The sequence below is a fragment of the Massilia sp. Leaf139 genome, from assembly GCF_001424165.1.
GTDB lineage: Bacteria > Pseudomonadota > Gammaproteobacteria > Burkholderiales > Burkholderiaceae_D > Telluria.
In genome coordinates this window covers 1-57,671 of record NZ_LMOJ01000003.1, presented here as the reverse complement: position 1 = coordinate 57,671, position 57,671 = coordinate 1, and the positions used below count along the sequence as shown (strand labels likewise).

At 59.5% G+C, this 57,671-nt stretch carries 44 protein-coding genes and 4 pseudogenes (1 of these 48 running past the window's edge); 31 read left to right on the top strand and 17 right to left on the bottom strand.

The features are described from left to right. A pseudogene (locus ASF77_RS23530) lies at nucleotides 1-26 on the bottom strand (transposase) (its annotated part extends 623 nt beyond the left edge of the window); the annotation flags it as partial. 631 nt (nucleotides 27-657) lie between these two features. Here ASF77_RS23530 and ASF77_RS07235 point away from each other — a divergent pair. Further along, nucleotides 658-1,392 (top strand): hypothetical protein, encoded by a 735-nt coding sequence (locus tag ASF77_RS07235; protein ID WP_056336933.1) that lies wholly within the window; start codon nucleotides 658-660, stop codon nucleotides 1,390-1,392. A 527-nt stretch (nucleotides 1,393-1,919) separates the two neighbouring features. Here the strand turns inward: ASF77_RS07235 and ASF77_RS07230 are convergent. The 9 genes from ASF77_RS07230 to ASF77_RS07190 form a co-directional block, all read right to left on the bottom strand. Next, nucleotides 1,920-2,213: a hypothetical protein gene (locus ASF77_RS07230; RefSeq protein WP_056336930.1), complete on the bottom strand. Its 294-nt coding sequence runs from the start codon at nucleotides 2,211-2,213 to the stop codon at nucleotides 1,920-1,922. A gap of 313 nt (nucleotides 2,214-2,526) precedes the next feature. After that, a complete protein-coding gene (locus tag ASF77_RS07225) occupies nucleotides 2,527-2,790 on the bottom strand; it encodes an EexN family lipoprotein (RefSeq protein ID WP_056336928.1) in 264 nt (87 codons plus the stop codon). Nucleotides 2,791-3,690: 900 nt separating this feature from the next. Further along, nucleotides 3,691-4,764, bottom strand: coding sequence for a hypothetical protein (locus tag ASF77_RS07220; RefSeq protein ID WP_056336925.1), 1,074 nt, complete (start codon nucleotides 4,762-4,764; stop codon nucleotides 3,691-3,693). 163 nt (nucleotides 4,765-4,927) lie between these two features. After that, the gene (locus ASF77_RS07215) at nucleotides 4,928-6,028 is read right to left on the bottom strand and encodes a relaxase/mobilization nuclease domain-containing protein (protein WP_056336923.1); all 1,101 of its coding nucleotides are present in this window, start codon (nucleotides 6,026-6,028) and stop codon (nucleotides 4,928-4,930) included. A gap of 36 nt (nucleotides 6,029-6,064) precedes the next feature. Continuing rightward, nucleotides 6,065-6,637 (bottom strand): hypothetical protein, encoded by a 573-nt coding sequence (locus ASF77_RS07210; RefSeq protein ID WP_056336919.1) that lies wholly within the window; start codon nucleotides 6,635-6,637, stop codon nucleotides 6,065-6,067. Between the two features lie 369 nt (nucleotides 6,638-7,006). Beyond that, nucleotides 7,007-7,162 (bottom strand): hypothetical protein, encoded by a 156-nt coding sequence (locus ASF77_RS24090; RefSeq protein WP_156648776.1) that lies wholly within the window; start codon nucleotides 7,160-7,162, stop codon nucleotides 7,007-7,009. Between the two features lie 199 nt (nucleotides 7,163-7,361). Beyond that, on the bottom strand, nucleotides 7,362-8,504 hold the full coding sequence (locus ASF77_RS07200) for a ParB/RepB/Spo0J family partition protein (RefSeq protein ID WP_056336913.1): 1,143 nt from the start codon (nucleotides 8,502-8,504) through the stop codon (nucleotides 7,362-7,364). Further along, nucleotides 8,501-9,298 carry a ParA family protein gene (locus ASF77_RS07195; protein ID WP_162244836.1) on the bottom strand — a complete coding sequence of 266 codons (798 nt, stop codon included), beginning with the start codon at nucleotides 9,296-9,298 and terminating at the stop codon, nucleotides 8,501-8,503. The genes ASF77_RS07200 and ASF77_RS07195 overlap by 4 nt, the downstream gene beginning before the upstream one ends. A gap of 14 nt (nucleotides 9,299-9,312) precedes the next feature. Continuing rightward, nucleotides 9,313-9,618, bottom strand: coding sequence for a TrfB-related DNA-binding protein (locus ASF77_RS07190; protein WP_056336907.1), 306 nt, complete (start codon nucleotides 9,616-9,618; stop codon nucleotides 9,313-9,315). 138 nt (nucleotides 9,619-9,756) lie between these two features. Between ASF77_RS07190 and ASF77_RS07185 the strand changes: the two genes are divergently transcribed. From ASF77_RS07185 to ASF77_RS07115, 16 genes are all read left to right on the top strand, one after another. Further along, complete coding sequence (locus tag ASF77_RS07185) at nucleotides 9,757-10,203, top strand: hypothetical protein (RefSeq protein WP_056336904.1); 447 nt, start codon at nucleotides 9,757-9,759, stop codon at nucleotides 10,201-10,203. Between the two features lie 413 nt (nucleotides 10,204-10,616). Continuing rightward, complete coding sequence (locus ASF77_RS24500; RefSeq protein ID WP_056336901.1) at nucleotides 10,617-10,904, top strand: TrbC/VirB2 family protein; 288 nt, start codon at nucleotides 10,617-10,619, stop codon at nucleotides 10,902-10,904. Between the two features lies 1 nt (nucleotide 10,905). Continuing rightward, a complete protein-coding gene (locus tag ASF77_RS07175) occupies nucleotides 10,906-11,280 on the top strand; it encodes a type IV secretion system protein VirB3 (protein ID WP_056336897.1) in 375 nt (124 codons plus the stop codon). Then, the gene (locus ASF77_RS07170; protein ID WP_162244835.1) at nucleotides 11,277-13,814 is read left to right on the top strand and encodes a VirB4 family type IV secretion/conjugal transfer ATPase; all 2,538 of its coding nucleotides are present in this window, start codon (nucleotides 11,277-11,279) and stop codon (nucleotides 13,812-13,814) included. The genes ASF77_RS07175 and ASF77_RS07170 overlap by 4 nt, the downstream gene beginning before the upstream one ends. Nucleotides 13,815-13,823: 9 nt before the next feature. Then, nucleotides 13,824-14,495, top strand: coding sequence for a type IV secretion system protein (locus tag ASF77_RS07165; RefSeq protein ID WP_056336890.1), 672 nt, complete (start codon nucleotides 13,824-13,826; stop codon nucleotides 14,493-14,495). 32 nt (nucleotides 14,496-14,527) lie between these two features. Beyond that, nucleotides 14,528-14,986, top strand: coding sequence for a hypothetical protein (locus ASF77_RS07160; protein ID WP_056336886.1), 459 nt, complete (start codon nucleotides 14,528-14,530; stop codon nucleotides 14,984-14,986). A gap of 42 nt (nucleotides 14,987-15,028) precedes the next feature. Next, on the top strand, nucleotides 15,029-15,292 hold the full coding sequence (locus tag ASF77_RS07155) for an EexN family lipoprotein (protein ID WP_056336882.1): 264 nt from the start codon (nucleotides 15,029-15,031) through the stop codon (nucleotides 15,290-15,292). Nucleotides 15,293-15,301: 9 nt separating this feature from the next. Further along, complete coding sequence (locus tag ASF77_RS07150; protein WP_056336879.1) at nucleotides 15,302-16,348, top strand: type IV secretion system protein; 1,047 nt, start codon at nucleotides 15,302-15,304, stop codon at nucleotides 16,346-16,348. A 14-nt stretch (nucleotides 16,349-16,362) separates the two neighbouring features. Next, nucleotides 16,363-16,512 carry a hypothetical protein gene (locus ASF77_RS24080; RefSeq protein WP_156648774.1) on the top strand — a complete coding sequence of 50 codons (150 nt, stop codon included), beginning with the start codon at nucleotides 16,363-16,365 and terminating at the stop codon, nucleotides 16,510-16,512. 10 nt (nucleotides 16,513-16,522) lie between these two features. Further along, nucleotides 16,523-17,383: a type IV secretion system protein gene (locus tag ASF77_RS07145; protein ID WP_056336876.1), complete on the top strand. Its 861-nt coding sequence runs from the start codon at nucleotides 16,523-16,525 to the stop codon at nucleotides 17,381-17,383. Continuing rightward, on the top strand, nucleotides 17,380-18,222 hold the full coding sequence (locus ASF77_RS07140; protein ID WP_056336873.1) for a TrbG/VirB9 family P-type conjugative transfer protein: 843 nt from the start codon (nucleotides 17,380-17,382) through the stop codon (nucleotides 18,220-18,222). The genes ASF77_RS07145 and ASF77_RS07140 overlap by 4 nt, the downstream gene beginning before the upstream one ends. Next, a complete protein-coding gene (locus ASF77_RS07135) occupies nucleotides 18,219-19,379 on the top strand; it encodes a TrbI/VirB10 family protein (RefSeq protein WP_056336870.1) in 1,161 nt (386 codons plus the stop codon). Before ASF77_RS07140 ends, ASF77_RS07135 begins: the two co-directional genes overlap by 4 nt. A 2-nt stretch (nucleotides 19,380-19,381) precedes the next feature. Continuing rightward, nucleotides 19,382-19,621 (top strand): hypothetical protein, encoded by a 240-nt coding sequence (locus tag ASF77_RS07130; protein ID WP_056336867.1) that lies wholly within the window; start codon nucleotides 19,382-19,384, stop codon nucleotides 19,619-19,621. A gap of 99 nt (nucleotides 19,622-19,720) precedes the next feature. Beyond that, nucleotides 19,721-20,779, top strand: a complete 1,059-nt coding sequence (gene virB11, locus ASF77_RS07125; protein ID WP_056336864.1) for a P-type DNA transfer ATPase VirB11 — start codon at nucleotides 19,721-19,723, stop codon at nucleotides 20,777-20,779. Nucleotides 20,780-20,787: 8 nt separating this feature from the next. Continuing rightward, nucleotides 20,788-22,698, top strand: a complete 1,911-nt coding sequence (locus ASF77_RS07120) for a type IV secretory system conjugative DNA transfer family protein (protein WP_056336862.1) — start codon at nucleotides 20,788-20,790, stop codon at nucleotides 22,696-22,698. Between the two features lie 18 nt (nucleotides 22,699-22,716). Continuing rightward, the gene (locus ASF77_RS07115; RefSeq protein WP_056336857.1) at nucleotides 22,717-24,945 is read left to right on the top strand and encodes an LPD7 domain-containing protein; all 2,229 of its coding nucleotides are present in this window, start codon (nucleotides 22,717-22,719) and stop codon (nucleotides 24,943-24,945) included. A gap of 238 nt (nucleotides 24,946-25,183) precedes the next feature. On the opposite strand, the gene ASF77_RS23525 is transcribed toward ASF77_RS07115, so the two are convergent. Both ASF77_RS23525 and ASF77_RS24075 read right to left on the bottom strand, forming a co-directional pair. Next, nucleotides 25,184-26,923 carry a DUF1565 domain-containing protein gene (locus ASF77_RS23525; RefSeq protein ID WP_162244834.1) on the bottom strand — a complete coding sequence of 580 codons (1,740 nt, stop codon included), beginning with the start codon at nucleotides 26,921-26,923 and terminating at the stop codon, nucleotides 25,184-25,186. A gap of 553 nt (nucleotides 26,924-27,476) precedes the next feature. Beyond that, nucleotides 27,477-27,731 (bottom strand): hypothetical protein, encoded by a 255-nt coding sequence (locus ASF77_RS24075; protein WP_156648773.1) that lies wholly within the window; start codon nucleotides 27,729-27,731, stop codon nucleotides 27,477-27,479. A 421-nt stretch (nucleotides 27,732-28,152) separates the two neighbouring features. On the opposite strand from ASF77_RS24075, the gene ASF77_RS07105 reads away from it, so the two are divergent. From ASF77_RS07105 to ASF77_RS07090, 4 genes are all read left to right on the top strand, one after another. After that, the gene (locus tag ASF77_RS07105; RefSeq protein ID WP_056336851.1) at nucleotides 28,153-28,629 is read left to right on the top strand and encodes a chemotaxis protein CheW; all 477 of its coding nucleotides are present in this window, start codon (nucleotides 28,153-28,155) and stop codon (nucleotides 28,627-28,629) included. A 26-nt stretch (nucleotides 28,630-28,655) separates the two neighbouring features. Further along, nucleotides 28,656-29,999, top strand: coding sequence for a methyl-accepting chemotaxis protein (locus ASF77_RS25155; protein ID WP_056336848.1), 1,344 nt, complete (start codon nucleotides 28,656-28,658; stop codon nucleotides 29,997-29,999). A gap of 12 nt (nucleotides 30,000-30,011) precedes the next feature. Continuing rightward, nucleotides 30,012-30,368 (top strand): hypothetical protein, encoded by a 357-nt coding sequence (locus ASF77_RS25150; RefSeq protein WP_307180295.1) that lies wholly within the window; start codon nucleotides 30,012-30,014, stop codon nucleotides 30,366-30,368. A gap of 399 nt (nucleotides 30,369-30,767) precedes the next feature. After that, nucleotides 30,768-31,625, top strand: coding sequence for a DUF4365 domain-containing protein (locus ASF77_RS07090; RefSeq protein ID WP_156648772.1), 858 nt, complete (start codon nucleotides 30,768-30,770; stop codon nucleotides 31,623-31,625). Between the two features lie 458 nt (nucleotides 31,626-32,083). On the opposite strand, the gene ASF77_RS24070 is transcribed toward ASF77_RS07090, so the two are convergent. Together ASF77_RS24070 and ASF77_RS07085 are read right to left on the bottom strand one after the other, a co-directional pair. Further along, nucleotides 32,084-32,455 (bottom strand): hypothetical protein, encoded by a 372-nt coding sequence (locus ASF77_RS24070; protein WP_156648771.1) that lies wholly within the window; start codon nucleotides 32,453-32,455, stop codon nucleotides 32,084-32,086. Between the two features lie 1,217 nt (nucleotides 32,456-33,672). Then, on the bottom strand, nucleotides 33,673-35,007 hold the full coding sequence (locus tag ASF77_RS07085) for a GIY-YIG nuclease family protein (protein WP_056336839.1): 1,335 nt from the start codon (nucleotides 35,005-35,007) through the stop codon (nucleotides 33,673-33,675). A gap of 405 nt (nucleotides 35,008-35,412) precedes the next feature. Between ASF77_RS07085 and ASF77_RS07080 the strand changes: the two genes are divergently transcribed. Next, nucleotides 35,413-36,699, top strand: coding sequence for a YihY/virulence factor BrkB family protein (locus ASF77_RS07080; RefSeq protein WP_229445301.1), 1,287 nt, complete (start codon nucleotides 35,413-35,415; stop codon nucleotides 36,697-36,699). Nucleotides 36,700-37,121: 422 nt separating this feature from the next. Here ASF77_RS07080 and ASF77_RS23520 read toward each other — a convergent pair whose 3' ends face one another. Next, nucleotides 37,122-37,523: an OsmC family protein gene (locus tag ASF77_RS23520; RefSeq protein ID WP_082493626.1), complete on the bottom strand. Its 402-nt coding sequence runs from the start codon at nucleotides 37,521-37,523 to the stop codon at nucleotides 37,122-37,124. A 1,530-nt stretch (nucleotides 37,524-39,053) separates the two neighbouring features. Between ASF77_RS23520 and ASF77_RS07075 the strand changes: the two genes are divergently transcribed. Then, nucleotides 39,054-40,076, top strand: a complete 1,023-nt coding sequence (locus tag ASF77_RS07075; RefSeq protein ID WP_056336836.1) for a tyrosine-type recombinase/integrase — start codon at nucleotides 39,054-39,056, stop codon at nucleotides 40,074-40,076. After that, nucleotides 40,063-40,929, top strand: coding sequence for a hypothetical protein (locus tag ASF77_RS07070; protein ID WP_056336833.1), 867 nt, complete (start codon nucleotides 40,063-40,065; stop codon nucleotides 40,927-40,929). The genes ASF77_RS07075 and ASF77_RS07070 overlap by 14 nt, the downstream gene beginning before the upstream one ends. A 47-nt stretch (nucleotides 40,930-40,976) precedes the next feature. On the opposite strand, the gene ASF77_RS07065 is transcribed toward ASF77_RS07070, so the two are convergent. Continuing rightward, the gene (locus ASF77_RS07065; protein WP_056336831.1) at nucleotides 40,977-42,344 is read right to left on the bottom strand and encodes a replication initiation protein; all 1,368 of its coding nucleotides are present in this window, start codon (nucleotides 42,342-42,344) and stop codon (nucleotides 40,977-40,979) included. Between the two features lie 2,292 nt (nucleotides 42,345-44,636). Between ASF77_RS07065 and ASF77_RS07060 the strand changes: the two genes are divergently transcribed. Next, nucleotides 44,637-45,779, top strand: a complete 1,143-nt coding sequence (locus ASF77_RS07060) for a ParA family protein (RefSeq protein ID WP_056336828.1) — start codon at nucleotides 44,637-44,639, stop codon at nucleotides 45,777-45,779. A 30-nt stretch (nucleotides 45,780-45,809) separates the two neighbouring features. Further along, on the top strand, nucleotides 45,810-46,868 hold the full coding sequence (locus ASF77_RS07055; protein WP_056336826.1) for a ParB/RepB/Spo0J family partition protein: 1,059 nt from the start codon (nucleotides 45,810-45,812) through the stop codon (nucleotides 46,866-46,868). A 1,586-nt stretch (nucleotides 46,869-48,454) separates the two neighbouring features. Here the strand turns inward: ASF77_RS07055 and tuf are convergent. Next, nucleotides 48,455-48,593 (bottom strand): annotated as a pseudogene (gene tuf / locus ASF77_RS23515) (elongation factor Tu); the annotation flags it as partial. Nucleotides 48,594-49,740: 1,147 nt separating this feature from the next. Here tuf and ASF77_RS07045 point away from each other — a divergent pair. From ASF77_RS07045 to ASF77_RS25190, 5 genes and pseudogenes are all read left to right on the top strand, one after another. Beyond that, entirely contained in the window at nucleotides 49,741-50,127 is a 387-nt protein-coding gene (locus tag ASF77_RS07045) for a hypothetical protein (protein ID WP_056336820.1), read from the top strand. A gap of 7 nt (nucleotides 50,128-50,134) precedes the next feature. Next, on the top strand, nucleotides 50,135-50,428 hold the full coding sequence (locus tag ASF77_RS07040) for a hypothetical protein (protein ID WP_056336818.1): 294 nt from the start codon (nucleotides 50,135-50,137) through the stop codon (nucleotides 50,426-50,428). 123 nt (nucleotides 50,429-50,551) lie between these two features. After that, nucleotides 50,552-50,656, top strand: a pseudogene (locus ASF77_RS24845) (IS5/IS1182 family transposase); the annotation flags it as partial. A 200-nt stretch (nucleotides 50,657-50,856) separates the two neighbouring features. Then, nucleotides 50,857-56,881, top strand: a pseudogene (locus ASF77_RS25195) (DUF6531 domain-containing protein); the annotation flags it as partial. A 180-nt stretch (nucleotides 56,882-57,061) separates the two neighbouring features. Beyond that, nucleotides 57,062-57,671, top strand: a 610-nt coding sequence (locus ASF77_RS25190) for a hypothetical protein (RefSeq protein WP_373961816.1), incomplete at its 3' end; no start/stop codon positions are given.

Genomic DNA, 57,671 nt, shown 5'->3' with positions numbered 1-57,671 from the left:
TTCTCTGTGTACCGCTTCCCACTCATATCTTCTCCTTATGCCTGACATTATAGTTCAGGAGTGTCTATGATAGTCGTGGCGATTCATAGCGCTACACCTTGAGCGTACGAGTACTGCTCAGTGCAAGGCATGGATATCCACATTTTTGGTGGATAACCTTACTCATAACTTCGTAAGAACCAGCGCTCGTGGGGCTTTGTGCGGATTGCCTATTAATTGGGCGACCAGCCAGATGGGCGTTTGCAGCAAAGTCCCTTCGACAATAATACAATTATCATGGTAGGCTACGTGCTGAGGTAACTGTCTTCGGGCCGCTTTTCGTCATTTCACAGCCTTGTAGAAGTTTGGTTGCCGACTCTCAAAGGCTTAAGTATATTGACTTCCGCCACATCGTCGGTTCTAACGCCGCAGCAGCGATCCTGCCTTGCGCTCGGAGTAACAATCTACCTTCCTTTGTGATGTCGTGTGCAGCGACCGAGCGGATGTAAGTCTCTCGCAGCGGTGATCTGCCATGGATAAAGATCTGCATGTACTAATACACAGGCTAATGCATTAAGTTCCTGCGAACACACACATCATTCCACACCAGATCAGCAAGGTGCAATTCGCGCCACCGATCCACACGAATACCCGTCCATAATCGGACGCGGAAGAACCATGCAGATAATTAACCCGTACTATGGAGCAACGCTGCTCGAGGAAATCGTACTAGCGCTCGGAACCAACTGTGGGGAGCGATTCGACGTAGGGGTCGGCTTCGCAAAATATCTTTCAGGAACGACGTTTGATCGTTTCGGTGCTGCGGTGGATGATTGGCTCAAAGTAAGCGATTCGCGTTCCTTCCGGCTATTCATAGGTGATCAGCGACACCCGGCAGACAAGGCTGATGAGCGCGCGAGGAAAATTAGGGATTGTACAGAGGTAGCAGCGAATCTTCTTAAATTTTCGAGAAACTTAGAAGAGCGGATGGAAGTCGTGTTCGTCCCAAAGCTACACGCTAAGTTTTACAGCATGTGGTCCTGCGCACCACCACATTGTCAACTCGAATGGGCAATTATTGGCAGCAGTAATTTGACCGACGCTGCCCTTACCGAAAAGAACATCGAGCTTGATGTCTATTTAGAACCTAAAGATTCGCAGCTCGGTCATGTCCAGAACATGTTGGCGGCGGTGATTGCGAACGCTTATAGCGATGGCGATTCGTGGGGAATACTGCACGACAAGATTGAACTACTTACCGCTAGAAGTCGCTGGGAAAACGACAAGGAGCGGGCCAGTGAAGAAGACGATGCTGAGATTGTCGCCGAAGCGGAAGCCGAGGAGCAGCGGTTAGCGGAGGCTCAGGCGCGCGCCGAGTCTGACAGGAAGCTTGGAATTCTCGGCCCGGATTAGGTTTGGCCAAAAGCGCAACCTGGAAGCAGGCCGGGCAAATCGTTAAATTTATAAATTAACCGAAGATCTCCCAAGGACATATGTCATTAGAGCGATAACAGTGAACGTGGAATTCCTGTTGTCCGCGAATACATTCCCAGCGCTGAAGCAACCCTACGTATCTGTTGACATAATCAGATGCGAATATGGCTTTTTACAATTGGCAAAGAAATTTGTGCAACTTACCTTTACCGCGAACACCAGAGCAGAATTATTATGGGCCATGGCACGGGTACTAATAGTGTCGGACGTCTCACCTTTCCGGTCTCCGTGACTTCGAGAAGGTAACTCAGTCCCCTGGTTCTAATCAGCTTGCAGGTGCTTTAGCCACCTTACGGCGAATTCACACAGCTTACAATGCATGAGTGTCATATGCTGCCTTTCCGTAGGAAGGCTTCCGATTCCATCACGAGTGAGTGGCTTGACCTGAACGCGCCATAGGGTCGTCCAAACGTTCGAGCTAGCGCCATTGGACAGCTCTGCCTTTTTTAACGTGCCTTCTCCTTATTGCGGGAACGCGATCGGCGCGTATGGATACGCACCAGCCCCGCTTCGAGCAGCAACAGCCGCCAGGCTGCATAGTCGATCTGGGTACGGGTCTTCGCTGTCGGCGCAGCGATCCAGCGGCGGATCGTGCGTTCCGCGACCCCGACTAGGTCTGCAATTTCTTTCTCCGTTGGCTTGCCGAGCAGTTCAATTACGGCGATGAGATCATCCCGGGTCGGCGGCCGGTACAACGTACTGGTAAAAGGGTGCAGGGTTTCCTCGGATGGCCGGCTCATGGGCTATCGTTCCCCGGTACATTAAGGCCAATACCTCGTTGCGCCTTCAACCTAGCGTTGCGGCCGCACAGGCGCTTTTCCTCTCGCTTCACTGCCTCGAAACGGTCGTATAGCTCAGACAGATTCTGTTTGGCTACGCGATAGTTCGACCGCGCCGCTCGGAGAGGGCCCGCATTGTGAAAAACGAAGTCGAAAGGCTTAAGCATGCCGGTGCATTGCACGCGCTCAAGAATTCGGTCGTCCTTATTGAGTGTCACTTTTCCGTGTCCTGGCTGTCGACATGGGCGGTAACGGAACAGGGCATGACGCCCTCCTACGGTACGATGCGCGGCATGTTAGCTACGTTGCCGAACGAGGCGACGCGATCTGCACGGCGCACGTTAAGGCAGTTGGCGTCGAGGCCAGTGCGCCCCGGGTCATTGCTGCACACGGCGCTGACCTTTTTGCGCAGATCCGGTTGCGCAAGGAATTCGTCGACGGTATACACGCGCGTCGCGTCGGGTACTGCCGTGACTACTTCGTCGCCGGTGCAAGCCCCCAGCCACAGGGGGCGGACGATGACAACCATACGGTTCATGATGACGCTCCTGTCCAGGGGAACCTGGCACGGGACTCACAGAGAAGGTTACACGGGGAATCCTATTGGACGCCTTCAAGCGCACTAGAGCAAGCGCTTTCCGCCGCCAGCACAGATATTCGACAGTATGCGCACAGAGCGGTTCGCGCTGCCAGCGCAGAGGCCACGGCATTCCGTGTCATCGTAAATCCCCCGTTTGTGAACACCGGATCAAGGCGGGGCATGACTAGGCCAGTCGAAACCGGCCTGGGACGCCCAGTGTCCCTTCTGCCGGCGTGTCTCCCGCAGCTGCATCCCCGGTCGTGAAACGATACGCTAGCGCCCCATTTAAGCAACGGATAACCAGGCCAGCGATGGCCTCAATCAGCTATGGCGGCATCTGCGTAAAGTCATTCGATCCAGTGGGTTCAGGATGTCACAGCCCGGGCATTGCGGCCTGATGCTCAACAGGTTCGCGGCATTCCAGATTGCCTGAAGATCGACACGACCATTCTCCATCACGGTGTTCAAGAGCGCCAATGCCGCTAGTCAGAGACCGTGCACTCTGCGGAGCCAGCAGGTAAGAGCAGCTAGACGGATCCGAAGAATGGATCTTGGCGCTTCCTTTCGCTCCAGCCGCGCAGGAGAAAGATACGTGCATTCCGGGGAAGGTTAGACGGATGCGACTTCGGGTTGGCGCGCATCGAATGATGGTTGCGGATCGAGCGCAGCATCGTCCCGGGCAAGTGGCCAGCTGCGGGTTGACCAGCCAGCTTTGCGCTAAAAGGACGCCGCAGTTACCGTCCACGATGGATCCGCAAGGCCCACGCTATGCGCGGCGGATAACCCAGCCGGCAAAGGCTGGTCGCGCCAGCACCTTTGCGAGCAGGCGCATCATTTTGTGGCCTCTTTCAGGGCGAGCTAAACGTCCGCGTCGTCGGCCGGCAGTGCGCAGGGAATGGCGCATTCGCACTCGGCATAGCGCCCTGCCTTGCACGACGGGCAGAGAGGGATCGGCTTGCGCAGCATGTCGAAGCGATCCATCGCCTGGTCGAGCCCTTCGCCGAATTCCAGCGCGGCCCACACTTCGGCCGGCAGCTTCTTGGCATCGCGCAGGAGGCGATACCACCGGGCGTCCCGTGAGTCGTCTTGTGATTGGGCGACGGCGTCTGCCTGTGCGGCGACTTCCGGTGCAAGGGCCGGATCATCTAAATGGCTCGTGCGAATGAGACGCACCTGATCGACAGTCGTGGCCAGTACGTCGGCAATCGCCTTGTCGCTCATGCCTTTACTGTGCATCAGCTTAACGACGGTGGTGCGGGCGGCCAGATACTCGCGCCGAGGGTCGGCTTCCTCGGCCGGGAAAGTCGAGTCCGCGGCATCTGCAAAGTCCGTGGCCAATTGGGCCCCTGCGGCGAAGCCTGCCTTGTATGCCGCGCGCCGGTCGGGATCGTCGGAATAGCGGTAGGGATTCTGGGGCGACTTGCTGGCGAGGGCGTCGCCCATGCCTGACTCATACGCATCGCAGACTGTCTGGATGTACTCGTAGTGCCCGTGACCTGCCGTCTGCCACGGACGCTTCAGGCCCTCGTCGGAGGAGCGTTGGCGTGCCGGCGGCGGTGCCGGATTGCGTGCCACTGGATGACTGAGCTGCATTACGTCGACCGGCGGCCGGTTTGCATGCACCTTGTCGATGTCGGCTTCCTGAAGGAAGAGCATGTGAGCTAGCGCTTCCTGCGTCCGGCTCGCATGCAAGCGAGACTCTTCATCGAGCATGAGGCGCGCACGGATCGTCAGGCACATGACATCGTGTCCGCGGCCTTGGTGCAGCTCGCGTTCGCAGTCCTTACAGTACACAGCGCCATCCCGCATGAACGTGTCGCCATGCGCGGCATATTGGACAAATTCCCTCCAACCTTCGGGGGCGAGTTCCAGGCGCTGCGGAACCAGCGGTGCCGTGCTCAATTGAACCGGGTAGAAATCCATCGTGTCCATTGCGTCTCCCACTCGTGTAAACACCTCGTCAAGGCGGCCGGGTGCTCTTACAGTCTAGGACAGCCCGTCCTATTCGGCCAGGCTGAAATGTCCTACCCGGATTGCGCTGGGTCAGGACAGATCGACCTATTATGGGGAACCTTTATAGCGGATTTTTCCGAGGTCACAGGCCTCGTTCCTGCATGCGGTTTCTTACTCGCTCGGCGAGTGCGCGCTGCATCTGGCGCCGTTCGGTATCCAGTGGCGGCATGTCCTGCATAAAGCGCTCAACCTGTTCGGCCAGCTCGGCGTCGCCTTCCCGCCGCAACGCGGCGGCGCTTTGCGCGAGCTTGCGCAGCTCATCGCGGCGACGCGCCGCCATGGCCAGCTCCCACGGCTTGGGCCCGGGGGAACCTTCATGAAGCTCCTTAGCCGCCTCCATGAAGCGCGCGAGCTTGGCCCTGCTGATCGCCCTGCCCTCCTTGCCGGAGCGCTGCTCGTCCTCGCTGCGCTTGTCGATGCGCCACTCCGCGGCGCCGTGTGCTTTTAGCGAGATGCCGCGTTCGGCGCGCGGCGTCGCGTTGGCGTCGATCCCGCGCGCACGCAGTTCCGCGGCGAACCGTTCGCGCCAGGCGCGCAGCGTGCTCTTGCGGATATACAGGCGCTTGCCGTCCTTGTCCTCAGCCCGAACGATGACGTGAACGTGCGGGTGTTCAGGCACTTTGTTGCCTGGATCCGTCTCCGGGGTGTGCAAGGCCATCACATACTCATGCTTCTGGAAGTGCTCGCGCGCGAATGCCTGCACCGCGTCGAACACTTTGTCCGGCGCAGTTTTAGCCGGCATCGAAAAGAGGATGTTGAACGAAGGGTGCAAGGGTTCGCCGCGGGCGCTACATAGCCGCTGCATGTCGAGATCCCAGCGCGCGTGAGTCTCCCGGATCGCATCACGGCCATCGATGGGAGCGCCGTGCTCGTCCACCGTCAGCAGGCGGCCGTTGCGGGATATGTAGAGCATGTAGCGCAACACGCCCTTGATCGCGGCCCGGTCGTCAGCGTGGCCGCGGCGGCTGCCGCTGACGATGATGACGACCTCAGGCGCACGGCGCAGGGTTCGCTGAAGCTGTTTCTTGATCTCCGGCCAGCTACGATCGTCCCGCCAGCGCGCTTTGCCGCCCTGGCGGCGCTTGCGTCCATCCGGTACGTCCGGGGGCGGCCGGTACACCAGGCGCCGGATTCCCGACTTCCGGCCGGGCTGGTCGTGTTCCAGTATTTCATCGTTGTCCATGCCGGCATCCTCCCTTAGGGCCGCGTCTTCTGGTTGTCAATCGCTTGAGTCCACCGCGATTCCCCATCCGCGGACGTTTGCACCAATCAGCTCCTTCACCGCATTGGTTTCAAGATCGACCAGCATTCGCACCAGGTCGATCTCCATGCCCATGGCCTTGTGCGCCTCCTTGGGTGAGCTGTTGAGCGAGCGGGCGATCTGGTTAAAGTTGCGACCCAAGTCCGCGAGCTGGCGCGCAACCTGGCGTAGTGCATTTATCTCGGCCGCACACATTACGGGACGCGCTTCAATGTGGGCGGCCGTCAGACTCGCGAGGTAGGTGCCAGGGAACCACCGGCGCTCCTCTGCCAGCCGGGACAATTCCCCGTAGTGGTATGGCTGGAGACGGATGATCACCTGCTCGGTGCGTGTTTCGAGCGGAGGCGGAGGCGCCAGGATCAGGCTCGACCTCGGGGCCTTCGCCGGCGGCTCGTCGATCCGCAGCCTCCCCGCGAGGAATTCTGCGAGCACGTGCCCGGCCAGGCTCGAAGGCGTCCAGGAGCGCGCCCGCGCCTCCTCGTAGAACTGGTTCTTCATCTGCGCGCTGACTGCTGCTCCGATCGTGGCCATGTCGGCTCCAGGCGAAAACGGCGGTTGCGATTCGATTTCTCTCCGTTGGCCGGGCCATCCGCATCCAACGGTTCACGCTTGCAGACTGGTTTTTATTGAGGCTGGATAGACTGTCGTCTTAAAAGTTTAAGCGCCGTTGGCTCTTAAACTTTAGTCCTCGTCCCTTCGGGACTGCGGGCGCACTTCGCACCCCGACTTCGACCGCGCAAACGGGCGAGCGGCGGCAAGCGCTACAGCCAACGCACCCCTTAAAGACATCGCGCGATCGCTCGCGCAGTTTGCAGGCTGCGCCGGCAATCGTCCACCGTCCAGGACAGCGGGCAGTAAATACGGTTTGCGTTTCATGACCGGGTACCGATGCAGATCCGTTCAAATGTCACTCACTACCACGACACCCTCCGGCGCCACGAGCCGGATCAGCGCGTCGTAGCCGGCCGACACCAGGCCGGCGGTGAGCGTGATGCCGCCGGCGACCCACATGATGTCGGCCAGATCCCGCCTAAAGAGTGCGAGGAATAGAAACACGAACAGGCCGCATGCACTTACCCCGCGTGCAAGTGGGCAGACCACCCGCCCGGCCAGCGACAGGAGCACAAACAAGATAAAGCGCAGTGTCCTCAACGCTGCCTTGGTAATGGATCATGCGATTGCTTTCAAATCGGGATTCATGTCGTCCTCCATGCGGCTAATGGCCAGGCCCATACGCACACGGGCCGCGTTGCCGCTACCTTTTCTTGAATACCAGATCCGACACCTTCACTTCGAGCGGCGCGTCGTGCCCATCGACGGTGACTTTAACGACCGTATCGCTTTCAAGGGTTGCCGCCCTGCCCTTGTATTGCACGGCGATGCCACGGTGGCCGTCCCTTACTTTGACCGGCGATGCGCCAACCGTATCCCGGGATCGGGCCGCCGGCGCCGTTTCGTCATGACGAAACGCGTAATATTTGTCGGCTGGCGGCACCAACGCCGTCGGCGCTGCTCCTGCGGCCGCGCAGTCAGCGACGCGCTCCTGCCCTGCTCTGATGGCTTGCGAGGTCTCCGCGGCAATGGCAGCCTCGTCTTCCGGATTGTCGTCGGCTGCAACGCGTGTATCTTCGCCTGGACGAGATTCCGGCATGCCGGCCACATCCGTGGGTGGCGCAGCCTCGAGCGAAGCTAATTGGGAGATGTCCGGCGCCGGTCGCGGGTCGCGCAACATGGTCACCAAGGCCCTAATGGTGTCCCGGGTAATCGCAGCGCCGCCGGCACACCAGGAATCAACCTGCTCCGGAAACTCATCGCGCGCCTTGCGCAGCTCGTACAGGGTACGCGGCGACTGCACCCCCGCGCTGTATGCCCCTACTAGGCAGGCGGGCGGGTCGATCAGGGCTAGGTGCTCCGTCACGAAAGCCTGTCCCGACTTGTGCAGGCCTGCCGCAATGTCGCCCTTGCTCATTCCTTCCGTGATTTTCCTCTGGATGAACGTGGCCAACTCCCACGGGGTCAGATCGCTGCGTTGTTCGTTTTCGTTCACCTGGTCGAAACTGTTGAAGTCGCGGTCGATGAAATACGGAATGTCCGCGTGCCCGGCAACTGTGGCGCCTTCGAACCGGCAGTGACCGGCGTTGATGATCCACTTATTTGGAATCGTCGGGTGCGGGCGCAGCGAGATCGGATTCTTTACACCACGCGCGGCGATGTTCGCATTCAGTTCACGTTGCTTCTTCTGCTTCTCGGGCGATCGCTCCTCGAACGGCTTACGCGGGTTGTCCGGATCCGAAAGGATGTCGGCCAGCGCCATCCTGGGCGGCAGGCCAGCGTCCGCTGCCTGCGCCTGGGCCCGCGCCGCGTCAGCAAGCCCTGTCAACTTCAGCATTCCATTCATGCCTCAGCCCTCCCCGCATCCCTTGTATTCTTCATCCGCTCCATCATCAGATTGAAAACGTCCCGCATTTCCCTTGCGGCGTCACGCGCGGCCGTCTTCACGCGCATCTTGCCGTCCTCACCGCGCTCCTTGAGCTGCCACACGGGCACCTGCGCGCCTGCTGCCTCGCGGTATGCCTGGCGGTCGGTGACAACCCGCGGGAACATGAACTGGCTATAGTCGGCAAGCAGCTGCTTGAAGTCCCGCACCTGCGTCGGTTGCCTGGGGTCGTACTCGCTCGCCATGATCCCGAAGTTCACCAAGCGGGGATTGAAGTGCTTCTGGATGAACATGATCCGCATGAGCACCTCGGCTGAGACGTCGACGCTGAACGAGTCGATCTTGCAGGGGATGACAGTGAAATCGCTGACAGCGAGGAAGGCGTTGGCGATGCGGCTGTTCGCTCCCGGCGTGTCGAACGTCAGGTAGTCGAAGTGCGCGGCGAGCTCCAGCAAGCGTGCCTTCAGGTTTGCCAGCAGTTCATCGTCCTCGAGCGGAGAGCGCTCGAGGGCAATCAGGCGCGCCCGATCACTTGGAATCAACACCAGTTTGGCGAACTTTGCCGGCAGGGGCAGTGGCCGGCTGTCGAACAGATCCGCCGATGTGAACTCGGTAATCGCGTAGGGATTCATTGCCTTGGTGGCGTTGCTCTGCTCGTCGCCGTCGACCAGTCCGGAGCGGTAGCCTTCATCGGCCGCGTAGTGGGCGAAGTTGTAGCCTGTCGTGGTCTTGCCGACGCCGCCCTTCTGGTTCACCGGAATAAACGTCCTCATTTTTGTGCCTTTCGAACGATCGCCGCCAAGTACTTCACGAGCCGCGCAAAGTCACGCGGCAGTAATACACTTACCGTCTCCCATCCCTCAGGCCGGTCACTGTGTTCCAGGTGCAGTCGCCAGGCTCGACCCACCATCGCGCTTACCGCTTCCTTGGTTACCTGCAGTTCGATTGCGATGTCCTTCTGCTGTACGCCGTCAACCAGAACGCGGCGAATCGCCTCCACGTTTTCCTGCTTGAACTGTCCCAGGTGCCGCCGGAGCGCGTCGAATTCTTCCTCTTGAAGCCGCTTGATGGACATGACTTCCTCTGGCTTAGCAACATCGATGAGCAAGTTTTATAGAGGTTCACGTTAAGTCAACATGCACCGTTTGTGAAAAATCAAACGGCGCACGTAATTGGCTGGCTACCTTGACTGCATAACTTTTACGAGGCGACCATGTCCCCCCGCTTTGCAACCCTCGCCCTGCTTTCCGTCGTATCGGCGTGCGCGCAAGCGCAGTCTGGCTATCCGACCGTCGACAAATCGTTGCAGAAAGCACGAGACGGCGACCGCAGCATGATCCTCGAAACCGAGTTGCATGCCGAACGTGCGGCGTTGGCGAAGGCAAAGGCCGGTTTTGACGCGCTTGCAGTCCACCGGCACACGGAGAACATCAAGGCGCTCGGACGCGAGCTGGCGGGTACAGGCGTCGCGCCGGCACCCGCATCCGAATTTCGTCATGACGAAACAGCGCCTTTGGTGGTGCGCGCCGTCCGCCCACCGGCTGCCAGCGTACCTGCCCCGAGCGTGCCCAAGGCCGAGCGCCCCGCCCGCTTCTGGGATCCTTATACACGCAGCATCAGCAGCGATGGTTCCACCGATTCGCGAAGGGAATCCCCATGAGCGCTCACCACATCGATGCCCGTGCAAACGCGCGGCGCCTATCCGATTGCGCACACGGCGCCGCAAGGAACAGACGACGACGACAGTGCTCCGGCCCGCGAGGCCGAGCTGCGAGCCAGACGCGTGCTGCCAGCCAGAACGCATACTGGTTCAATGCCGCCACCTTCCACCGGTGCACCGAGACCGTCGAGTCGTCCGAGCACCCGCCGTCAGGAGAAAGCAGCCGACCGGCGCTCTTCCCAATTTTGTCATGAGGAAATAGCGCCTTCGATGGTTCGCGCCAGCGACGTCCCACGCGACACCGTCAGCGCTTCCAGTGCACCGAAGGCCAACAGCCCTGTCCGCATCTGCATCCCAAACAGCGACAGCAGTAACACCACCACATTTTCAAACGTCTCCCGGAGGGACTGACTATGAGCATTACCTGCACTCGCATTGCCACGGCACTGCTCCTGTTTGCCGTGTTTCTTTTGTCTGCGGAGCCTGCATTCGCGCAGTTCACGCAAACCGGGGCCCAGGCGAAGACCTGGCTTGTCGATCTGCTGACCCCAATCGTTGGGATCGTCGTCATCTTCCTGTTCTTCGCCTGCCTGGCCGGTAAGGCGCACTGGGGCCTGTTCGCGCTGGCAGTCGTCGGCATCATCGGCTTCTTCGGCCACGAGCAGGTTATTTCGATGGTTCGATCCTGGGGAGGAGCGTAACGTGGAAAACGAAAAAGGCATCGATGTCGACAATCTCGCCGTGGGTCCGACGCGGCCCTCGACGGTGGCCGGCGTGCCGTACGTGGCCTGCATCCTGAACGGATTCATTGCACTTGAAGCCATGATCTGGACGCGCAACGTCGCCTGGCTCGGATTATTCATCCCGCTACACGCGGTCTGCTTCCTTATCACGCTCAACGATCCGCGTGCGTTCGAGCTGCTGTGGCTATGGCTGAAGACGACCTTTGCCAACCTGGTTGCAACCCACTGGTACTGGTCGGCTTCGTCGTACAGCCCCCTGGTTTTTCGCGAGCGGCCAGGCTTGTTCAAGCGGTGGCGTTTCGAGCGCCGCATGAAACAGGAGACCGAATCATGACGGTCGCCGTGAAAGCAAGAGCAAGGCGAGAGTTAGCCATCCGGCGCGAGACGCCTGTGGCAGAGAACCTTCCCTACGCAGGGCACCTCACGCGCAGCATCATCGATACCACCGGTGGCGACCTTCTGTGCGTGCTGCGCGTCGGCGGCGCATCGATGGAGTGCGCCGACGACAGCGTGATCAACAATCGCCATGAGCGCCTGAACCGGGCCGTCATGAGCCTGGCAAATCCACGCATCACGACCTGGCAGCATATCGTCAAGACGGAGGAAAGCCAGTACCCGGACGGCCACTTCCCGCCCGGCTACGCGCGCGAGCTGAATGATCGGTACAGGGCTAAGATCGGGGGCCTGCGCCTGATGGCGAACTACCTCTATCTCACGGTCGTACTGCGCCCATATCGTACCCGGGCGGAAGGCCTTTTTGCCAAGCTCGTCGCTGGCCATAGTCGGGAATTCCACGCCAAGGTGCGTGAGCAGCACGTGGCCGAGCTGGAGGACATCGTGCGCAAGCTGGTGGCCTCGCTCGGCTACTATGACGCGGCACCGCTGCAAGTGCACGAGCGCGATGGGGTGCTGTTTTCCGAAGCCGCCTCGTTTCTGCAGTTTCTCGTCACCGGCCGATGGACACCAGTACCGCTCGCCCCGGTTCCCCTGCGCTATCTCATCGGCGGCGTGCGGCCGATCTTCGGCAATGAAATTGTCGAAGTGCGGAATCCAGGCGGTACGCACTTCTGCGCCATTCTGGGTATTCACAGCTACCCGCAGGTAACCACGCCGATGTTCCTGGAAGAGCTGCTGTCCCTGCCCTTCGAGCTGGTCGTTACGCAGTCGTTCGAATTCAAGACCAGGGACGCGGCAATGCGCGGTATGACCCTGGCCCGCAACCGCATGGAGAGCGCCGGCGATGCTGCAACCTCACAGATCGATGAGATAGCGGAAGCTAAGGACGACGTGGCCTCGCGGCGCTCCGTCGCGGGTGCGCACCACTACAGCGTACTTGTCAAGGCGCCGACGCTGGACGAACTGCGCGATAACATCGCCGATATCGACGCCGTGCTTACGGATGCCGGCATCAAGCCTGCGCGCGAAGACCTGGCGAGCGAGAGCGCGTACTGGGCACAGATGCCGGGGAACTTCATGTTTCGGCCGCGACTGTCGCCGATCAACAGTCGCAATCTGTGCGGGTTCATCCCGCTGCACAACTTTCCGATCGGGCGGCGCAAGGGCAATCACTGGGGCGATGCCCTCTCCATGCTGCTGACCAACGGCGGCACGCCCTTCTACTTCAATCTGCACGGATCAGATCCGAGGGCAGCGAACGGTGGCAACAAGAAGGACGTCGGCAACGCAATGCTAATCGGGCCGACTGGAGCAGGGAAGACCGCGAAGGTCGCTTTCACGCTCATGATGCTGCAGAAGTTTGGCGTTACCTCCGTCCTCTTTTCGACTGACCGCGACACTGAGATCGCGGTGCGCCGTTTGCGCGGCAAAGTGTACCGCCTGTGCCTGAACGAGCCGACCGGGCTCGCGCCATTTGCGCTCGACCCGGCCGAGGCGGTGAACGTGCGCCACCTCCGTACGTTGGTGCGCAGGCTACTAGCCCGGCCAGTGGTCACGGATACTGGCGCCGAGGTCGACACGAAGCCTCTCACCGTCCAGGATGAAAAGCGGCTCGATGGCGCGATCGATTCGGTGCTTCGTATCCCGCGCGAGTCCCGTCGCCTCGGGCGTGTGCTCGACTTCCTGCCGAAAGGCGATCTGTACGAACGTCTTGCGCGCTGGTGCTATGCGCGCGAGCTTGGGCGCGAAGATGGCCCGCTCGCCTGGGTGTTCGACAACCTGGCCGGCTCAATCGCCGACGAGCTCGGATCGGCCGCGACTACCGCATTCGACACCACAGCCTACCTGGACGATCCCGAACTGCGCACGCCGATCAACATGCACCTGCTGCACCTGACCACGCGCCTTGTGGATGGGCGCCGCTTTGCCCTGTTCGTTTCCGAATTTTGGAAGCCCCTAGGAGACCGCCACTATGCGGCGTACTTCAAGAAAGCGCTCAAGACCGTCCGCAAGCTGGATGGGCTCGTGGTGCTCGATACGCAGTCCCCGAGCGATGCAGTGACCCTGCCGATCGCACGCACCTTGATCGAGCAGTGCCCTACGCTCATCCTATTCCCGAACGACAAGGCCGACAAGCGCGAATACGTGGAATACATCGGCTGCTCCGAGCGCGAATACGACTTGGTGAAAAAGGATATGCCCGAGGGACAAGGCTATTTCCTCCTCAAGCAAGGCAAGCATTCCATCGTATGCCGACTGCCGCTCGATGGGATGGAAGACGACATGGCCGTGCTGTCGGCCCGCTCCACCAACCTGGCGCTAATGGATCGGCTCATCGCGCAGTACGGCGAAGATCCGGACGCATGGGTTCCTCACTTCAACCGCGAAAGGGTCAAGCATGCTTCCAACCCGCGCGCTAGTGATCTCGGCATCGTCCCGGCCGACTCGACCTCCATTCGATCCGCTACATAAGGAGCAATCATGAAACTCCGTACCCTCGTTCTCGTAATTGGCCTGGCCTGCGCTTCAGTTAACGTCCACGCGCAGTTGAAGGTGATCGATCCCGCGGTGCTCGCGCAAGCGGGCAAGCAGGTGAGAGCCTGGGGTGAGCAGTACCAGCAAATGCGCACCCAGATCGACACCATGAATGCGCAGTTAAAGGCCATGACGGGCAACCGCGGCATGGCGACGCTGCTCCCACATGTCGCGTCTGAACTTCCGCCCGACTGGGCACACGCGATGTCCCAACTGTCTGCGCTTGCCCGGCAGATCAAGGACGCGGGCGCTGTGCTGACGCCCGAGCAAGCGACTTTTCTCTCACCCGACGTGCAAACGCTTCTGGCGCAGATGCAGGACGTGTCGGCGGCAAACAAGGCGATGGCTGAAATTGCGTACAGATCTGCCGCCGCCCGGCACTCGCGCTTGCAAGGCTTCACCGACGCACTAGCTTCTACTCAGGATCCGAAAGCCGCCTACGATCTGGCCAACCGAATCGCCATCGAGCACGCGGCGCTCATGCAGGATCAGAACCAGCTGATCGCGGCCGCCAATGCCGCCGCTGTCGAAGAGCGCGACCAGAAGCTGAGGATAACGCAGATGCGCGCCGCAGCCTTTGGCACCGCCATGCCGAGGATCGACACGGCGCTCCCCTGAAGCGGTGCCTCAAGAACTTGACGGAGAGTCACATGCACACTGCTGAAATTGCTGCCGACCTGACCACTCCCTTGATGGCGCGTGCCCCAATGGCTGGGCTAGCCATACTCGTGCGCGCAATCAGTCAAGATTTCGATAATCGGTTCGGCTCCTTTGGGCCGGATGCGTCGACCAAGGCCCAGCTCGTCGCGCGCCTCAGGCTTTCGGTCGAGCAGCTGGTCGTCCTTACTACGGTTAGCGGGCGCTGGCACTTTGGCGGGCTTCTTGTACAGGCATTTGAAGTCAGTAAAGCCTTGTTGACTGCAGCGTTCGCCCTTCGTCTAACAAACACATTCCTCGCTGCGTATCTCGGGGCGGTTCTCTGGTGCTACGCATGCATCGCAATTCTTTATGCCATCGGAACGGTGGCGTGTTCACTGTCCGTCTTCCTTGGTGGGTATTGGCGGCTGGCGCACAGTGGCCCAACTACCGATACCGATCCAGACGCGTAGTCAGTTCCTTCAGCTTCGTTCTCAACATTCAGGAGAATCACAATGGCTCGTATGCTTTTCATTGCCCTGGCTCTGTCGCTCGCGGCCTGCACGAGCGACGAAGTGACCAAGGCCGTACCCGAGGCGAAGCGGGTCTATACCGTCGACGAATTCCTCGCGCAACCGGATCTGCGCAAGAAAGTCAGCGCTGTATGCAGCAACGACCCCGGGCGCACCGGCCACGACGCCAACTGCATCAACGTACAACGTGCTGACCGTATCGCGTCGTTCGGCAGCATCGCCCGCATGCCGAGAATAGTGCCTTAGGAGGATGCCATGCCCTTCAACTCCACCTTCTATACTGACATCCTGACCTTCATCAACGGCGTCTGCGATGCCTACGTCGGCCAGAATGTCGCAGCCATTGCGCGCCTCGTTGCGCCGTTCGTGGCCTCCATGCTTGGAATCTACGTCCTCTTGTGGAGCATGGCCACCATGCGCGGCGCGATCCGTGAACCCTTCGATGACTTCATCAAGCGCGTCCTTACCCTGACCGCAGTGCTTACCGTCGGCTACAACCTGGCCGTCTATAACACCTTGATTACCGATACCTTCCTGCGCGGACCGGACGAATTGATTGCAAGCCTCGCGCAGTCGACCGGTACCAACGGCGTTGTCAGTGGGCTCGACGCCATGTTCGCGCAAGGCGTGGAGCTGACCGGCCGCTACTGGGCCAAGGCCGGAATCCTCCACGGCGACTTCGGCATGTACGTTATCGCCGCCGTCGTCATGATCCTGACCATTGTCGTTACGGCCTACGGCTTCTTCCTCATTGCCGTGTCCAAGGTCATGGTCACCATCCTGGTCGGCTTAGGCCCGCTGGTCTTCATCGGCCTGCTGTTCGAGGCCACTGCCGGCTTCTTCAATTCATGGATCCGGCAGATGACGAACTACTTCCTGGTGCCGGTGCTGGTCATCATGGTCAACCTCCTGCTCATGACGCTGTTTTCACGCTCCGCAACCAGTGCGCTTGCCGTCACGCAGGCAACTGAGGTTTCTCAGGCATTCCCGTTTCTCGCAATGGGCCTGATTTGCCTGCTGGCGCTGGCTTCGGTGCTGAGCGTGGCGGCGGGCTTGGCCGGCGGCGTGGCGCTGTCCTCATTCGGCATGGGGCGCTTCACGGGCGGCCTGCTCAAACACGGGGCCAGCAAAGTGATCGGAACAGCGGCGCGACCGGTCGCGTGGGCCGGGAAGAAGGCGGTACGCGCGGGCTGGCATGCCTACCAGAACCGTCAGCGCAACAGTGTCTCACGTACCCCGACGCCTGCACCGCGATCTGTCACCGCTGCGCGGGAGCATGCGCGTCCCCGTCTCCCCATATGACCCACGAGGAACCTATGCGCAAAATCTTCACGTTGCTGGCGATCGCAGCCAGCGTAGCAGGCTGCGCAAGCACCCTGCCCACCTGCGACGGCAAGAACCGCCGCCCTATCAACGCCCCGGATCGTGCCGAGGTATTCCACCCAAGCTGCGGTATGGCCGCCTGAGGAGTTGACGATGGACATGCGCAACCAGCCTATCCCGGTGGAGCAGCAGCTGAGCGAGCTGCACAAACTGGTTCAGGCCTACCCGGGCGTCCAGGAAATGCTCGACCTGGCCGCCGATGAGGCCGACCGCCGCGCCATGGAGAAGGAGGCCTCGGTGAGATGCGCCTGGCGAGTCAGCGCCGCTTTTGGCAGCATCGCCGTGCTGGCGATGGCGGTCGCAGGCGGTGCGGTCATGACCTCGATGCAGCCGGCTCCGCCACCCGAAGTGCTGGTCGTAGAACGCGCCAGCGGCAGAGTAGAACCGGCGATTTCGCTGAAGGCGTTCCAGATGGAGCCGGCCGAGGCCACTATCCGGCGCAACATCGCCACGTTCGTTGCGGCACGCGAGCGCTATATCTACGAGAACGTCGACGCCGACTACACCACGGCCGCCGCCTTCATGAGTCCCCAGCTCAAAACACAGTGGATCGAATACTGGCAGCACCCCACGGATTCGCCGCTGGCCAGGTACAAGCAGCACGGCAAGGTAAAGCCGACCGTTGGCTCGATCACGCTGCTGCGCAACCCGGCCGGCGCCTTCATCAGCGCACGCGTCGGTTTCACGAAGGTCGAAGTCGTCAACGGCCAGCAGACCGGCGCTCCGGCCAACTATATTGCGACGATCCCGTTTCATTGGGTCAACCAGCCGACTGACGAACAGACGCGCAGGATCAATGACCTCGGCATGGAAATCACCGACTATGTCGTCGACCGCGACGTCGGAGGCCCGGCGCAACAGCAGCCGCCAGCGGCGCCGGCGCATGCCGCGCAGACCCAGACCTCGCCGGTGGCGGTGGTGGCGCCAACTAACGGCCAACGGGTGTGGCCATGAGCCGCCGTCTCCTGTCCCTGCTGGTCGCGCTGGCGCTGGCAGCCACCGCTCACGCTGCCCAGGTGCCTGCGCCAGGCAAGAAGGACAAGCGGATCCGCTTCGCCATCTACGACCCTTATGATGTCGTCACCATCTACACGGCCATCGGCAAGAGCACCACCATCCTGTTCGAGCCCGACGAGAAAATCATGGACATGGTGGGCGGCGACGTCGAGGCCTGGGGCCTGGCATCAACCAGGGCGGAAAACGGCCTGTTCCTCAAGCCCACCACCACGGACGCGGACTCCGATCTGCAAGTCATTACCAGCAAGCGTAAATACAGCTTCGACTTGAAGCTGGTCAGGCCGGCGAAGGCAGCGCAGGGCAAGGCACGTCCCGGCAGCGGGCAAGTGGCGTTCATGCGCGTGCATTTCCGCTATCCCGCATCCGAGTCTCCAGCGGCCACGGCGCAGCGTGAGAGCGACCAGGTACGCGCCCTGCTCGACGCCAATACTCCGGTAGGCAACCGGCGCTATTCGGCCGATGGATCGAGCGAACTCGAGCCGATCGAAGTGTGGGACGACGGCCGCACCACCTTCATGCGCTTCCGTGCGCGCGGCACAATTCCCGCCATCTACGGCCCCCGCAGTGATGGCAACGACACGCTGGACGAAATCAAGAACCTGGTCGTCAACGACGGTGTCGTCCAGGTGCCAGGCGTAAAAACCAAGTTAGTCCTGCGGCTCGGACGCATGGTCACCTGCGTCTACAACGAGGCGTACGACCGCAACGCGCCACGCGCCTCCACGAATACCGCCTCACCCTACGTCAAGCGTACTGTCAAAGGTGTCGGAAGATGAACCTGTTCACTCGCCAGCAACCCGAGCCGGATCTGGATGACGAAAGCAGCGTCAACGGCGAGCGCGACATTACCCCCGTCAACAAGGGCGTGCGTCTGCAAAACAGTCTCACCAACTGGGCGATCATCGGCAGCTGCTGCCTGTTCGCCGGACTCGGCCTGTACAAGTATTACGCCGGCATGTACCAGAAGTACGACGAGAAAGCAGCGCCACCGGTCGACCAGTCGCGTACGGTGTCGGTCAAGCTCCCGCCCCTTGTCGTGCCCCCGCCGGAACCGGTGCCGCCCGCCGCCCCGGCGCCGAGCATGCCACCGATGACGCCGCCCGCCAGCCAGGGGGCGCCGGCGGTAGCAGGCGGCCAGCCGCCGGTGAAGACGCAGGCGCAGCTCCTGATGGAGCGCCGCCTGAAACCTGGTTTGCGCTTCACGCCGGACGCTGGGCGAGGCGGTGGCGGGCCCGCCGACTCGCTTCAGCTGGCCTCCGCTGGCACCGTCAGCGATGCGGCAGCCGCGATCGGTACCCCTGCACAACCGGGGGCCTTCAAGGCGTCGCGTGCCTACCTGCTGCCCGACCCGAGCATGATCATGCCGAAAGGTACCGTGATTCCCTGCATCGTCAGACCGGCAATCGACACCACTCTGCCCGGCATCGTCGACTGCATCGTGGCCGAGGACGTGCGCGGCGCCGACCAGAAGGTGCCGCTGCTCGATGCCGGCACCATCTGCACCGGCGAGCAGGGTGGCGGCATCGCGCGCGGCCAGAAGCGCGTCGGCATGATCTGGTCGCGCTGCCGCGGGCCCGCCCCTGGACACGTCATGATTGACCTGGATTCCCCGGCTGCCGACTCCCTCGGCCGCATCGGCATCCCGGGCCAGGTGAACAACCATTTCTGGGATCGCTTCGGCGCCGCGATCGCCCTGAGCCTGATCAGCGACGTCGGCCCCTACCTTGTGGCCACGCGCCAGGGTGGCGGCAATAACAACACGACGATCGCCTTCCCCAACCTCGCGGGGCCGCAGGAAGTCATGACGGAAGTTCTGAGAAGCACGATCAACATTCCGCCGACGATCACCGTGCCGCAGGGCGCGCAGGTGCTGATTTACCTGAACCAGGATCTCGACTTCCGGGATGTCTACGAACTGAAACGGGCGAGATAGCCATGGGCATCTTCATCCCCTACGGCACTGCCGGCGCCGCGCCGCACTACGCCGCGTGCGCCGGCGGCGCGGCGCCCTGGGGCGGCAAGCCCGCACTCTTCCTGACTGCCAATGAACTGTCCGATATCCGCGAGTGCTGCAAGGCCGAGGCGACCGGCCGCGGCCACAACGAGGAACGTAGAGGCTTTTCCGGAATGAAGGGCGAGGCCATGCTGTTCCACCCCGACTTTCTGCGGGGCTAACCCGCATGCGCGGCGGACGAGATGCTACGTCGCAGGCTGTACAACGGGCAGGAAGGAGCGGCAGGTGGATGAATTCTTCACCCAGATCAGGAGAGCGTGATGCCACAAGAAACCTCGACCATCGACCTGCACCTGCAGCAGCTCACCACGCACGTGAACCTGGCCGACGCGGCCATCACGGAAATCATCATCAACAAACCGGGTGAAGTGCTCATCGAGCGCGGCAAAGGGTTTGAAGCGCTGGCGGTTCCGGAACTCGACTATACATGGTGCGCAAGCCTGGTCAGCTTGATCGGCAACTGCGAAAGCCAGGCCCTCACCGAAGAGTGGCCGCTACTTGGCGGCCAGCTGCCCGGCAACCTGCGCGTGCAGGTTGTCGCGCCGCCGGCCGTCAGGGCGGGAACGATTTCGATCACCATCCGGCGTCCAAGCGACGAACCTTTCACGCTGGCCCAGATCATCGAGGGCGGCGCGTTCGCCGACACCATCTGCGAGCAGTCCCTAGTGCTCGATAGCGCCGTGCGCGACAGCCTCGAATCGAAGCTGCCCGCGCGTGGACGCGAGATGCTGCGGCACTTCCGCCGTAGGGACTGGGCGGCGTTCTTCAACGCCGCGGTGGTGACACGCAAGAACATCGTGTCGTCGGGCGCAACCGGGTCGGGAAAAACTACGCTCGGCAACGCGTTAGCCGCGCTGATCCCGCCGGAAGAACGCATTATCACGATCGAGGACACCCGTGAAATGCGGTTGCCGCATCCAAACCAAGTCAACCTCGAGTACAAAAAGGGTGAAGGTGGACTGTCCAGGCTGCAGGCGCGCGACTTGCTGGAGGCCAGTCTGCGCATGCGGCCCGACCGGGTGCTGCTGGCCGAGCTGCGCGGTACGGAAACGTTCTTTTTCCTGCAAAACGTTCTGAACTCGGGCCATCCCGGCACCATCACGACCGTCCACAGCTCGGGCGCGAAAGCGGCCTTCCGGCGCCTGGCCCTGCTGGTCAAGGCCAGCCCCGAGGGTGCGGGCCTGGCCATGGCCGACATCATGGAAAACCTGTTCGCCCTCGTCGACATTGTGATCCAGATGGAGCGCCTGCCCGACGGGCGCCGTGTCGTCAGCGAGGTGTACTACGACCCCGCCTTTGCAGCCCATCACTTCGGGTAGGAGAAATCATGCTGATTACGCCGATCGACAGTCCGCGCTACAAAACGCTGGCCTTCGGTGGCATGTTCATCGCCGCCGTGCTTGTAGCCCTCTACCTCGCAAGCTACTTCCTCCTGATGAAGCTGAACCACCCTGCGCTCCCGCCGCTCGCCGCGACGCCGCTGACGATCGTGCGCTACTGGCAGCAATACGGCACCGACCCGTACACCGTCTTCTGGCTGAAAACCTGCCTCGCGGCCGGTGCGCTGCCGACCATCGTCGGCATCTTCTACCTGGCGCGTCCAGTCGGACGTTCACTCCATGGCGACGCCCGCTTTGCCACGCTGGCGGAGGTCAAGCGCGCGGGACTGTTCATCCAGTCAGGCATCGTCCTCGGCCGCTGGGGATGGCGCATCCTGGTGCTCGGCAAGCAGTTGAGCGCCATCGTGATCGCACCGCCCAGGTCGGGTAAAGGCGCGGGGCTGGTTCAGCCCAACGCCTTGTCCTGGCTGGGGAGCCTGGTCGTGAACGACGCGCGCAAGGAATGCCACCGCATCACTGCCGGATGGCGCCGGCTGTTCTCGGAAGTCCACCTGATCGATCCACTGTCACCCACTGGCAATACCGCTCAGTGCAACCCGATTTCGCGTCTCTACATTCCGGACGGCGAGGCCCTGCGCGTCGACCGGCTGCAGAAGCTGGCAAACCAGCTGTCACCCGACCCGGCCGCCGGCGACGTGTTCTGGCCGGCATCCTGCCGCGACCTGTTTTTGGGTATCGGCCTGTACGTGATCGAGACAGCTGAGATTACGCCCGGCTTTCCGCGCACCATGGGCGAGATGGTGCGCCAGGTCATGCACGGCGCCGATGACTCGGTGAGTGCGCACTGGAAGCGAGTCATTTCCGAGCGCGACCGGGTAGGCAAGCCACTGTCGGGCACGTGCAAGCGCATGCTGTACGACTTCATCAACCTGAGTCCACAAACACAATCGTCGGTACGCAAGACGTTCACCGCCAAGCTGCAGCTGTGGACCAACCCGTTGATCGACGCCGCTACCAGCGGCGATTCGTTCGACCTGCGCGATCTGCGCCGCAAGCGCATCACGATCTACCTTGGCGTCCAGCCCGGCGACCTTGGTCGCCTGTCGCTCCTGATGAACCTGTTTTTCACCATGCTGATCGACGCGAACATGGACAAGATGCCCGAAGAAGATGACAGCATCAAGCACGAACTGCTGGTCATTGCCGACGAGTTCGCCGCCATGGGACGCATGCCGATCATCGAAAGCTCGATCCAGCTGATGGGCGGCTATGGAATCCGGCTGCTGCTGATTGCGCACTCGCTGCCGCAGCTGCGGGCGATTTACGGCCCGGAGCACACCAGCAACATCATTGCGTGCTCAGGCGCGCGCATCGTCTACGCGCCAAACGACAGTGCATTCGCGGTCGACATTTCGCGCGAGCTGGGCACTTTCACGGTCGAGAACAAGTCCACCTCACGCCCGGCCCATGGCTTGCAGGCGGTGAGTGTTACCGCCTCCAAGGCCGCGCGCGCACTGCTGGATCCGCAGGAGGTCAAGCTGATGGGCCCCAACAACCAGATCGTGTTCATGGAGCACATCCGGCCCATCTTCTGCCGGAAGATCTGGTACTGGCTCAGCCCCTTCTTCAACGTCCGCGCCAAGCGCCGGGTGCCCGACGTCCCCGCCGTTCCCATCACCATGGCGCCGGCGCCGGTGCTTGCCGCGGCTGATGAAACGAGCGGCAAGGCGCGCTCGGCGCGCGCAATCACGGCCGAGGACATATCAAAGCTGGACAAAGTCAAACTGACCGACTATGCCGCGAACTTCAAGGACGTGCCAATACCGAAAGGAGAAAAGCTGACCAAGAAGGAAGTCGAGGAAACCTTCGACATGTTCATGAGCGCGATACCAACTTGATAAGCAAAGGAGCTGGCCATGAGTAGCGACGATACCGCGGGGCCTACGCCCCAGCTGCCAGGCATTGCGGCCGACCGTCTGGCAAACCCAGGGCAGGCGATCGACGGGAACGGCGGCCGGCCCGACGAACCGGGCCGCCAGGCGTCCACCGACAGCGCTGTCGCAGGCTCTGCCAAGGCCAAGGCGCTCGCCATCGACGCTGAACCGCACACGAGCAAGAAAGACCCGCCCGCGCACCACCCTGACGGGCGCGAGCCGGCCGCCGCTGCGGCCCAGGCCAAGGGCGCGCCGCCTGAGAAGCCGGCACGGCGCACCCGCAAGCCGAAGGCAGACAAGGAGGGTAGCCTGGCGGAGGACGCGGGAAAGGCTCCAGTGCCGAAGGCGCCCCGCAAGCCACGCAAGGCCGCCACCGTGGCGGAACCAGGGCCTATGGCTGGGCAGCGCCAGGATGGCGTTGCCGGCGCCACGCGCGACGACGGCATCCCCCCGATCACCCATGGGGCGATCAGCTTCCTGGGCAACCCGGATGCAAGCCCGGCTGACTTCATCAAGCTCGATCCTGCCAGCCGGGCATTCGTCGAGTACCACATCACCAACCAGGCGATGTCGGCAGCAAGCTCCGAGGCAATGTACCAGCGCTTAATGGCAACGCGGCCGCCGGTCAGTCCGCAAGCAGAAGTGAACGCGCATGCGCTTGCCGTCGCCATGAAGCAAAACGGGTTCAAGGTACAGCGACCCGCGCCAGCGCCTCAAGCGGCAACGGCACCGCAGCAGGCACCGGCACCGCGACAGGAATTGGCGACGGCACCAGCTGTCTCGTACGCGCCTCGCCCGTTGCCTACGTCCTCGCAATCGCCCGTCCATGCTCGTTTGGGTGGGCTCGACATTGCCGCAGAAAAGCCGGGCATCCCCGCGATCGATCCGACCGACCCGGCGCGAGATACCAGGCATGCGTACAACGTGGTCGCAACGGCGCATCTCCTAACGAAGACACCGTACGTGGAGTTGGCACCCGCACTTGCGGCAGACCTGGTCGCCGGCGATCTCCAGGAGCTGCGCGCCATCATGGACGGCTTCAACCGGAACCGTGCTTTGAACGCGATCCGGGAAAGCAGCAAGGCGCAACCTCACTACAAGGCGGAACTCGACAAACAAGATCCCGATCTGGGGCGTGCATTCGACGCAGGGCAGGAAGCCAGGCACGCAGCCCGCCAGGGTAGCCGTGACGAAGCCGAGAACAGTTTCGAACCCACCGAGGCGCAAGTACAGTGGAATCAGCCCGCGCAGGCCGCCCAGGCCGCGCAGCACGGCGCCAGCCGCGGCCAGAGTCTCCTTGACCGCATCCTCGGAGCCGCCCGCACCGTCAGCACCTGGCTCGGCTCGGGGACGGCGCCGCGCGCAGCGGCTGACGCCACTGCACCGGCAGGATCGGCCAAACCGGTATCGCTCGACAAGCCTGCAGCGGCTGCCATCGACAAGTCCACCATCGTTCCTGACGCAGTCGCACGTCGCTTCCTGCGGGACAAGGACGACTATTACTTTCCAGACCGGACACCGGCATTCAGCGATCGCGGCACCAGGCTGGCGACACGCGGCGCCCATCCCGAGGTTATACGCTCCCTTATCGAGATTGCGAAGGCGCGCGGCTGGGACGCCATCATGGTCAAGGGCACGGAACACTTCCGGCGCAGCGCATGGATGCAGGCCGTGCAGGCGGGCCTGCAGGTTGAGGGGTATAAGCCGACCGCCCTTGACCTGGCCGAGCTGCATGCGGAGCCGGCCAATAACACGGTGGAGAAAGGCGCGGTCAGGGAACGTAGCGCGGTATCTGTAGGGCAGCCCGCCGCATCAACGGGTAAGGGCGATGCCAAGGGGGACGACGTGCCAGCCAAGGCGCCGGATCCGGAACTGGTAAAGAAGGCCAGGGAGTTCGAGGACAAGAAGCCAAGCTTCGTAGTGAAAAAGCATCCTGACCTGGCGCCGGCCTATGCGCTGCTCGACGCCGCGAAGAAGTTCGCGGCAGAGATGTTACCGCAAGATGCGCGCGAGGAGTTCGTTGCGCTTGCGCGGCGCCATATACACCAGCAGATCACCACCGGCCAGCCAATCAAAAACCTGATGGCCTACGAGGACGCGCTTCAGCGCAAGGGCGCCGGTATGGAGAAGGACGTCGACAAGGGCAAAAACCACGAGGAGAGCGATCAAGGAAAGCCTCCACGGGAAAAAGTGGTTGCAAGGGAGCGATAGATACTCGCTAGCTTTCGCTGCTTTCCTGAAATGGGACAGGCCGCCCTGCTGCGGTTTAGGCAAGGATTGCCTTTTCTCCGCCCGTGCGTTCTACGAAGCAAATACCAATTGGATCTCAGGGCATTACGGGCACCGTTCAGGTACCCCGGCATCGAAAGATCCGCCGTCGCGCAGGGCGGTCTTCCCGGCAACGGCCTTGCAGAAAACTGCCGGATCACTACCTGCCAATCCTCGACGGTTACTTGCCAGCGCCAGAGTCGGTGACGCTGCCTTTCACGCGATAGTTCTTCTTACTGCTGCTCACGAGATTATCGACGTAACGGTTGTTACCCCCCACTTTCCCAAACTCATAGATGCCATAAGTAGTGTTGTCGTACACCGTATTGTTGGCGACGTAATTGTTGGCCGAACCCGCCGAGGTGGCGCCGGCATCGCCCTGGCCGAGCAGGATGCCGGCCATGTTACCGAAGACCTTGTTGTTAACGATCGTCGACGCGGTCGCGCCGTGCCATTGGTGGATGCCGACGGCAGCGACGCCCGAGACCAGATTGTTGGAGACGATGTTGTTCGCGTTGGAGATATAGATGCCTTGTACCTTATTGCATGAGCCGCTCATCTGAGCCCCAATGTTGCGAACCACGTTGCTATCGATGACGACGTTGCCGAGTTTACCGTTGGTCAGGATGCCTGCACCGCCCCCACCAGTGCAACCGCCGCTGATCGTCAGGTCATGGACGAGGTTGTTCTTGAAGGACATGTGGGCGCCGCCGGAAGCCAGGCCGATACGACCGGTACCCGAAATGTCAAAACCTTCGATGTCGACATAATTGCCCATGGAGTTCCACGCTGTGCCGGTGCCCGACACAACGATCTTGGCGCCGTTCGGCACGTCCGAGACAAACCTGATACGGTTCTCGGCGGTGCCGCTTTTGGTGGTCTTGATACCGTTGCTGTTGGCCGACGGAGCCGACACATTGTACGTACCAGGAGCGACGTGGACGACATAGCCCGGACGTGCAAGGGCATCTGCGCGGGCGATTGTCTTGAGCGGCTCCTTCTGCGTTCCGGGGTTCGAGTCGGAGCCGTCAGCGGCAACATACAAGTGACCGGTCGCGGGGACCAGCACAGCGGAAGGCGGCAGGTAAGCCTGCGTTTCCGAATCCGGGCCAGTACCAGCGGGTGAGACATACAGGTCGTGCGTGACAGCGCCGCCCGCCGATAGAGTCGCCATCGTAGGCTGCGAACCATGGCTTGGATCACGGCAGGTAGTCGCTACATGCACATGACCAACTCCGACTGCCCCGGCTGGTGAGGTAGCCAGCTTCGCCCGCGTTGCCGGAGTCGAAACAGAGCCGGCGGTCGCCATGTTGCCAGTGGTGCCCGCCTTCATAGGCGAAGTCGCTAGCTTCGCCAGCGCCTTCGGGCTTGATACAGTGCCAGTGGTGGCCACACACAGGTGACTCGGGCGCACACCAGCGCCGCCGGTGGCCACGCACAGGTCACCGCTAGGCGAACTCGGCAGTTTCGCTTTAATGCCCCGGTTCAAATTAGAGCTGGTGGTGCCCGCATACGAATTACCGGCACCCTCGGCCCGCGCAGGCGAAGTCGCCAGGATGACAACGCTGGCACCCAGCAGCAGGGTGACGCAAACACTCGGAACGAAAGAAGTCAGGTTTTGCATCAAACCAACTGGTAACTTCGTGGGAGTAGACGTGATTCTAAGGCTGGCATCCCTCTCAGCGATTTCTTCTCGTCCTTCTGGGCCTCCTCCAAGATCGATGAAATTGCGGGTCCACTCTTGGATCGACAGCCGCTCGTTAATGACGAGAGGGGCGTTGCTCTTGCCTGCGCCGCGTAGCACGGCCGTCCAGCCGAGCAGTCCGGAGGTTGCGTACGGGATCGATCGCATCGAAGTGCGGCTAAGCTGCAAGCAAGCGTCGAGCATTTCGTTACCGCGAATTACAGCTTTGTCATTCATCTTCGTCTCCTTGGGAAAGTAACACTTCCTTGGGAGCGCATACTGGCGCGCGCTGAGGGAGAACAGGACGACTCGTTGAACGCCTGCTCGTCTCAGCGGGTCGAGTACGCCGTCGGGGCGTGCTGCGCGTGCAGGTGCCGCAGGCCATTCGACTGGCGGCGCCGCAACCGGACTGGATCGGGACAACAGGCGTCTGTGAGCCCACACTATAGAGATTCGCGTTAAGTCAACACTGACCGTTTGCGGAGCATCAAACTGGCGACACAACTGGCGCGCAACTGCCAATGGTGAGTCGCCGAACCGGAAGTCGTGCGCGACAGGCTTGGCCCTATCGGGAACGGATCCGATGCGCGAAATTAGTGCCCAAGTGTCGACACGGAAGGGACTCGAGGTACCAAGCGGCATGCCGGGGCGCGCTGGTGCGCGCCTGCACACGACTTAGCACGGCCTGAGGAGGCGGCCGCCGGCCTTCGCCACAGCGTGGCTTAAATTGCTACTAACTTTCAGGTGGTCTATACGTCACTGTACGGTCGCTACTGACCCATTGCAGCCCCTATGCTTCGGCATGCCGCACGACGTTAACCGAGAGGCCAACTTCGGCGACAGGGTTTGAATTTCCTAGATCAACGCTTAAGTACAACGCCGAGTTCTCGGCCTTAGCAAGGTTCATTTCTGCCGCTGCTTTCAAAAAAAACTCCCCAATCGCACGCAGCTCTTCCGGCGTTCCCTGAAAATCTACGTCAACAATTGTCACAGGAAGTATGCCGCCATCTGCATCAGGTTCTTCAGGCCAGCCAACGATACGCATCGTGTATTCCAAAGCTAAATGGCTGTCCGCTCCTGGCCGATAGCAGACGATAATGAAGCGATCAGTCTACCGTAGTTGTTGCCAGATCGGAAAGTTCAGACAGCTCGCCTAGACGAACTCGACGTCCGCTTACGACCCTAAGCGGACTATCCAGTTAAGTTTAACTTACACACTTCAACCTCATCAGGCTCAGATGGTGTCTGTGGCGGATACTAAAGATAGCTGTTTTGACTAGGGTGAAAGGGAATCGTCAAATTCATCAAATGTTGCGCAAGGGCAACTAAAGCGTTAAATTGTGTTATTGGGTTGTTAAAGAAATGTAGGACTTGTCTTACGTTGGGGTAATATTGTCTTGGGAAGCGCATCTATGCTTCAGCCACATTAACCCTCAAACTGATACCGAGCTAAGCACGATCCAACCATGAATCCAAATCACGAAGACGCCAGCAAAGAGGTTCTGGCATTCAAGCTGGGACAAGAAGAATACGGCATCGATATTCTCTCGGTACAAGAAATTCGCGGATACGAGCCAGTAACGCATATCGCCAACGCACCCGACTTCATTAAGGGGGTCGTTAACCTCCGTGGTGTGATTGTTCCGATCGTGGATATGCGTATCAAATTTAACTTGGTCAACCCAAGTTATGACAGCACAACAGTAGTCATCGTACTCAATCTTGGGAAGAGGACTGTCGGTATAGTTGTTGATAGCGTTTCAGACGTTACCAACTTAAATGCCGAGCAAATTCGCCCAGCGCCTGAGATGGGAGGCGGCTTGAGTGCCGATTATCTGACAGGTCTAGGCACGCTTGATGAGCGCATGCTCATCCTTGTGGATATCGTACGCCTAATGTCGTCTGTTGAGTTTCTCGGGTACACCGAGGAAACCGCAGCGTAAGCTGTTCTTTCCTGATTGGATACAAAATGTTTGCGAATATGAAAGTTGGCACGAAGCTGATCGCTGGATTTTTGACACTAGCACTTGTCGGCGCTGTTGTGGCAGTTATCGGCATCATCAACATGGGCCGCATTAATGATCTGGCCGACGCAATGTATGAACGGGAGCTTCTTGGCCTGTCGCATATTAAGGAGGCCAACATCAACCTCATCTACGCGGGACGGGCACGCGGTAATTTCCTACTATCCACGACGGAGCAGGAACGCAACACGAACCGCAGCAACATACAAAAGTACACTACGGCGATCAAGCAGCACCTCGACATCGCAAAACCCCTGTTCGTCAGTGACGAGGCCAAACGTATTTTTGCCGAGTTCGAAACCGTTTCAGCACTGTATCAGCAAGATCTTGACCGGACGCTCTTGTTGGCAGGCACGGAGCCACTGGCACAACGCAGCGAGGAACTGAATGCCGCGCTGGTTGCAGCCCGCAAGAATGCCAATACCCTGGACGACCTGCTAACCGAACTGGCCAAGCAAAAGGAAGCACGTGCGAAGGCCGCCTCCGTGGAGACAACTCAGCTTTTTGAATCAAGTCAGTCGTTGATGATTATGCTCACCATCGGCAGCGCTCTTGCCGGCCTGGGACTGGGTGTCCTCATTACGCGAAACCTGACTGGCCAGCTCGGCGGTGAACCAAGCGAGGCCTCCAGCATCGCAGCCAAGATTGCCAGCGGTGATCTGAATGTCACGATCACGACCAAACCGGACGACCAGTCAAGCATGATGTTCGCCATGAAGAAGATGCGCGACAGTCTCGCAATGATCGTTGGTCAAGTCCGTACCGGCACAGATGCAATTGCTACGGCGTCGGCGCAAGTCGCTGCAGGCAGCATGGACCTGTCGTCGCGTACTGAGCAGCAGGCTAGCTCTCTTGAGGAAACCGCTTCCTCGATGGAAGAGTTGACCTCGACTGTCAAGGAAAATGCTGAAAACGCACGCCAAGCCAACACACTGGCCGCCAAAGCGTCGGAAGTTGCCGTAAAAGGCGGCGCCGTGATCCACGAAGTAGTCGGCACCATGGAACAGATTAATGATTCCGCGAAGAAGATCGTAGACATTATTACGGTCATCGATGGCATCGCCTTCCAAACCAATATCTTGGCACTGAACGCTGCGGTTGAGGCAGCGCGGGCCGGCGAGCAGGGCCGTGGCTTTGCAGTAGTGGCATCCGAGGTACGTACGCTAGCGCAACGCTCGGCCAGCGCCGCGAAGGAGATCAAGCAGCTCATCGGTAACTCGGTCGAGAAGGTCGAAACCGGTAGCAAGTTAGTTGCCAATGCTGGGGCGACCATGCACGAAATCGTCTAAAGCGTCCAGCACGTGACCAATATCATGGCTGAGATTTCTTCTGCAAGCCAAGAGCAAACCACTGGCATCGAACAGATCAATCAGGCAGTAGCCCAAATGGATCAGGTCACCCAGCAAAACGCAGCCTTGGTCGAAGAGGCGGCAGCGGCGTCAGAAGCTATGCAGGAGCAGGCTGCACACTTGGCCGAAGTGGTCAGCGTATTCAAGCTCGGCGCCGAGAAACATGCAGCAGCTACGGTTAGCACCCAACATACAGTCGCTAAGCCGGCCAAGCCTGGCGTCAAGGCTGCGCGAGCAGTTCTCAAAGCCCCAGTCGCCTCCCCGCGCGAGGTAGCGACAGCTGGCGCGGGCGACTGGGAAGCCTTCTAATAGTGAACTAACCCGAGATGTCCAAAATGCCCCTTTTGGGGCATTTCATTTGAATATCTGTATGTCTGCTTTTGGCCGATTGCGGACGGTCGAGCAAGCATAGCATGTTGCCGAAGAGAAAACGCCATAGAGTGGACGCGACAGGTAGCATCCGACCTAAGCCGGACATGCATAGATTGCCTTCAGTTGCGCATTACGAGAGCATCATCGCTTCGAATTCGCCGGCCAGGGCTGGCAGTAGCGCCGGCAATCTGGCGATGAGAGACAAAGCAAGAACGGTAGTCGCGCCATCGGTATGTTTGCGCAGCGAGCAACAGCAACTCGTTGCACCACGAACAACATTGCGACATACTAAGGCTTCAACGCCGGTCGCTCGGCCGCTTCAACCAAGGACATGCATTGATCACTCTGCCAGAACGCACAGCGCAGCACCGTACCGATACGCTCGCCATGAAGAAGGTAAGCCTGGAGCTCGGCCAGGATCTGCTGCTACGCTCGATCGACGAGCGCGATTATGGCGTCGATGCGCTTGTCGAGCGCTACAACAGCAACGGCGCAGGCCAGTTCCTGGTGTTCCAAGTCAAGGGCACTCAGGATGCAATTAAAGTCGGCAAGAAAGGTATTCACCTGAGTGGGTTCCCACGCCGGACCGCTCTGTATGCCGAGGAATTCGTTCATCCTTTTATTGTGGCTTACACCAGCGTCAAGGACGGCCCACGCGATAGCAGTCCAATTTATTATCTATGGTTGCAACGTTATATCGAATATTCCCTAGATGTAGATGAGCCGGGCTGGCGTACCGATCCGCATGAAACGATGACGCTGTATATTCCGGAAACACATGCGGTATCGAGGGATTTGCAGCGCATCTGTAATATTGCTGAGTCATCAATGCTACAAAAGCAGGCACATCGCTTCATTGTGGCGACAGCACGCCTGGAGGCGCTCAAATCTGCCGATCCTGACCCTACTTATATGCGCGAACTAAGATGGATCATGTCAGCGATCCAACGTTCACCAATGATTACTCGGAAGTTTGACGATCCGACCGCGTCTATAAAAGACATCCTGAGCACTGTCGATAACGCACGCTCGGTTGCATCTGTTCAGCAAAAGAAGAAGCGCGCCAATTCCGAAAAATTGGAAGAGGCAAATACCGCTCTGTGCGATAAAGTCGCAATTCTGAGACGGAGAATGAACGGGATGTTGGCTGAAGTGCTGGTGATGGACACCCAACCATCAGCCAATAGCTGGTGAGAGCTTGCCGGTAGTGGGCGATTGCTGAGCGGTGTTCGGTCTCTGAATCATCGAGTAGGCCAGTTCTCCTATCGCCAGGCAGGTGGGGTGTCGATCTGGCGATCAGAGATGCGCGCCTGGCCAAGCGCCCTACAGCACCTCCTTGGGGCGCACAGAACTCGGAAATCGTCCGTTAGGTAGAGCCTGGTCATCGGCCATTGGCCGGTTTCGACCCATTGCGGACCTCCTAATCGATCGGGTGCACAGATCGAAAACTCGAAGTGCCGTCTCTCCAGCGGCTTCCTGGGTTGGCTGGTCCAACGTCCCTAAACTACAATTTGCACCAGAGCCGCTTTAAGGGCTGCCGAAACGGGAAGAACGGCTGCAAGATGAGGCCGAGGCAGATGGTGCGCACCACTGTGTGCATCGATCAGCATTGATAAGGTCACGAAAGCGTATACGAGCGAGTCGGCCGCGTGCTACAAATCTTCGCTGCCATCAAGCGGTTCCTCTTCCTCCAGTTTTTTTTCTACAAACGTACGGCAACCTTCAATGAACGAATCAGAATTGCCCCCACAATGTTCAGGATCTTCAATCTGGTTTTCCTCCGCCCATGTAGCCCCAGCTTCATGTCCAGAGCAATCACTCGTACACGGATCACCAGCGTAGTACAGGCCTGGCGAAACCGTCTCGCTGTCAGGCAGCTCTTTTTGAACATCAACCTCCTGTACTGTAGAGCTCGGCGAGTAGAGTGCCGAATGAGGAGAGTTGGTAGAGGTCAAGGTCTTTTTGTCGTTCACAAAAAAAATCACACTGGCTACGACGGCGGCACCAATTAACAGATTTTTCACCTAATTTCCTTATTGGACAAAAGACGATCGCATGCAGTTGAGCGTCACCTGCTCGGTATCGCTAACGGCCTTTAGCTACTTAACTAATTGGGCGACTTGAGAGGCAACGCACCTGTTATGTGCTGCCGGTCCGTCATACTTGGCCAGGCTGCACGCACGGCCAATCAGCTCTCTTTCTTCCCCACTGAGGAGCCCTAGGTCGGGCAGCTTGGGCCCGCGCGCCAGTTGCTTCACTTGCGACGCCGTGCACGCATTATGCGCGGCAGGCCCGTCATACTTGACCAGGCTGCATGCGCGCTCGATGAGGTCTCTCTCTTGCGCGCTGAGCCGGCTTAGGCTGGGCGCTTTCGGTCCGCGCGCCAGCCGCTCTACTTGCGACGTCGTGCAGGCGTTGTAGGCGGAAGGCCCATCATACTTGACCAAGCTGCATGCGCGGTCGATCAGATCTTTTTCCTGTCCACTAAGGTGAGCAAGATCAGGGGCTTTCGGTCCACGGGCTAGCTTCTTCAGCTGTAAATTCCGGCAGGCGTTGTACGCGGCAGGCCCGTCATACTCGGTCAGACTGCACGCACGTTCGATCAATTCGTTGTCATGATGGCTGAGGGGAGGAGAATCTAATTGTCGTCCAGTCGGCGCGGGTAAGGCTACCGACGATCTGGATGGGCTAGTAGGTGCTCTTTCGAACGCGGGCTCCGATAGCTGGCTAAGATCTTCTGCATAGGCAGGCCTCTGGTTTGCATCATGGCTGCTTGTCCGCCCGATACCCGAATAGGGCTGCTTTGTGCCCGGAGCGCCCGTGTACGGATTTATGTTACCTACGGTGCTCCAGTTGTTGTACGAATTGCCGTCGGGGGGCGACCGGTAGTGCGGCGCTACGTAGGTGCCATTGCTCTTGTAGTAGCCACGTACAGCAACCGCGCCACTACTGCCTTTTGGACCCGCTACCGAAACGGAGATGTGGCCGAGGATGAGTATCAATAGGGCTGCAAGTAGGCGAAACATCTATATTCCAGAACTGAAAGGTTTAGTTAAGAGGTCAGTATTACCTTGCGCTGGGCGCTACAGCTGAATGCTCGCGCCGCGTTTAGCTCATCTCATTGAGGTTGAGATTATTACAACACTCCAGTATCCACTTTTGGCCGATTACGGTCGATTTAAGTAGCGCGCTTAAGCCACCGAGAACGTCATCTGCAGTTTAAGAGTCTGCTACCGCTGCCTTATTCGTCGCCTGCTTCAGCAAGTTGCACTTGCTGCTCGTCTGCAGCAGCAAGCTGGTGGCTCAACCATTCAGTTGCGGCTGCTGGGTTCTCGGCGAGCTGACGTTCCAGCTCAAGCGTTTCGCGGTATTCTGCCGCGGCGGCGGTAACCGTCCAGCTAGCATTGATACCCTGCTGCTCCAGATATCCACGAATCTCGCCAAGCGGCACTCGGAAGAACTCCTTGCGGGGATTTACCTTGTTCACCTGGGAGCGTACGAATACCTTGTGGAGTTGGGATTCCAACCGTGGCGCGTCGTCAGACCAAATCATGGCGTGTACGTCGAAGCTAAACGGCACGCTAGCGTCACCAAGCTCCTTGATTCGATCGAGGGGCTCAAGGCGCCGGGTCATGCCAACCTTGTAGACATGTTCACCAAAGCTGCCGATGTTCGAGATGACGTACACGTGCCCGGCCTTGGTCTGCTGGGCCATCGACAGCGCACGCTGGTTCCTGGACTCTGCTTCACTAAGCTTCGTCTGCAGTTCCCGAAGCTGCGCTTCGAATGCCGCCCGCTGTTCGTCGTTAGCCTTCGCTACCTGGGCCTGCACCTTAGCCATCGCCTTTTGCAAGGCATCCTCTTCTTTGGCGGCGTCCTTCAGCGCGCGTTCGATCTCTCTGCGTGCCTTTTCTTCCTCGCGGATTTGCTCACGAATACGGCGCTGTTGCTCTTTGTCGCGTTCGCGCAGCGCATGAACCATGCAGGCATATTTGAGTTCATCTAAACGGGCCTGCATGAACTGCTCGGTGATCCGCGCGTTACGGAACGCCGATCCATTCTGGTTTACGAGGGCGTAGGCATCGCGAATCTGCTGCTCCAGCGTACCAACATTGTCGGACTTTGCCCTTGATAGCACCGAGTCGACGCGGCCATTAAACGCATCGATAACGAAGCGAATTGCAGTGTCGCGGCGCGACACTTCCACATAGTCACATGCTGCAGCCTGATTCCCATCGATCATTCGCTTACTGCGATCGCGCGCGATTTTGAGCTGCTGCCCGGCCTCTTCGAAGCCATATTCGTCTGCTAGGTCATCGATCAGGCTAATCGTAGGCTTCAGGTACTTGTCCCCATAGCCAGCGACCACATTCTGCATTGCCTTTGCAACCTGCTTTAGAGACTCGGCATCGTTCATGGCCTTGTATGCGTCGCCGGCGATCTGCTCGGCACGGTCTCGTGCTGCCTTGATCATATCCTCGGCATGTCGCGCCGCATTCGTCGCCATGGTCTCGCCATTTTCGGGCGCGGCCGTATCGCGTTGGGCCAACCGGTTCTGTAGGTTGCGGTTCTTCAACAGTGGTCGCAGTACGAAAGTGGAATTTCGATTGCAATGATCTTCTCTTGCTTTGCAGATGGTGAGTCACCGTACTGACGCTTACTTATGGAAGGCTTACGGTGAAGCTTTCAAGGAGGTGGCGCGCCTGATGACTTAAGAGCCGTGCTAAGTAAGGTCGGCTTCATATTAACGTGCATGAAAACAAGAGGTTTGCTACTGAACCGAAGATCTAAACGTTACATGTGAGGAAATCGAACGTGTAGTCAAGGACATCGGCGTCATGACTGCTGACGTACGAAAACTGGCATTGAGCAGGCCAACGAACAATTAAGCCGCTGAATCAGACGAAGAAACCGAAGAAGACGCCCCATCTTCCCGTCACAGCAGGACGGCCCGGCAGAAAGTAGATCACATGAGGACAATATGACCACTACCCCTCACGAAATGCAGGAGCCCGAAACGCATCTGGCTGAGGCAGAGTTGAGAACGAATCAGCAATTCCACCTGTTCAAATCGAAGGCTTCAGACGTGCTCTCCTCGCCGTATGTCCGTGGCGCTGCGGTACTGGGAATCGCCGCGGCGGGCTATGCGCTCGTCAGGCGCAAAAAAACGCCTGTATTCAAGATTGCGATGGAACGCACGGCCGACAGCGGGGATCTTCTAAAGGCGGGTAGCTTTCTTGTCTCTTTGGCAGCTTCTCTGGCCTCGCTCAGGAACAATGCCAGCGTCGACGCGTCCGCCCCGATCCAGAGTGACACAGACGATGCGCCAGCGCGTGTACACGATCGCACACCCGAAGCGAAGAACACGGAACCAGCCGCAAGCACGCCCCCGCGCGCAAGGTTCGAGCACACCTCGGCGAGCTGGCTTGGCAGGCAGTGGCAAATATTCCTGGCGGCGGCAAATGCATGGGTCGACGACTACGCGCCAAGCATGGGCGCAGCCCTTTCGTATTACACGCTGTTTTCGTTGGCGCCGCTATTAGTCCTCGTCATCGCGATTGCCGGGATGGTATTTGGACAGGACGCCGCAGAAGGAGCAATTGTCGCGCAGCTTCAAGGAATCATGGGTCAGGAAGGGGCGACGGCTGTGCAGGGCTTGCTGAAAGCTGCGCGTGAACCGTCCACCGGCATTGTCGCGAGTATCGTCGGCGGTGTTCTTTTGCTGCTGGGCGCAACTGCGATTTTCGCCGAGCTGCAAACCGATCTGGATCGCATTTGGGAGGTTCCGGCGAAAGCGAAACCGTCGGGCCTGTGGGGTTGGCTGCGCAGCCGTGTATTGTCCTTCGGACTGGTTCTTGGCCTCGCGTTCATGCTGATGGTTTCACTCGTCGTAAGCGCTGCACTCGCAGCGACGAGCGAATGGTTGGGCGGGGGCGGCGCAACGGCAAGTGTTTTGGCAAGTGCATTGAATTTCACCGTGTCGTTCGCCCTCTTTACGGTGCTGTTTGCGATGATCTACAAGATCATGCCAACCGCGAAGATATCCTGGCACGATGTCTGGATGGGGGCCGCGGTCACAGCCTTGCTCTTCAACATAGGTAAGTCATTGATCGGGTTGTATCTTGCGAAATCAGACGTGGCCTCGGGCTTTGGCGCAGCCGGCTCTTTTGTGATCCTCGTCGCATGGTTCTACTATTCTGCGCAGATTTTCCTGTTCGGCGCTGAATACACATGGGTGTACGCAAACAGCAAAGTACAGAACAGGTAGCTCAGGCCGCGGCGAGGTGTGCGTTAGTTCACGGTGCTCATCGGGATTGGTGGCGTAGCACCATGCATCAATGAAGCAAGCATTCATCCCATAGGGCAGCTGCAATAGAGTGTCGTATTAAGGTAGGCAACAGGTGGATCGACTAACCCTGCGTTCCTGTTCTTCACCTGCGCCATAGGGGTAACTTTGAAATGGATTTTTAGCAGTTATAAGCAGGAACGGAATGGACGAGCGCTTGGATATGCAGGCGTTCACAATAGGTCGCAGGCAGAGAGCATAAAATATGTTAGCTACCGGCCGTAATCACATGACACTTGATAGATCCGCCTTGGGCCGATTGCGGACGTTACAACACGTCTGCAATCGGCCGAGGCTGTGTAGAAACGGGCGAATTCCATTCCCAACCCAGCTAAACGCCCGACCTACCTCTGCACCAACTCGACTGGCACGCCAGCCCTAACTGTGTTGTGTATTTCGGCTACTGCGTCGGTTTCACGCAACAGCTGCGCTATTGCGGAACTCGGAGCAGACGAGGACACGGTTGCCCGGTAGGTGATATTGGTGGCGGCGAGACCGATGCCCGGAAACTCAGCGCTTGCCTCCACTTCGACGCCTTCGATCAGTACCGCAAGACGCTCGGCTTCGCGATACAGATCATTGCAGTAGCAGGTTGCCAACGCAAGGATAAGAAACTCGCCACCGTTGATGGCAGAGCCTTTATTCGAGCTCTTTGGCGGCACATTCAAGGCCTGGGCGGAGTTGCCGGTTCGAACGATGACTTCATGACCAGCGACTGAATTTGTGACAATTGCTGTGATCTTCACGGGCCCTCCGTGGAGTTTGGCGCGGCCTAACGTAGAGCGAAGCCGCCGGCCAACGCGGGATTAGATGAGAGCTGCGCCGCTTGCGGCCATTCCACTTGAGCCCCATGTCAGGCAGCGTCTGAACTTGCAACACACCTCTCAGCCGCTGTTCAATCCCCGGAGGATGTTCCCTGGTACATACCAGACATTCCACAGATCGCCAATTGTCTCCTTGGGCGCGAGGCGGTCATACCTGGACCGCGGGGGGAATGTCGGCAGTTATCCGAAGCTATGGAGAGCTAGTCTTCATCATCAGCGCTAGACCAGATGCACCGATGCTGCAACATGACTCGCCGCTCCGCCGGGGTTGCTAGCACGCGTGCCGCTACTTCGAATGGTACGCCGCTAGCTGCTAGAGCCCATGCGGCCTCCATGTTGTTAATGATAGGAAGAAGAATCAAAACCAGTTCAATTCGGCTCGCAGTGAGTATGTCTTTGCGTTCGACCAATGCCTGATGATAGACCCAGTCCAGGTGTCGGTAGTTGCGTCAGCGCAGGCACTGTCACCTATGCAGATGCCAGGATACATAAACTGGTGCGCGGATGGAATAACAGGACTGCGAGGCTTTGTTCACTATCGGTATTACTGTTGAGGTTATGGTTCGGCAAGCGGTGATCCGTCTCGCTTTTGTGCGCACCAGGCGGCCTGCGACCAGTAAATTCCAACCAGGCAGTGTGGCCTGGATGCGCCGCTTAAGCGCTCCAGAGGTAAAAGAGGCGGACATCGCATCGATAGCCTCGCGGTACTTACCCACTGCGCGCGCCCAGTGACGCCACATGTGGCGGCGCACAGCAAACCGTTGTAGCGTCCGCTTATGATTTCACGCGAGCGTTCAAAGGATATTTGAGCCTACCGATTCGTCGGGTATTCGTCATCTTTTCCACTCATCAGGCGCCGGATCGTGAATGGCATCTTCTTTATTTGAAAAGGTCATGCTGGTGGCGTCGGCGTGGCCTAGTACCCTACCTTCCCATCCGCTTCTCCCGGTACCAACACCGACCGCATTTTCATGCATTTGCCAGCACCCTCACCGCTGGAGCTTGTCCGTTGAAGTCCTTCACCGAAAAAGAGGCGCTTTCGGTAAGCAGGATCACGCCGGGTTGAAGGATGATGTTTGAGCTTTCCACCCCTTCCCGGCCCGGCCATTTTTAGCACTAAAGCAAACCATATTTGAAACTAACAAACACAACAACCAAACCAAACATCCCACCAGACACGCCTCGGGCCACTCAAACTCAGCCTTCGCCTGACCGCTTCCCATACGGTGCTAAAGGAGTGAAGAAAACAAAAAGAACAAAGAGAATCCAAAGAATCCCCTCGGCCTTTGTCCGGAGCCACCAGGGTTCGCGCACCGATAGGAGTCAATCTTCGACTGTCTGTTAGTTTCAATTCTGGTATTCTTGGCGGAGTCCATATCAACGCTGATGACCTTTAGACCCATTGGTGCCAGCCGCAGAACGGCTGCGGCAAACGCAGACAACGAGGTAGCTATGCCTTATCCGAAAACGTGGGACGACGATCCCCTTGCCGCCTTCATGGCGTTTGTCACGACGCCGGCTTTTGCCAGCACCAGCCGGCGGCTTGGCGAGGCGGAACCCGGGGCGATCTCCACAAAGTCGGCCGAGATCTATATCTTCATGTTCCGAAAATTCACGGCATGGCTCGCTGGCCAGAACCGGCGTTTCTCGCAAGTCGAAGAACGCGACCTGGTGCGCTTCATCAGCCAGCTGCGCCGACGTGGCGAGCAAAACAGCGGGATCACTGAACGATATCTGCGCCTGCTGGAACGCTGCTACAGCCATCTGCAGATTGCTCCGAATCCGGCGACGTCGGCGACCAAGCTCGCAACCGACAACCACTACCTTGCGCAGGACGTCGGCACCGAAGCACTGGCTCCTGAACAGGTGGACGCTTTCGTCGCTGCCCTCCCCTCCCGCGAACCGCCAGGCCCGAACCGGCCCGGGCGGCTGCCAAAAGCGTGGAAGCGCCGGCGCGACCATGCCGTCCAGGCGGCGATGCTTTTCGGAGGCTTGAAGGTGGCCGAAGCAATTGGGCTGCACCTGGACGAGGTCGAGGATTCGTTCGACCTACTGCCGATCCGGCTGAAGATCAATCCAGCAGACAAGCACGCGACGAGCTATGAACATGAAACCATCGTCCACGGCTACGGCGCGGATGCGCTACGCTACTGGCTCATCGAACGGCTGGCTGTTGATGGCAATGGCGAACGCTTGATCAAGGGCGACCTGGTCTTCCCCGGCGATGCCGGGGGCAGACCGATGTCGAAGGTGACGCTCTGGCGCCAAGTAAAGGCGACGTTCGCCCGTGCCGGCATTGACGTCAACCGAAGCGGTGGCCGCACTTTGCGAAACACCTTCGCCGCGCAACAATTGAAAGAGCACGGCCGCACGAAAAACGACATCAAGGGTTATCTCGGCCTGGCGCTGGAACGATCAGCCGACATTTACGAAACCGCCAAGCCAAGGAAGAAAAAGTGCGATGAGGCTCTCTGAAATCACAAGCATCCTGGCTGCGGCCGGGTTGCCGGCACTGTCGCGCGACCAGCTTCTCGAGCTCGCTGGCTCAGGCGGCGGTAAACGCTTCCAAGCGGCGCTCATCGCTTTCGGCGCTGGAGATCGCCAGCGACGCCCCGAGCTCGAAGTGACCGTCCGCGTGTTCGACGCGAAGACCCGGTCGACCCTGCAGCGCATTGGTGGCCAGCTGCCGGTCGACCAGCTCATCACGCTCGCATGCAAAGAGCAGCGCCGCTTCTTCGACGCAATCGACGCGATCGCGATGCGCACGCCCCGCGCCGCGGCCGCGCGGAGCTATCTTGCGGAGCTGGGCGCAGCCGCTGCGATCGCGGACAGCGCGCCGGCGGGAGATCCGCCGTATTACAGCTTCAAAATTTTTGGCGCAGCTGCGGCACTGTGCATCTCGGAGGCCACGACTCGGGCTGAGCGCAAGCATACGATCAATATCGAGGGCGCCGTGGCGCTTGCCGGCGGTGGCGTTCGCAAGACGTTCGACTGGCCCAACAAGATCGTGGTGCAGTTAACGGTGCAGGAAGCCTACCAGGTGCTTGCTCTGTTAGAGAACAAGATCCGATCCGTGCGCTTTGACGGCCATGGCCGCGAGCACGACAAGTCCCTCCAGATTGAGTTCCAGGACTCGCATTACTTTTTCCGACTTATCCAGCGCGGCAAGGCCGCTGTGGCAGTTCAAGTGCGTGCGGTGGACTCGCTCCAGATCGTCTCGCTGCTGTACAAGCAGTTTCTTGCCAATGAACCGCATCTGCGCATCGATGACGTGCGAACCATGGTTGACCGTATGGCGACGATGGCGCACCTAGTCCGCAGCCCCTGATGAGTCCATACGTCGTGCGGCGCATGGAAGCTGGCACTGGGTACCCGTCAGATCGAGACCTGGTTCTTGTCCGCGAAATAAGACAGCTTCTCGACCGTTGGTTCACCCCACAGGGCCTGGGCGTACCACAGGCTGAGGGCCGTCCGCGTCACACCCTTCTCCAACACCTTATCCAACGCAGGCACTTTTCCGCTTGCCTGCGCTTTGAACTGCTCGTAGGTCACGCTACGCTGCTGTGCGTCCATCTCGTTGAACACGTCGAGCGCGACCTTTGCGCGCGCGGTCAGGAAACGTTCTAGCAGTGTTGGCCCCTCGGCCGCGGTACCCCGTTTGAGCCTGGTCTCCGTTTTCTTCTCGGGTAGTTTGGCCTCATTTTTCAAGGCCCAACGCAGATACGCGACTTTCGAATTAACCGGCCCTCCATTGGCGGAATTCACCCGGGCCTCTACCACGGCAAGGGCTTGGCTAATTTTGTCGTCGGCGTACTCGCCGATGACGTTGCTGGCCTCTTGCTGCGACATTCCCAATGCCATCAGCTTTTCGAGCAAGCTCAGATCGATGGTGAACGGCGCACGCGTTTCCTGCTGCGGATCAGGCTTGAACTCGACCCGGAACTGCAGTTGCTGCACTCGGCGCCCAAGCTTATGCTCGATCAGCTCGACCTCGATGTCAGTGACCCGGTTGACCTCGGCGATCGCGTTCTTCAGCACATCCCGTTTGAAGTACTTGTACTCTGGCAGATCCTCCGGCTTGTCAGGCATGGGATTCCCCGTCAGGAGTCCATACCAATGCTCAACGGAATAGGTCGACGTCAACTTCGATGGATTGGTGGCATAGCGCCGGCACAATTCGTACAGAGCCAGAGCCGTGCCGGATTTTAAGAGTCCTTGATATTGAATACTCAGCCGTGTATAGGTTTCCGGCTGCATGACGCTTTCATGGACTTCCGGCGGGAACGCAAAGCCAACCCACACCTGGCCAGTGCGACTGTTCAGGCCCTTCGGATTCACGAACGTGACCGAAGCAATCAAGCGCTCACTGGTCCACTGACGATCCGTCTCGAGCAGAAGTTTGATGTCCTGCATCTCCGCGATCTGCTCGCGTAAAAACTGCATGTCCCGGCTATCGTAGCTCGCGTTGCGAGCCAGAACCGACAGCGGCACCCAAAAGTATTTTTGAGCGGCAGGGGTGTCGATCGGTGCGTCCTGTCCCAGCTTGCGTATCCGCTGAGCATGGTACATGAGGACATTGAACACCTTGCGATTCAGAAGCGTCAAGCGTCCCGATACGACACGCAGCCCGATCGCCTCGTTCGACTTACGGATCTCGAGTTCCGAACGTGGCGCGGCCTGCTTGACGGACGTATCGACCACGTCCACCGCACTGGTCGTCATCTCCTTGGCGCCTTCCGCCATCCACGCTCTCCGTTCAAACCACACTCGATCAACATTATTTCCCATATACATTATGGCATGATGGGCTATACGTGAGTCAAGTATATTCACCTTTGGAACGGTGAGCACAACATTTCACCAATCGTGCTCTCCCTGTATAAACTCACCTTTGGCGCGGCCGCTTGCGTCTGTCCCTGTGGGAGTTCACCCGAGATCGTTTACCGTCGGCAGGGGTATGTCTTCCGGTTTGTAAAAGCCAGACACATGGTCGTTACGTCATACAGCGGCCATCGATGTCCCTGTAAAGCCTCACCCAAGCGGCCAGAAGGCTTAATGATCCCTGTGCGGTATCACCTATGAGCCAACTGTAGTCGCGGTTGGTCTACGATTACGCGAGCACGGCCACTCGGAATCCCAAAGACCATTGCCGTACCAGCAAGAGCAGCTGTCAACCCGGCTTCGCACTCAGCATATCGCGTAGCAAGGTAGGTCGATGTCGCCACGTGAGAATGCTGCGCGTTCCCTGAGGACTGCCTGTGGAAGCTCACCTTTGATGCTGAAAGCGCTCTTGTCCCTGAGGAGTCTCACCTGGAATTGTGATGAGGGTAACGGCACCCTGTCATGTCTGGCCTCCGGCAGCCTTGTAACCGGTTCAAGGAACAGGGATACGTGCCCGCTCCCTGTCAAGTCTCACCTTGGCGACAGGGGTGCCTGTGACGTCTCACCATTAGCTAGGCCCTCGTCCCTGCAAACCCTCACCTTTGGCTATTTCGCTCCCTGAATCCGCTCACCATGGATCCCTGCGCTTACTCACTCAGCAGGTCGACAATCCCCGGACAGTCTCACCCATGTCCCCGATGGATCTCACCGAGGTGACTGGGCAGTCTCACCTGAAACGGTCGAAACCCGCATGCGCTCTGACTTTCGCGCAACGTAAACAGGTAAACATGGGTTAACTTTGTTTTTCTAATAAAACCTCTCAAAACTTCGAGTAAAGCACTGAAGCAGAGGTCACATTGGAGACATGATGCTTCCGCCTCCTCAACCTTTTAGACCGACAGGCCCACGCGTCCGGCGCTCAGGATGCGGACATGCCTACGCTAACCATCGATCGACCGCCACATCGACGCTGGCGAGTGTGCTCGCATTACGCTTGTTCGTAGTACAAATGAATGATCCTCATCAATCCTGACCCTGTGATTTCATCGAAACACCCCAGGTGGTGGTAGACGAGATATGGGATCACGACACGTCCGAGGAGCGAAGCAATGATGCACGTCGATCGCCCTGTCCCTGGTCGTACGATCCCTGTCCAGGCTCACCTTTCTGCATCCAATGGGGGATCAGAGTAGTAGCGTCTGGGTTCGAATCCGGGACGCGTACAGCCATCCGGGCAAACCTCGTCCAACGGCGAAGCGACAGGTCATATGTCCCTGTAGGCCCTCACTAATGGACTCCCGCTCCCTGCCAGGTCTCACCTTTGCTTGAATGCCGTCCCCGTGCGATCTCACGTTGACCCGTGCAGTCCCTGTGTGCACACACTTAAGCTCCCTGAGGCGCCTCACTGTTGAGTCATCAGCTCCCCGACGGGACTCACTCAAGTCCCTGTATGAACTCACCCAAGTCACCGGACGGTCTCACCTCAATCTCCTGTAACCCGCATGGGTGCTGGCTTTCAGACGCGGTAAACAGGTAAACGGGGTTTAACTTTGGTTTTTTAACTAAGACCTCTCAATATTTCGCGGAAAATCAGAGAGTGTGATGACTTGGCCAGCACTCGCGTGTCTCCGGAAGGCTGACGTGCGAAAACCGGCACCGTTCGCTGAGAAGGGTACCTAGCTCATAGTCGATGAGTGCTTGCTGACGTGGTTAGTCTTCCTTTGCTGATCGGAAAGTTTGGGATCTGAGCGGTCTCCGTATGATCAGGTACCTGTGGAGGCTCACCTTCCGGCCGGGGCACCTGTTTCACCGATGAGAAGGCCCCGGTTCTCTCGAAGAAGCCCCACCTTCCTTCATACTTCCAATGATCGCCACCAGAAGCACGAAGAATAGGTTGCGCTCCCGCGGCACGTCGTTCTTGCTTAGTAGTGGGTGGCGCGTCGGTGAGCGTCGCCTTCATCGTGCTTCCCTGAAAAAGCTCCAGGGGTTATGACCACTCCCTGTAGAAGCTCACCCAAAGTTCAAGCGACTCAACCGTTGAGGGAATACGAACGCTAGGGAAAGTCTTCGGTCTCGCTAAAACAAGACGCTGCAAGGATTCCCATTGATATCGAGATTTTTTCCTTGCATGGCAGAGCTAGCTGAAGCACAATCATGGAAATTAATCCGAGGGAGACGGACTTGGGACGTAAGACATTCAAGGTACAGGGCGTGGCTAAGCTATTGGGCATCAGCGTCGACTCTGTACGACGTGACGCTGACGAGGCGGGCCTGCAGATCGAACGTCAGGGCGGCAGCGGACCGAAGACGCGAATTTTCACGGTCGAGAACGTGTTCGATCTTGCCGCGCACCGGGCGCGCAAGTACGGACTGGCACCAAAACTAAAACGGATCCTGACGGTCTACGCGCCCAAGGGAGGCGTCGGCAAGACCACGATCAGTTCGAACATCGCCTGCATCCTGGCGTTGATGGGCTTAAGGGTGCTCGTGGTTGATCTCGACTTCCAGGCGAATCTGACGATCTCGTTCGGCTACGATCCGGAACTGACGCCAGACGAGGCCACCGCGGCTGGACTACCCCAATCGACATGTGTCGAATATCACCTTGGGCACCTGCTACCGCAGTGGCAGCAAAACGGCGCTGTGCAACCGCTTTCGAAGGTGATCAAAAAGCCGTTCGGCGAGAACGGTCCGCACCTGGTTCCATCTGAAGTGACCCTCGACAGGCTGGAAGCGCTGTTCACCGTTGACGCGATCATGGGAAAGAAGCCGGAACTGGCGATCGCACGCTGGCTGGATGAGGGTTTGTCGGGCCGGAATCCTGACCTGGATCTTTCCCAATACGACGTCGTGATGTTCGACGCACCGCCGGCGAAGAATCAGACGACCCGCGGCGCCTTGCTGGCGAGTGACTTCGCCGTGGCCCCGGTCTCTATGGAACGCTACAGTACGAAGTCGGTGTCCTACCTGGCTGACGTCATTGGTGAAATGAAGAATACGCACAGCAAGTTCCCCCAGCTGTCCGTACTCGGCAATTTCTTCGACGCGAAGCGCGTTCGCGTTGCGGCCCAGGTCATTGCGCTCACCAGTAAGTATCCAGAGGCATGGATGGACAATCAGATCAGCACGAGCGAGGAATTCAAAAAAGTGCTCGACGAGGACGACGGTTTGCCGTTGACCCTGGCGCGTCCAGCGAGTACGCCGGCCGACGAGCTACGTGCAGCGACCCGCGAGCTCGTCGAGAGAATGGGTATGTTGAGCGCTAGCGCTCAGAAAGATGGATCGCGCGCCGCCTGAGCGTCCGCCTGTCGATGAAATGGAGAATTTGTGACAAAACATCAGCAATCAGAGGCGGATTTCAATGCCTCCCTGGCCGAGCGCCTGCGCGCCACGCCGCGCGCCACCGCGCCGATGCACATGAACGACCTGCCGAGCGGCCCCTCGAAATCGCTCACGGATCTGTTGAACGATAATCAGGGACGAGGCGACCAGCCGTCGCGCAACGAACTCCCCAGCGTATCTGGTCACGCTGAAAGCGATGGGATGGCGACGCGACATATCCCCTTGCACCTGATCGTTGACTCGCCTTACCAACCCCGGAAGAAGTACGACGAGTCCGAGCTGCAGTTGCTCGGCGAAACCCTGAAGGGACGCGGACAGGACGAACCGATCACGGTACGTTTGCTCGACAGTGGGAAGTTCGAACTGATCGCCGGCCACCGTCGCGTGAGGGCTGCGCGATTGATCGGCTGGTCGGAGCTCGATGCGCGCGTCGTCAGGCTGTCGGATCGCGAGGCATGCCTCGCCACGTTGGTGCACAACGAAAGCAATGTCAAACTGTCCGATTATGAACGCGGCTTGGCCTACAAGACGGCGTTGAGCGAAGGCTACGCATCGACACAGTCGGAGGTCGCCACCGTTTTCGGTTGCACGCAAGCCCGCGTTTCTCAGTGTCTGAGTTTGTTCGACCTGCCCCAGCCTCTGCTGGACTTGATGGCGAAGTATCCGGAGCTAATCACCTACCGCAAAGCGCGCGTCATCAAGGAGGTGTTGGGCAAGCATCCTGCCGGCGAGGACACGATCATCCGCGCCGTCGAAGCCTTGATCGACAAGCCAACCATGGATCAGTCGGAGTTGCGCGCCGTGCTGCTCAAGCCGTTCGAAGCGAAGCGTGTACGTATGAAGATGCCTTTGCCGCGGACGATCAGCGATAAGAATGGCGAGTCGGCGTTCCGTGTCCAACTGAAGTCACGTGATATCGTGATTCAGGTCGAGGATGGCGTCGATGTCGAGTTGGCTCTGCAAAGCGCGCTGACCGCGTTACGCGAGCTTGCCGGTACGCTCGAGCTGCCGAAAAAAGTGAAAGCCGCTAAAACGGGCGACTAGTTCGGCATTGATCTCTCGTCGGCACGATCTGATGTGTACGACGACGGGTATAACCGCCTCACGGGCGCCCTCGTGGCGCCCTTTTCGTTTGGGCGGCAATACGACCTATCACGGTAGTCACATCCCTTCATTTCTTTCTTTCAGGCCTTTCTCCTGTTAGTGCGTAGCCGACGCCCGCCATCCGAAATGACGAGCCGTACATAAATGGTTTCGCACCTCAACACCCTTTCCCGAGCTCGTTGCTCAGCTCCTGCTCGCGAACAGTGGTTGCCTAATAGAGCCCGTAAGTATGGGCCTGAAATGTATTCGTTTCCACCTGGTAGGCCTTCTACTCAGCTTCTTTAACCGACGCGAGGTGAGACTTTACAGGGAGCCCACGTCAGACATGTCAACGTGATTTGGTTCACTAGAGGCAACGGAAGCCCCATGGCGCCCTTGCGCCAAAGGAGACGGTATTCTTCCCATCCCTCGCTCTTCATACGCTCTTAGTATCTGAGGCAACGCTCGAGAAGGTGAGCCTCTACATGGAGTTGATCCAGGTGATGCTGGGTAATCGTGTGGGCGCCTTTTTCGTATGTTCCCATCCGGGTTCAAGCGTCAATTTTCCGTAACCAACATCCCGGTGTACATTTCGACACACATGGGTGAACCTTGCCGGGAGCAGGAACTCAAATCTTGGCGAGAAACGAGGCGAACGGTCAAGGAAACCACTGATCACCAATGACCGCTTCAAGTCACTCCCTGCTTGATCAGCGTTCTCAACGGTTTTTTGCTCGACAACACGTTCTGTATAGACGTGCACACTAGAGTCGGCACGAGCACTATTACGGATGCTTGTCGCGATGGAGTAAGGCCATTGGATATCGCGCTGGTACGGAACAGCGACGTAAGGTGAGGATCTACAGGAACCAGAGTGTCCTGCGAAGCGCGAGATCCACACCGTGTGGTCTCAACCTAACATACCGAAGCTAATCTTGGAACGGAAACTCCTTGTCGACAACCGATGGGTGGTTCAAAGATCCTGCTCGATCATGCTGTCGAGATACATTACATTCGTGATGCACATAGAAAACATTCTAAAGCGCCACAATTATCGTGGGCAGGCATGAGGTAGAAGTTGGTCGTCCAGGCGCAGACCATGGTTTGACTTATCAGGTGAGTATTGGCACGGACTAGCTATGGGATCCAGCAAACGGTTAGCTGATTAGCGCTCAGCACTTTGTAGACGTGTTCTGTTCCAAAGGAAGTTTCATGAATGTCAATGCCACGGCCGGCCAGGTTTAGGTGCTTCTGTCGACGGTCGTAACCATGTCCAGAATATCTGAGGTGCTTTGGCTCACGTTTAACAGAGCATGCTCGTACTCATGTGGACGCTTTATAAGCTGCTTATAATTACCCGCGTTCAGGACGTACAAGAGCCCGCTTGAAACCAGCTTGACGTCGCCGAATTTCCAATCCGTCGAGTTCTAGCAGTCGAGCTTAGACCAAACCCGGAAGATCTGGAGAAAGTCCATTGTCAGAAATCCAAGCAAATCACGCTATCGATGATATTGGGCGACCGCATTCTTCCTCTCTGCCGTAGAGCCACGATCGGTAACGACGGTGCCATAACCTGAGATCGAGAACACGTCTTCGACTGGCATCAAGAAGGCGCCATCAACAGTGCGCTGGAGTCGGGATGTAGCTGTCCAGAGAATCAGCGAGGCTGGTGATGCACTCTTCGCCTATTTCGCTCCTGGCTAGCCTTAAGTAGGATCGCTACAGCGCAGTTCCTCGACTTTTACACTCACAAGGTATCGTTGACAAAGTTTTCCTCTTGCAAAGCTCAAGGTGTGACTCGCTGGCAATTTGCCTAACGCCAAGCTTATAAGCAGCTTATAAATTACAAAAATCTGCCAAATTTCCCATGCAAAGAAACGACGAACCATAGCCGTGAAGTGATTCGGCAGATGAAAGCTGCATATAATCGATAACGCCTTGGCAGCAAAAAAAGGTACCGAACTCTACTTGAAGTTACACCCACCAATCGAACCGTTGGGTTGACACTATAAGCAGCTTATAAATTTTCGCGGCCTTAGCCCAACGTAGTCCTGCATTCGCTACCAACACGGGAGCAAGATAGACACCGGAATCTTAGATGAGTTACGTCTTTCGTGATGCAACTGACTACGACCTGCGTCGAATTCGGCGTCATACCCTAGAAGCAGGAGTCGGAACGGCTGAACAGCTACGCTAAGCGATCCTTGATATACGAAAGTATAGTCTAGCGGCGGGCACTCAGCGGTTCTTTCATACCCCGTTATCAGTCGAGACTGAGTAGTAAACCAGAAAGTCCAGACTACCCAAGGCGCCCTGCGCTACCGCGACCTGGACATTGCCCTTCACGGTAGCCCGGATAGGGGGAGCGAACTTGTCAACAAGCGGACGCTTGTAGCGCGAATTGATGGATACCGCACATGACACGCGCCGCAATCGTGCGGCCATCACGAAAAAAAGGAGCAGCAGATATGAGATTACCGCCAAACTGACGAAGAAGTCGAGCGTATCGCGCCCATGTCCACCACATAGCGTGCAGCCAATTGCGTGGGAGGCACCGACCCACAACACGATTTTTCCTGGTAGGCAGTGAAGATGCTCGTTTCGTAGCGCCCGAGCAAGGATGTGGCCAAAGCCGACAGGCCTACTATTTCACGCTGAAATATGCTGGCGAAGTCAAATTGGCCTGCGCTAAACAATACGCAGACGCCGGTCGCCGGGTTCACAAGTGAAACTGCAATTACCATGACAGGCACGATGACCATGAGGATCATAGGGAGAAGCGTGATCCAAGCGGCGGCGGCATCGAGGTGTGACTCGCTACTGGCGATGATCTATGCCGCCTGCGCCTGTCGGAGACGGAAGCGGTCGCTTTAGCCCCGGCGATCAAGAGGCGGCGGCGCAGAGCCTGCTGCAGTGGGAACGCGATGCCGAACTGCGGCTATTGCCCTTGTGCGACATTCGCGCACGTCCCGCGCTCGGGCCGTACTGCCACTACCGCCCTCTGCTGCGGCTGGAGAAGCGCCTGCGCGCACACGGGATCGACGTCTACAAGACGGACATCCGTTCGCCCGAGCGCTACCTGATGGAGCGCTTCATCACGGCGCCGGTGGCGTTAACGGGTATGCCGGATCCCTGCCGAACCCGCGCTGCAGCTGGCCGCAGACCTGAAACCGACGCCGGGCTACCGCCCAAGGCTGCGTGCTGTCTCGCTCGACATTGAAATCACGATGCATTGCGAACTGCGCTCGATCGGCTTGGAAGGCTGCGGCCAGCGCCAGGTGTACATGCTGGGGCCGCCGAACGGCGATCCAAAGGGCCTCGACTTTGCGCTTAAATATTGCAACACGCGCTTGGCCTTGCTGGAGAAGCTGGAAGCGTGGATGACGCGCCGTGATCCGGACGCCATCATCGGCTGGAGCGTGATCGGCTTTGACCTGCGCGCGCTAAAGGAGCATGTCGAGCGCCTGCGCCATCCGCTGCGCATTAGCCGCGTCGGCACGTTCGGTGGAGTGGCGCACTGACGTCAATGCCGGAACTGAGCGGGAAACGCGCTATTTCGCCTGCCTGCCAGGCCGGTTGGTCATCGGCGGAATCCGAGGCGCTGCGTCCGGCCCTGAAGCTTTCCGACCACGTCCCCTAAGAGCGCGATCCTAACTGGCATCTTGGTTGCGTTCAAAACCCGGATACCATGCGAATATTTGCCGCATCAACTCGGCTGCGGCAGTGGCCTAACTTGTCGACGCCGGCTAGCTGGCCTGCAGCGATCAACTATGCACAGACTGCCTCCTATTCTCGCCCAAGCGGTAATCAATAAATTTTTTCTCCCGCTAAACATTTCCCCAAATCGATGGATATATTCTAGAAGCATGATTAAAGCCGGCGTAGGCCTGGCCGCGATTGTGCATGCTGATTAATGCCGGCCTCTCCGGCTCCATGATACGGGATTGAAATGGTTGCGGTCGTTAGCGGTAGTGGGGTTGGTCTTGCAAACACGTCGGCAGGAACTCTAGGGCAGGATGGAATCGTCGGTACAGCTGCTGCCGGCGCTACTAAGGAAGGCGTCTACGTCAATGTTGCGACGGGGAACCTGTCTCTTCAGAGACTGGACGACTATGTGGCGTCGAAGGGTACTGACCTGTCTCTGACACGTACTTACAACTCGCGCGGTGCGCTCGTGGGCGGAAATGGAGCAAACTGGCAGCTGGGCGTACGGAAGCAAATCGCCGGACTGACGGGCACGGTCAACGCGGCGGGCAGCACCGTGACACGCATCGACGGTGACGGCAGTGTCTCTCGCTTCAGCTATGACTCCACCCGTAGCGCCTACGTTAGCACCGATGGCGGCGGTGCCTACCAGACGCTCACCTTCAGCAGTACCAGCAACGAATGGACATGGCGCTCGAACCATTACGACTTGGATGGTCAATACGAGCGCTACGATCTTGCCACCGGCCTGATCCGGTTTGCCGGCGACGCGGGCGGCGTGCGGTTGACGTACACCTACAATGCGAACAAGCAGGTAAGTGCTATCCGTGATGCTACCGGCGACGACATGTTTTTTGACTATGCCGGGGCGAACGTGTCGAAAGTACGCGTTAAGCGCAGCGGCTCCTCGATCGAGGAGTCGCGGATCAGCTATACATGGGACAGCCAGAACCGGCTCGTGACCGCCACGGTCGACCTGACCCACCTAGTCAAAAATGACGCTAAGACTTACGTTACGACCTACACCTATGTGGGGAGCAGCAACCTAGTCGAGTCGATCAGTCAATCCGACGGTACGCGGGTGATCCTGGCCTATGAATCAAGCGGCGGCTTGGATCGCGTGACCAGCATCACCGACGCGCTCGGGCGTAAAACGAGTTTTGACTATTCGGTTTCCGGCAAGACAACGGTGACCGACCATTTAGGGTCGCGCACTGCTTACGCGTATGACGCGCATGGCCAGCTGTTAAGCATAGTTGCGCCGAGTGTCGGCGGGGTCAGTCAGATCAGCCAGTTCCAATACGATTCCGCAGGTAACATCACGCAGATGATCGATGCGCGTGGCTTGGTCACCGAGTTTGGCTATGACAACAATGGCAACCGCATCCTAGAACGCGATGCGGCCGGCAACACAATCAAGCGCACCTATTCGACGGCCAACCTGTTGATGAGCGAAGCCCGCTTCGTGGATGTGGATCCGGACGGCTCGGGCGCTGGCGAGCCGTCCAACAGGCTGATCACCCGCTACGCCTATGATGCCAACAACCGCCTTCGTTTCACGATCGACCCAGAAGGCCGTGTCGAGGAGCGGCGTTACAACACGAACGGCCAGGTCAGTGCGCAACTCTCCTATCTCGACGCGCGCAAGCCTGATGGCGCCGCGGATAGCACTTATACATTCAGCGCACTGTCGAGCTGGTCGGCCAGCGCCGAAGTCGCATCGAGCTTGTCGCACCGGATCGAGTATTTCTACGATCCGCGTGGCTTGGTGAGCCAAAAAGTGACCTTTGAGAAGGCATACGTAGTCAGTACGACAGCGGCGTCGACCTTCGATCCCTATACCTCGCTACGCTACATCTACAACATCAATGGCCAGGTGACTCAAAGTTACGACGGTAACAACGAGACCTATTATGCCTATGACGGTCTGGGGCAGCTCCGGTACGTCGAGGACGACCAACGATACCTGGAGCAGTACAGCTATGATTATGCCGGTAACCGGATCACGATCACGGACGGGAATGGCGTCACCAGCACGTCTCTATTCGACAAGGCCGGTCAGCTAACGGCCGTAATTCGCGCGGACAAGGGCGGGGTAGCCGCCGGCCAGACCAGCTACGAATACGACGGCGCCGGGCAGCTGCGCATGCGAACCGATCCGAATGGCGGACGCAGCTTCATCCTGTACGACGAGGCGGGCCGCAAGACCGCGGACATCAGCGCCGCTGGCAGCCTAATAGAGTACCGCTACGATCAGAACGACCAGCTGGTGCATACCGTTGCCTATGCCACTAAGGTGTCGACGGCTGCGCTGCTGGGATCCGACGGGAAGCCCCTGGCGCTGACGCTCGAGCAGGCCGGCTTGCGTCCCGCAGCCGCGGAAAGCGACCGCCGCGAATGGCGCCTTTACGACAGCGCTAACCGTCTATCGAAGACGGTCGATTCGCAGGGGGGCGTGACCGATCATGTCTACGACGGCGCATCGCGCCTTACTCAGCTCGTACGTCGTGCCTCCCCGGTCAATATAGCGGCTTTCGCGACCGATCCCGTCTTCGCCAACGCGAGTCCACCGGCGAGCCCGCGTGACAGCGTCACCCGCTACGCCTATGACAAGAGCGGGCAGTTGCGTTTTACTCTGGACGGCCAGGGCTATCTGAGCGAGCAGCGTTACGATGGCCGCGGGCGCCAGGTCGCAACGGTGCGTTATGCATTGCCTGCCGCGGCCCAGCTGCAGGCAGGCGAAAACTGGTCGCAGCAAGCGGTCGTCACCAGCAGCGCCGACATTGTCGAGACCGTGAGCTACGGCGGGCATGGCCTGCTCCTTTCAGAGACCGACGGTGCCGGCAACACGACAACCTATACCTACGACTCGAACGCCCAGCTGGCGAGTGCCACGCGCGGCGGGGTCGTCACGAAGTATGTCTATGACAAGTACAACCTTCTGACAGAGCAGCAGGTGGGGGTGGCGCTTGCCGGACAGCCGGCATCGATCGTCCGGTATACCTATGATTTCGAAGGGAACCAGATCACCGCTACCGATCCCAACGGAGCCACAGATCAGCGCATCTACGACGCTAACAACCGGCTGATCTTCGTCATCGATTCGCTGGGAATCGTCAACGAAACGCGCTACGACGCCAATGGCAACCCTATCCTGAGCGTGCGTTACGCCACGTTGGTTACCCCGACTGCGCCCACTGCCCTGCTGAGCGCAGCCGACGTCCGCGCCAGGCTGGGCGCGGCGGCTTACGACACGACCGGGATCCTGCGCTACAACGGTGACGGCAGGCTGACCTGGAGCGTCAGCGGCACAGGCGTGGTCACCGAGTTGCGCTATGACGCCCTTGGTAACTTGCTCAGTCGCAACGTCCATGCTAGCCGGCTCACCGACGAGGCCATGGCCGCGCTCGCTGCTGATCCGGCATTGCAGCCGGCGCCCGCCGGCTCGGCAGGCAGCGTCACCCACTATGTGTATGACACCAGGGGCAGGCTGGTATTCAGCATCGACCCGCAGGGCGGCGTGACCGAAACGCGCTACGACACGGCCGGGAACGTGGTCGAAACGGTGGCCTATGCTGGAACCGTTGCGGTTGCTGCAGGCAGCAGCGCCGCCACGGTACGCGCCTCGCTCCAGCCAGGCGCGGCCGACAGCCACGCGTACAAGCGCTACGACCAGCTCGGCCGCCTGGTCTGGGATGTGGACAGCGTGGGGAAAGCCACACAGCTGAGCTACGACGCGCGCGGCAACCTCACCGCCCGCGTGGCCTATTCGGCAGCCTTGAGTACGACTGCGCTGGCGGCCCTGGCCAGCGACCAGGCCGCGCTGCCGGCGCCCGGCACCGCGCATACCGTCGTCAGCTACGTCTACGACGCCGCCGACCGTCTCGTCTTCACCATTGACGCCCTGGGTACGGTCGACGAAAACGTGTATGACGCGAATGGCAATATTGTCGAGTCGATCCAGTACGCTATGCCGCTGGTGCAACTCGCCGGGCTCGCCAACGACGCCGCGGCCAACAAACTGAGCGTGGCATCGGTGCGCGCCTTGCTGCCCGCAGGCGGCGTCCGCGACGCCCGCACGTACGAACGTTACGACAACCGGGGACGTCTCGTCTGGAGCGTCGACGCGCTGGGCGCGGTGACCCGTCTGCGCTACGACCTGAACGGGAACGTGACTTTCCGGATCGTCTATAACGAGCCGCTCGGCGCTGCCGCGCTGGCGCTGCTGGACGGCGATCCGCTTGCGCCGCCGCAGGTCGCCGCAGACGCCAGCTTCAGCACCACGCGCTACGCCTACGACAGCGAGAACCGTTTGGTCTTCACCGTCGACGCATTGGGCGGCGTTGTCGAAACGCGCTATGACGGCGCCCCTCAGGTCAGCGAGACCATTCGTTACGCTAACGCGATCGCGGCAGCCCCCGGCACCGGCAGTGACATCGGCGCTTTGACGGTGTCGGCCGTACGCGAGATGCTAAAGGCTGATGCCGCACGTGACGTCCACGCATTCCAACGCCACGACAAGGACGGGCGTCTCACCTGGACGGTGGACGGCAACGGCATCGCTACGCGCGTCGGCTACGATGCCAACGGCAACGTCAACAGCCGCGCTGTCTACGCCGCACCGCTCGATGCCGCCGCGCTGGCCGCGCTGGCGGCTGACGTGCGCCTGGCGCCGGCCGTCGCCGCCAACGCCGCCTACAGCGCCACGTTCTACGTGCATGACGCCGACAACCGCCTGGTATTCACCGTCGATCCGGCGGGCGCCATCACCGAAGCGCGTTACGACGGCAAGGATCAGCTCATCGACACGGTGCTGTACGCGCGCGGTGCTGCCACGCTGCCCTCGCTTACTGGCGCGGCGTTGACCCCGGCGACGGTGCGCAGCAGCCTGCTGCTCCCCGACAGCACCCGCGACATGCACCAGATCCGGCGCTACGACAATGCCGGCCGCCTGACCTGGAGCGTAGACGCTGCCGGCACCGCGACGCGCCTTGCTTACGATGCCCTTGGCAACCTCACCAGCCGCGCACTCTACGCACAAGCCCTGACGCCGCAGGCGCTCGCCGCGCTCGCCGCGGATCCGGGCGCGGTTCCGGCACCTGCCGAAGCTGCGAGCGTCACGCGACTCGTGTACGACGCACTGAACCGTCTCGTGTTCAGCATCGATGCCCTGGGCACGGTCAGTGAAAGCCGCTACGACCGCAACGGCCGGGTAATCGAAACCGTGCAGTACGCGAACCGGATCGATCCGGCCCAAGGCAACAGTCTCGCCCAGGTGCTTGCCGCACTAGCACCTGACGCCGCCCGCGACGTGCACGGCTTCCAGCGCCATGACCTTGAGGGCCGTCTGATCTGGACTGTGGATCCGGCCGGCGCGGCCGTCCAGTTGCGTTATGATGCGGCCGGCAATCTGGTGGAACGGATCGCCTACACCGCCGCACTCGACCCTGCGGCGATGGCGGCGTTGTCCGCCGACCCGGCCCGTCTACCCGCGGAGGGCGGACCGGCCCATCGTCACCATTTCGTGTACGACGAAAACGACCGGCAGGTATTCGGCATTGATTCGGTGGGGATCGTCAGCGAAACCCGTTACGACGCATGGGGCAATGTCGTTCACACGATCCGCTATGCCACCGCGATCGATCTAACTGGCGGTGGTGTCACGCCCGAAGCCGTCCGCGCCCAGCTGGTCGAGAACGCGACGCGCGACGCGCACAATATCCGGCGCTACGATGCCGGCGGCCGCCTGATCTGGAGCGTCGATGCGGGCGGCTCCGCCGTGGAGTTCGCGTATGACGCCAACGGAAACATGATCCGGCGCAGCGATTACACCACCGTGCTAGGCCCGGCCGCGTTGCTGAACCTGAGGACATCGCCTGGCACGCTGCCAGCGCCGTCAGGAACTGCGAACGTGACGCGGTACGTCTACGACGGCGACAGCCGCCTGGTGTACACGGTCGACGCGCTCGGCTCGGTCACCGAGAACCGCTACGATACGGGCGACCACGTGGTCGAGCAGATCCGTTACGCAAAGGCGATCGATCCGACCGGCGCATCGGTGGCGACGCTGCTGCGCCCGGATGCGGCCGATCAGGTCACCCGGTTTACCTACGACCAGGCCGGCCGTCTCGCCTTCACGATCGACGGCACAGGCGCCGTCAGCGAACGCGTCTACGATGCGTCGGGCAATCTGATCCGAACCGTGGAACATGCCAAGCCGCTAACCGGCGTGCAGGTCTGGTACGCGCCCGGAACGAATTCCTCGCTCANTCTACGATGCGTCGGGCAATCTGATCCGAACCGTGGAACATGCCAAGCCGCTAACCGGCGTGCAGGTCTGGTACGCGCCCGGAACGAATTCCTCGCTCAGCAAGGTGATCGGGGCGTTCAAGGCGGGCGACACCGTGACCGCAACGGTCTGGTACAAGAGCGACCCAGGCACGACGGGGATGATCTTCCTGGGCGATACCGGCGGCGCTACTCCCTACAGTAACTCCATTTATTCGATCGAAAACGGCGACGGCGGATGGCGCAAGCTGACCGCCACCCGCACGCTGACGGAAGATGAAGTTCTTAGCATCTACTGCTACGGCGACCGCGACGGTACGGCCCCCGACAAGACCGGCCACAATGCCCTGTACACCAATTTCCAGGTGTCGAGCACACTCCAGGGCCTGGTGGTTCCGGATGCCCTCGCAAATGGCGTCTCCGACTGGAGCATCTCAGGCAATGCCAACGTCGCCACGCTCGCCGGTCTCACTGTCACGAGCCCGACGACCACGGCTTCGCTCGCGGCGATGCTGGCCGCCTCCACTAGCCCCCTGGATCAAACCACGCGCCGTGCGTACGACGCCGCCGGCCGTCTCGTCTATACGATCGATGCGCTCGGCGCCGTTAGCGAAAACCGCTACGACGCCACCGGCAAGGTGATCGAAACCATCCAGTATGCGAAAGCGATCGATCCGTTGCAGGCTGGCTTGAGCGATGTTGCGACCGTCAAGCTGCGCCTGCAGCCCGGCGCGGCCGACCGCCGCGAGCAGTACCGCTACGACCTGAACA

What these genes read in the sequence shown, in the direction of transcription:
- ASF77_RS07235 (WP_056336933.1), top strand. Translation starts at nt 658, where the DNA reads ATGCAGATAATTAACCCGTACTATGGAGCAACGCTGCTCGAGGAAATC.
- ASF77_RS07230 (WP_056336930.1), bottom strand. Translation starts at nt 2,213, where the DNA reads ATGAGCCGGCCATCCGAGGAAACCCTGCACCCTTTTACCAGTACGTTG.
- ASF77_RS07225 (WP_056336928.1), bottom strand. Translation starts at nt 2,790, where the DNA reads ATGAACCGTATGGTTGTCATCGTCCGCCCCCTGTGGCTGGGGGCTTGC.
- ASF77_RS07220 (WP_056336925.1), bottom strand. Translation starts at nt 4,764, where the DNA reads ATGGACACGATGGATTTCTACCCGGTTCAATTGAGCACGGCACCGCTG.
- ASF77_RS07215 (WP_056336923.1), bottom strand. Translation starts at nt 6,028, where the DNA reads ATGGACAACGATGAAATACTGGAACACGACCAGCCCGGCCGGAAGTCG.
- ASF77_RS07210 (WP_056336919.1), bottom strand. Translation starts at nt 6,637, where the DNA reads ATGGCCACGATCGGAGCAGCAGTCAGCGCGCAGATGAAGAACCAGTTC.
- ASF77_RS07200 (WP_056336913.1), bottom strand. Translation starts at nt 8,504, where the DNA reads ATGAATGGAATGCTGAAGTTGACAGGGCTTGCTGACGCGGCGCGGGCC.
- ASF77_RS07190 (WP_056336907.1), bottom strand. Translation starts at nt 9,618, where the DNA reads ATGTCCATCAAGCGGCTTCAAGAGGAAGAATTCGACGCGCTCCGGCGG.
- ASF77_RS07185 (WP_056336904.1), top strand. Translation starts at nt 9,757, where the DNA reads ATGTCCCCCCGCTTTGCAACCCTCGCCCTGCTTTCCGTCGTATCGGCG.
- ASF77_RS24500 (WP_056336901.1), top strand. Translation starts at nt 10,617, where the DNA reads ATGAGCATTACCTGCACTCGCATTGCCACGGCACTGCTCCTGTTTGCC.
- ASF77_RS07170 (WP_162244835.1), top strand. Translation starts at nt 11,277, where the DNA reads ATGACGGTCGCCGTGAAAGCAAGAGCAAGGCGAGAGTTAGCCATCCGG.
- ASF77_RS07165 (WP_056336890.1), top strand. Translation starts at nt 13,824, where the DNA reads ATGAAACTCCGTACCCTCGTTCTCGTAATTGGCCTGGCCTGCGCTTCA.
- ASF77_RS07160 (WP_056336886.1), top strand. Translation starts at nt 14,528, where the DNA reads ATGCACACTGCTGAAATTGCTGCCGACCTGACCACTCCCTTGATGGCG.
- ASF77_RS07155 (WP_056336882.1), top strand. Translation starts at nt 15,029, where the DNA reads ATGGCTCGTATGCTTTTCATTGCCCTGGCTCTGTCGCTCGCGGCCTGC.
- ASF77_RS07150 (WP_056336879.1), top strand. Translation starts at nt 15,302, where the DNA reads ATGCCCTTCAACTCCACCTTCTATACTGACATCCTGACCTTCATCAAC.
- ASF77_RS24080 (WP_156648774.1), top strand. Translation starts at nt 16,363, where the DNA reads ATGCGCAAAATCTTCACGTTGCTGGCGATCGCAGCCAGCGTAGCAGGC.
- ASF77_RS07145 (WP_056336876.1), top strand. Translation starts at nt 16,523, where the DNA reads ATGGACATGCGCAACCAGCCTATCCCGGTGGAGCAGCAGCTGAGCGAG.
- ASF77_RS07140 (WP_056336873.1), top strand. Translation starts at nt 17,380, where the DNA reads ATGAGCCGCCGTCTCCTGTCCCTGCTGGTCGCGCTGGCGCTGGCAGCC.
- ASF77_RS07135 (WP_056336870.1), top strand. Translation starts at nt 18,219, where the DNA reads ATGAACCTGTTCACTCGCCAGCAACCCGAGCCGGATCTGGATGACGAA.
- ASF77_RS07130 (WP_056336867.1), top strand. Translation starts at nt 19,382, where the DNA reads ATGGGCATCTTCATCCCCTACGGCACTGCCGGCGCCGCGCCGCACTAC.
- virB11 (WP_056336864.1), top strand. Translation starts at nt 19,721, where the DNA reads ATGCCACAAGAAACCTCGACCATCGACCTGCACCTGCAGCAGCTCACC.
- ASF77_RS07120 (WP_056336862.1), top strand. Translation starts at nt 20,788, where the DNA reads ATGCTGATTACGCCGATCGACAGTCCGCGCTACAAAACGCTGGCCTTC.
- ASF77_RS07115 (WP_056336857.1), top strand. Translation starts at nt 22,717, where the DNA reads ATGAGTAGCGACGATACCGCGGGGCCTACGCCCCAGCTGCCAGGCATT.
- ASF77_RS23525 (WP_162244834.1), bottom strand. Translation starts at nt 26,923, where the DNA reads ATGAATGACAAAGCTGTAATTCGCGGTAACGAAATGCTCGACGCTTGC.
- ASF77_RS24075 (WP_156648773.1), bottom strand. Translation starts at nt 27,731, where the DNA reads ATGCGTATCGTTGGCTGGCCTGAAGAACCTGATGCAGATGGCGGCATA.
- ASF77_RS07105 (WP_056336851.1), top strand. Translation starts at nt 28,153, where the DNA reads ATGAATCCAAATCACGAAGACGCCAGCAAAGAGGTTCTGGCATTCAAG.
- ASF77_RS25155 (WP_056336848.1), top strand. Translation starts at nt 28,656, where the DNA reads ATGTTTGCGAATATGAAAGTTGGCACGAAGCTGATCGCTGGATTTTTG.
- ASF77_RS07080 (WP_229445301.1), top strand. Translation starts at nt 35,413, where the DNA reads ATGACCACTACCCCTCACGAAATGCAGGAGCCCGAAACGCATCTGGCT.
- ASF77_RS07075 (WP_056336836.1), top strand. Translation starts at nt 39,054, where the DNA reads ATGCCTTATCCGAAAACGTGGGACGACGATCCCCTTGCCGCCTTCATG.
- ASF77_RS07070 (WP_056336833.1), top strand. Translation starts at nt 40,063, where the DNA reads ATGAGGCTCTCTGAAATCACAAGCATCCTGGCTGCGGCCGGGTTGCCG.
- ASF77_RS07065 (WP_056336831.1), bottom strand. Translation starts at nt 42,344, where the DNA reads ATGGCGGAAGGCGCCAAGGAGATGACGACCAGTGCGGTGGACGTGGTC.
- ASF77_RS07060 (WP_056336828.1), top strand. Translation starts at nt 44,637, where the DNA reads ATGGAAATTAATCCGAGGGAGACGGACTTGGGACGTAAGACATTCAAG.
- ASF77_RS07045 (WP_056336820.1), top strand. Translation starts at nt 49,741, where the DNA reads ATGCCGCCTGCGCCTGTCGGAGACGGAAGCGGTCGCTTTAGCCCCGGC.
- ASF77_RS07040 (WP_056336818.1), top strand. Translation starts at nt 50,135, where the DNA reads ATGCATTGCGAACTGCGCTCGATCGGCTTGGAAGGCTGCGGCCAGCGC.